Origin of the sequence: Rhodococcus sp. MEB064 (assembly GCF_000834565.1) — a bacterium.
Taxonomy (GTDB): domain Bacteria; phylum Actinomycetota; class Actinomycetes; order Mycobacteriales; family Mycobacteriaceae; genus Rhodococcoides.
Genome location: NZ_JXQS01000024.1, coordinates 1 through 57,671, shown reverse-complemented (window position 1 = coordinate 57,671; position 57,671 = coordinate 1). Strand labels below are relative to the sequence as shown.

Below are 57,671 nucleotides of genomic sequence, written 5' to 3'. Positions count from 1 at the left end.
TCCACCGCTTCCTCGTGGGACGACGTGGCGTTGCCGACGTGGTCGACCAGCACCGTGTGGACGCCCGGCTCGACTCCCGTGAGGTTGCGCACCTGCACCGACTCGTGCGAACTCAGGCGGCCGTCGTAGGACAGGTCGGACACCACCGAGCACAACGCCGGGTGCAGACGCCGCGTCGTCGCGAGGAAGTAGCCCAGTTGCGCGGGCAAGGTGTCCGATCCGTCCGCGAGCCAGCCCAGTGCCGACGTGTCGACGGGTTCGGGATGGCTGCCCTGGCTGACCTGAGGTAGCTGCTGGGGGTCGCCCAGCAGCATCAGGTTTCGAGCCACCCTGGCCACGGCGACGGTGTTGGCCAACGAGAACTGTCCTGCTTCGTCGACCACCAGCAGATCGAGCTCCAGCTCCTGGAATTCGTTCCGATTGGTGAACGGCCACGCCGTTGCTCCGACCACGCATCCCCCCGTCCGGGAGGCCAGGTACTCCGAGTACGAGTCGATGCCTGTCCACTCGTGTGGCCTGTCCGACGACACCTTCTTGGCCACGCGGTCCGGGTCGAGACCGGCATAGATCACTCCGTCGAGCAGATTCTCGATCACCGAATGCGATTGGCCCACCACGCCGATTCGCCACCCGTGGTCGCGGGCGAGCGCAGCGACGACTCGAGAACCCGTGTACGTCTTGCCCGTTCCGGGCGGTCCCTGAACAGCGATGTACGAGTCGTTCAAGTCCAGCAGCGACGCCGTGATGGACGCGATGACGTCACCATCGGCCGCGACGCCCGTGAGGCCCGCCCCCGACCGCAATCGCGGCGGATCACGCCTGAGCAGGTCGATCACCGCCGATGCCGGAAGGGCGGGCAGACCGGCCGCCACCTCCGCCGCTGTCGCGGCGATGGCGGCGCTGAGACTCTTCGTGGAGATGAACGAGTCCGGCGTAGTGGCAACAGGTTCGGACAGATGGGGTTCCGCACCCTTGGACAGCGACTCCTCGAGTGTGACCAGTGAGCCGTCGTCGCTGACGTCGAGGACCGTGCCTTTCATCGTCCAGCGGTACTGGGGGTTCGCGCGCTTCTCGGGTGCGATCCATTCGGGTGCGGGCGGTGCGTAGAGCACCGTGACCTTCGATCCGACCCCGCGGCTACCGGGTCCGAACTCGCCGCGCAGCACCGTCGTACGCCGCGGCAACTTGCGGCCTGTCGACGCCCACTCCGACATGGACTCGACCCCCTCGACCATGAACACGTCCCGAGTGTCGGCCCACTCGTCCATCGGGGAGGACAGGCGATCGAAGTACGCCCACCAGAACGGCTTCGCTTCCCTGTCGTGGTAGCCCACAGCGGCAGCGAGCAGAGCTGCCGCCTGCTGATCGGTGGTCCGCGAACCGGGTTCGCCGGCGAACTCCCACAACGCATCTCGCGACGCATCGGCATCGTCGACAGGCGGATCGACCGGAGCTACCGGCCCGCGCAGTGCGACTCCGGCAGCCCGGGCGCGATCGACCATCCAGTCGCGCAGCTCCAGCGTCGACACGCAGTCGTACTCGTTGTAGTCGGCGATCTCCGACAACACCTGCGCAGCCTCCTCGACGTCGCCGCGGTCTCGAAGGTCGCACCAGCGCGCGTACTCGGTGATCGATGCGACCGCATCCGCCACATCCCCGCGGACCTCGGTCATGTACAACGGTTCCAACTTCTTGATGCTGTAACTCCGCGCGCCGATGCGCAGAGCTGATCGCATGACGGGATACAGGTCGACCAGGACCTGCTGCCGCAACAGGTGATCCACCTCGTTCTCGTACACGCCGTGCCGCGACGCCAACCGCAGCAGGGCCGACTTCTCGTACGCCGCATAGTGATACACGTGCATGTCGGGGTACTTCTCGCGCCGGGCCAGTACGTAGTCCACGAACTCGACGAACGCCGACTTCTCCTCCCGCCGATCGTGCGCCCAGAACGGCCGAAACGTGCCTGCGCCCTCCGACCGGCCTCCGCCCTCCACGACGCCGAAGAGGTACTCCAGTCCCCAGTCCGTCGCCCCGTGCTCGCTGTAGAGGGGATCACCCTCGAAGTCGAAGAAGATGTCGCCCGGATCCGGGGCCGGGAGTGCTCCGAGCGCGCTCGGGGTGTGGACGTCCACGACCGGTTCCCCGGTGCTCTCCTGCTCGACCTGCGCACGGGCCTGAGACCGCAGTCCGGTGAGGCTGCGCTCGGGCAGATCGGGAACCGAGCCCTCGGACGCGGCGAGATCGTCGATCGTGGTGATGCCCGCAGCGAGGAGAGCTGCTCGTTGCGACACCCTCATGCCCGCCACGAGCAGGAGGTCGCGCTGCGCCTCGACTTCGGGTGCGCAGTGCTCGCATCGGAAGCAGGCGCGAATGTCGAGGTCGGCCCACGACGCCGGCAGCAACTGCTCGTAGTGCGCTGTCAGCAGAGCCACCATCTCCCGCCGCGCCCGTCGATAGACGGGGAGCACGTCGGGGAGGTGGACGGTGCTGTGGGTGCCGTCGCCGAGCACGAGGTGTCCGGTGGGGGATACCGGAATACCCGCTGCCGTCAGCGCATCGGAATACGCGGCGATCTGCAGCACCGACGGGACCCGCTCGCTGCGGGAGAGTTTGGTGTCGTGCACCTCGTAGCTGTCCGTCACCGGGTCGAGCACGAGGAAGTCGCTGAATCCCAGGAACTGCCCGTCGAAGAACGTGCCCTGGTAGATCACCGGAACGCGCTCCGCCGCGGCGGCGATGGTGGCGGCCGCGGCTGTGGCCAGCTCGGACGGGATGCGCTTCTCCGGCTTCGGAATCATCGCGATGCCGTCCGGGTGCAGCCGCTTCAGGCGGAGCAGTTCGCGGGCCTCGTGATCGCTGCCCAGGCGCGCCAGCCGCGCGAACATGGCGTCGTCCACGCCCTCGACGTCGATGCGGCCGAGAGACGCGTCCAGGGTGCGGAGCAGCGCGTATTCACACTGCGATGCAAGTGCCAGATCGCCTGCGCTGTGGACGAGGGAGTCTCCGGTGACGAACATTCCGCCACCCTAGCCAGCTCGTCCGACAGGTCACCGGGTTCCGAGGGCCGGTGCGATGGTCGTTCCCCACGCCTCCTTCAGCTGGTCCTCGAACAGTGCCCAGCTATGCGATCCCTCGCCTCTCATCGAGATGGTCGCGGGTACACCGGCCCTGCGTACCGAGTCGGCGAAGATGCCGGTGCAGGTGTTCACCATGGCCTCCACCGCCGCTCCGCCGAACGGGGGAATGCTGCCCGTCGGGATCCGGTCGACGGGGCCGGGGAGGCCGCTCGCGGATCCTGCGTAGACAGCCGTTCCGCGGAGACGGTCGGCATTCAGGGAGGGATCGTGCTGGGCCCAGGCCGGCGATCCGGGAGGGCCCCACATGTTGAACGGATTGTTCAGGGCGCCTCCGATCATGATGGAGATCGCTGCCTGCGCCAGCGGGTTCGCCGAGGCGGGGCACCCGCTGATCGAGGCGGCGGCTCGGTAGAGGCCCGGTGCCTGGACGGCCAGGTCGAGCGCCGGCCCGCCGCTCATCGACACACCCGCCACCGCGTTACGACGGGTGCTGCCGAAGTGCTGATCCATCACGCCGGGCAGTTCCCGCGTCAGATAGGTCTGCCACTTGTTCGATCCGAGGATCGGATCGTCGGCGAGCCAGTCCGTGTAGAAACTCAGACGCCCACCGATGGGGAGCACGACGGTGACGTTCTTGTCGGCGAAGAATCCCGGGGCGCCGGAGTTGTTGATCCAGCCGACTCCGTCCTCGTTGCCCAGGGCGCCGTTGAGCAGATACAGCGTGGGGAGCGAACCGCCCCGCGCCGGTCGGAGGACATCGTTGGGGACGACACGGTTCATCGACGGCGACCAGACGTCGACGACGGAGTATGTCGGCGAGAGTTCACGAACTCCGACGACGTGCGGTCCTTCGGCGGCACCGGACGGCGGTGCCGACATCACGGCGGCGATCACAGCAAGCACGACGACGGAAACCAACTTCATGGTCCGATAATTACAGACCGAGACGGACCGCGGGGTTCGGTTCTGTGTCGATGCGATTGCTTTTCCATCACATCGGCCACAATGGCCCCATGCCGTTCTTCGAGGGATCCCGCGGACGCGTCCACTATCGACGGTGGCCGTCACCGGATTCGCGGGTAAGCCTCGTCTTCCTGCACGGCCGCGGACAGCACACGGGCCAGTACCACCGATTCGGCGCGGCGATGGCCGCCCGCGGAGTCGACACCTGGGCCCTCGATCACATCGGCCACGGTCTGTCCGAGGGTGAGGTCGCCGACGACCTGGCGTATCTCGATGCGCTCGCGGAGAACGCCCGCCACCTGGTCGACGTGGTGGCCGGCGGGAACGTCGCGGTCATGGGGCACTCGATGGGATCGGCCACTGCCGTGCGCATGCTCGGATCGGGGACGACCGCACTGTCCACGGTTCTCGTCGCCGTTCCGCCGCGCGCCGTCGGCCACGACGATCTCGTGAGAGCCTGCAACGCACCGACTCTGGCGCTGCACGGCATCGACGATCGCATGGTGCCCGTCGACGGAGTCCGCGACATCGCGCGTGGGGTGCCGAACCTGACGCTGCGCGAGTACGAGCATGCCGGGCATGACCTCCTGCACGAGAAGATCCACAAGGACGTGACCGACGCTGCCGCCGATCACGTCCTCGAGTACGCCTGACTCAGCTGACGATGATGGTGCGGGTGTGCCAGCCGGTCGACCCACCGGGGATCGGGGGAGTGCGCTCCTCGACCTGGGTGTTGCCGTCCTGATCCGTCGCGCGGACCTGGATGTTGTGGTTTCCCGCCGTGGCGTTCCAGTCCCAGTACCACTGGCGCCACGTGTCGATCGTGTACTGCTCGGCCAGGGTCGCCGGCTCCCAGGGGCCGTTGTCCACTCGGACCTCGACGCGGTCGATACCGCGGGTCTGGGCCCATGCGGTGCCTGCCACGCGGACCGCACCGGGAGCGACCGGGGCGAACGCCGCCGGCACATCGATGCGTGATGCCGTCTTGATCGGAGCCTTGTCGCCCCAACCACGGTCGGTCCAGTAGGCCTTGGCCGCGTCGAAACGCGTGAGTTCCCAGTCGACGACCCACTTGGTCGCGGACACGAAGCCGTAGAGGCCGGGAACCACCTGGCGGACCGGGTAGCCGTGCTCGACCGGAAGGGGTTCGCCGTTCATCGACACCGCGAGGATCGCGTCACGTCCGTCCATCAGCGCTTCGACGGGAGAGCCGATGGTCATGCCGTCGATACTGGTCGAGAGCAGCATGTCGGCGTCGGCCTGCACGCCCACCTCTTCGAGCAGATCCTTGATGGGGAAGCCGATCCAGGTGGCGTTTCCGGCCAGCGGGCCACCGACCTCGTTGGACACGCACGTCAGCGTGACGACGCGCTCGATCGGTGTGCGGGCCATCAGGTCGTCCCACGTCAGAGTCATCTCGCGGTCGACCTTGCCGTGGATCTTCAGCTGCCATTCCGACGTGGTCAGCTGCGGCACCTGGAGGGCGGTGTCGATGCGGTAGAAGGTGTTGTTGGGGGTGACGAAGGGGGTCGCGCCCTCGACGCCGATGTCGGTCCCCGCGGGGATGGCCTTCGCCGTCTCGCCGGCGGCCACACTCGGCAGGCGGAAATTCTTGATGTCGTCGGCGACTCCGGCGACGCGATCGCCCAGGTAGCGTCCGGCGACTCCGGCCGCGACGGCCACTGCGCCGGCTGCTCCGAGCAGGACGAGGAACTTGCGTCGGGGCATGAATCCGTCGACGGTGTCGGACGGAACCTCGAGAGCCCTGGTGAGGGCCTGCAGGACCGCGATGCCGACGACGACACCGACGACGGTGGGGATGACGTCGCTCAGGGTCGAGGTGGGTCGCTGCATGACGGCGTAGACGCCGATAGCGCCGAGGACCAGCAGGATCACCGAACCGATGGGCCGGGCGGGCCGTTCCAGGAGGCCTGCGATCGCGGCGATGATCGCGATGCCGATCGACATGCCGACGAACAGTGCTGCCTTGTCGTTGGTGCCGAACGTCTCGATCGCGAACTCGCGAGCGAACGCGGGAGTGCGGTCGACGGTGGTGGATCCGACCGCGAAGAACGGGGACGAGGCGGAGCTGAACAGCAGCGACAGGATCTCACCGACTCCGAGGACCATGCCGGCGGCAACGACGCCGCTGAGCATCCGCGCGAAGGGATGGACACGAGTGCGCGCGGTGTCGGGCTCGGTGAGTGTGGTGGTCATGACACTCATTCGTCACGACCCCGGCATCGGCTTGCTTTGGTACTGATCACCCACAACGAGCGACGCGCGCCGGTGAGGAGTTCTCACAGACGCGCGTCGGTCGGGGCTCGGAAGGTCAGCCGCCGTAGATGTCGGCGACCTCGGTGGCGTGCGATTCGAGGATCACGTTGCGCTTGAGCTTCATCGTGGGGGTGAGCTCACCCGACTCGATGGTGAAGTCGCCGGGCAGGATCGTGTACTTCTTGATCTGCTCGGCCTTGGAGACCTTCGAGTTCGCGGTCGCGACGGCCTTGTCGATCTCGGCGACCAGGTCGGCGTTGGTCGTCAGATCGCTCGGCGTGGTGCTCTTGTCCAGGTTGTGACGCTCGAGCCACCCGGGCAGAGCCTCGGGATCGAGTGTGATCAGCGCGCCGATGAACGGCTTGGCATCTCCGACGACGAGGCACTGGCTGACCAGCGGGTGCGATCGGATGGAGTCCTCGAGGCCGGCCGGTGCGACGTTCTTGCCGCCGGCGGTCACGATGATCTCCTTCTTGCGCCCGGTGATCGAGAGGAAGCCCTCCTCGTCGAGAGATCCCAGGTCGCCGGTGTGGAACCAGCCGTCCCGGATCGATTCCTCGGTGGCCTTGTCGTTGTGCCAGTAGCCGGAGAAGACGACCGGTCCCTTGACCAGGATCTCGCCGTCCTCGGCGATCTTGACGGCGTGACCGGCGAGCGGACGACCCACGGTGCCGATGCGCTGCTTGTCGGTGGTGTTGACGGTGACAGCTGCACTGGTCTCGGTCAGGCCGTACCCCTCACGCACCGGCACTCCGATGCCGCGGAAGAAGTGTCCGAGGCGAGCGCCGAGGGGGCCGCCGCCTGACAGTGCGCTGGTGCACCGTCCGCCGAGTGCAGCGCGCAGCTTGGAGTAGACCAGCTTGTCGAAGAGGGTGTGCTTGGCCTTGAGGACCAGCCCGGCACCGCCCTTGTCCTGGGCGATGCTCCACTCGATCGCGACGTCGGCGGCCTGATCGAAGATCTTGCCCTTGCCGCCGTCGTGCGCCTTCTGCTTCGCCGAGTTGTAGACCTTCTCGAACACGCGGGGCACGGAGAGGATGAAGTCCGGCTGAAATTCCGCGAACTGCTCGACCAACGTCGTGGTGTCGGACGTGTGCGCGACGGTCACCTTCGCCTCGAACGCACCGAACGACACGGCGCGGGCGAACACGTGCGCCATCGGAAGGAACAGCAGCGTGCGCTTGCCCTCGGTCATCTGGTCGTGCAGTGCCACCTGGGTGGCCGTGGTCTCGGCGAAGAAGTTGGAGTGCGTGAGCTGCACACCCTTCGGGCGTCCGGTGGTACCCGAGGTGTAGATGAGGGTCGCGGCGGACGACGCGGTCACCTGGTGGCGTCGGGCGTGCAGGTCCTCGTCGGAGACTGAGGAACCGCGCGTGGAGAGCTCGTCGATGGCGCCGCCGTCGAAGCTCAGCACCTCGCGCAGATCCGCCGCGCCGTCGGTGACGTCCTTCATGCGGGTGAGGTGCTCGGAGGTCTCGACGACGAAGAGCTTCGTCGCGGAGTCTTCGAGGATCCACTGCGCCTGGTCGGCTGCGGACGTCTCGTAGATGGACACGGTGCACCCACCGGCGGTCCAGATGGCGTAGTCGAGCACCACCCACTCGTAGCGGGTGCCGGCCATGATCGCGACGCGGTCACCGAACTCGACGCCGGAGGCGATGAGGCCCTTCGCGACGGCGGCGACTTCGTCGGCGAAGGTACGTGCCGTGACGTCCTTCCACGAGCCGCCCGCGCGCCGTTGGAACGGCACCCAGTCGGGGGTCTCGTCCGCGTATCGGAACACGGTGTCGGCCATCGAGACGTCGTCCGGAATCGTGTAGGACGCGGGAACGGAATATTCGCGCACAGTATCTGTACCTTCCAGTTGCAGCAGGTGTGGTGTGTATCTCATCACATGCATCGGTGCAACGGTGAACGAAGTACCGCATCCGGTTTGTCCGGTTCCTTCAGATGGCGGTCGGGTGGGCGTACCTCGACTAGACTCTGGTACACATGAGCACTTCCGAGTCGGAATCGGCCCCTACCGACACCACCACCTTCGCCGATCTGGGCATCGACGAACGTGTGTTGAAGGCCTTGTCGGACGTGGGGTACGAGACCCCGTCCCCCATCCAGGCTGCGACCATTCCGCCTCTGATGGCCGGAAACGACGTCGTGGGCCTCGCGCAGACGGGTACCGGCAAGACCGCCGCCTTCGCCGTGCCGATCCTCTCCCGCCTGGACGTGTCCAACCGCGTTCCGCAGGCGCTGGTGCTCGCGCCGACACGCGAGTTGGCCATACAGGTCGCCGAAGCGTTCGGTAAGTACGCGACCCACATCCCCGGTCTGCACATCCTGCCCATCTACGGCGGTCAGGCGTACGGCATCCAGTTGTCGGGCCTTCGCCGCGGCGCGCAGATCGTCGTCGGTACCCCCGGCCGAGTGATCGATCACCTCGAGAAGGGGACGCTGGACCTCTCCCACCTCGAGTACCTCGTCCTCGACGAGGCCGACGAGATGCTGAAGATGGGCTTCCAGGAAGACGTCGAGCGCATCCTCTCCGACACCCCGGAATACAAGCAGGTCGCGCTCTTCTCGGCCACGATGCCGTCGGCGATCCGCAAGATCTCGCAGCAGTACCTGCACGATCCGGTCGAGATCACCGTCAAGACCACGACATCGACGGCCCCGAACATCACGCAGCGCTACGTCCAGGTCGCGCACCAGCGCAAGCTCGACGCTCTGACGCGCATCTTCGAGGTCGAGGACTTCGAGGCGATGATCATCTTCGTCCGGACGAAGCAGGCCACCGAGGAGCTCGCCGAACGCCTGCGAGCACGGGGATACTCCGCCGCCGCGATCAACGGTGACATCGTCCAGGCTCAGCGTGAGCGCACCATCGGCCAGCTCAAGAACGGTCAGCTGGACGTGCTGGTGGCCACCGACGTCGCGGCGCGTGGACTCGACGTCGAGCGGATCTCGCACGTCGTCAACTACGACATCCCGCACGACACCGAGTCCTACGTCCACCGCATCGGTCGTACCGGTCGCGCGGGCCGCGCCGGCGAGGCACTGCTGTTCGTCGCCCCTCGGGAACGGCACCTGCTCAAGGCGATCGAGAAGGCCACGCGTCAGCCGATCACCGAGATGCAGCTTCCCAGCGTCGAGGACGTCAACGCGCAGCGTGTCTCGAAGTTCGCCGACTCCATCACCACGTCACTGTCGTCGACGTCGCTGGCGATGTTCCGTCGCCTCATCGAGGACTACGAGCGCGAGCACGACGTGCCGATGGCGGACATCGCCGCGGCGTTGGCGACGCAGTCGCGTGACGGTGACGCGTTCCTCATGTCGCCCGAGCCGCCGCCCGCTCCTCGAGAGAAGCGCGAACGACCGGAACGCAAGTTCGACGACCGTGACGCGCCCCCGTTGCGCAAGTCGCGCAAGGGAGATCAGGACCTCGCGGTCTACCGCATCAGCGTCGGCAAGCGGCACAAGGTGGCTCCCGGAGCCATCGTCGGTGCCATCGCCAACGAGGGCGGGTTGCGCCGCAGCGACTTCGGGCACATCAGCATCCGGCCGGACCACAGCTTGGTCGAGCTGCCTGCGGATCTTGCCGACGAGACCCTGGAAGCCCTGCGGCGCACCAGGATCAGCGGCGTGTTGATCCAGTTGCAGCGTGACGGCGGACCGCCTCGCGGCCAGCGCTGAGCTGACCGAGACCCCCGCGAGTACGGCCATGGTGTCGTTGCGCGGGGGTTTTTCGCGACACTACGGACGTACTCGCCCGGCCGTCAGCTCCGAACTGCCGACGGGTGTGCCTGCGTGTCGACGCCCGGAACCCCGCGGCCGCGGATCGACGCGCCCGCCGTCTCGGCGACGAAGAACAGTGCGATGAGGCCGACGACGCACGCGCCCATCATGTAGAACGCCGGCACGAGGTCGTTGCCCGTCCGCTCGACCAGCCATTCGTTGGCAGCCGGCGCGGTTCCGCCGAACAGTGACGTGGACACGTTGTAGGCGATGGCGAAGCCGGCGAAGCGCACGTGCGTCGGGAACATCGCGGGGAAGGTCGCCGAGATGGTCGACAGCTGCAGGACGTACAGCAGACCCAGCACCGTGAACGCGACGATCGCCCACCCGAAGTTGACGGTCATCAGCATGTACATCGGGATGGCGAAGATCAGCAGGCCGACCATCGAGATCAGCCACAGCGGCTTGCGCCCGATGCGGTCGGACAGTGCCCCGGCGAACGGGATGACGACCATCATCGCCAGCTGACCGATGACGACGAGGAACAGTGACGCGGTGCTGGACAGGCCGATTCGGCTCTCCAGGTAGGTCGGCATGTAGCTGAGCAGCGTGTAGTTCGTGACGTTGAGCGCGACGACCAGACCCATGAGGGTCAGGATCGGCTTCCAGTACGTGGCGATGAGGTCGCGGAACTGGGTCGACACCTTGTGTTCGACGGCGTCCTGATCCTCGAGCTCGCGGAACACCGGGGTGTCCTCGAGCTTGGACCGCAGGTAGAGACCGATCAGGGCGAGCGGTCCGGCGACGAAGAACGGCAGTCGCCACCCCCACGTGTCCATGAACGCGTCCGTCGACAACAGGTCGACCGCGAGCACCACCAAGGCGCCGAGCGAAAAGCCGCCGAGGGTGCCGAATTCGAGGAAGCTTCCGTAGAACCCGCGCTTGCGGTCGGGGGAGTACTCGGCCATGAATGTCGCCGCACCGCCGTACTCACCGCCGGTGGAGAAGCCCTGGATCATGCGCAGGATCACCAGGAGGATGGGCGCCCAGATGCCGATCGACGCATAGCTGGGGATCACGCCGATCAGGAACGTGGCCGTGCCCATGATGACGATGGTCAGAGCGAGGACGTGTTTGCGACCCAGCCGGTCTCCGAGAGGTCCCCACACGAGTCCGCCGATAGGGCGCACGAGGAACGAGACGGCGAAGATCCCGAGGGTCAGCAAGGTGGCCGACTCGAGGTCGTCCGGGAAGAAAGCGTTCGCGATGTACGTCGCCGTGTACGCGTAGACGCCGTAGTCGAACCACTCGGTCGCGTTGCCCATGGCGGAGGCGGCGATCGCTCGCTTCAACACTCCCGGAGGAGCATCCTTCGGGCGGTCTTGGGCACCTGTATCCGAAACGGTCATTCACCCAGACCTACCGAAGTCGGGCCCGAAGTCCCGCATCCTCAGGGGCGATCGGTCTCTTCGTTATCCCATCGTTATCGGCGAATCGGGCCCACAGGGCCTCGGCGAAGGCCCGTCGGAACGGCCCGACACCGCGGTTCTCCTGCGACAATGGTGTCGGTATCCCCGCGCTCGGTTAGGTTGAGCGAGGGGTCGGGAGGGTCGCGCAGCGCCGAGGAAGGACGAGTCGATGGTCTCGACGCCTGTCTCGCCGCCGTCCCGCGTCGCCGGACGCCTCGGATTCTCTCGGCGCAGACCGTCGCCGGGTACCTACCTTCTTCTCTCCCTCGCTGTCGCCACGGTCGTCCTCGCGGCCTACTTCGCGGTCCCCGGCGGTGCACGACACGGCGTCTTCGCCGTCGCCGCCGCCGGGTGCATGATCGCGGCGCTGGTCGGGCTCAAGCGCAACAGTCTCGCCGACACCTTTTCGTGGCGATGCGTCGTGGGCGCGTCGACAGCATTCCTCGTGGGACTGTCCCTGCGAGACGTGCGCGACGTCTTCCCGGAGTCGCTGCGGCTGGTGCCCGAGTTCCTCGTTCTGCTCGGGTACGCGCTCGTGGTCGTCGGGATCGTCGGGTGGTCGGGAAGTGGGCGTCTCGCCAAATCGCTACCCACGGTCGTCGACGCGTTCCTGGTGACGCTCGGTATGACGTTCGTGTCGTGGGTGCTGCTGATCGCGCCCGCTTTGTCGTCGACCGACGACGTGCCGTTCGTCGTCGTCAACGGGTTGTTCCCGGCGATCGACGCGGGCCTGTTCACGATGGCGTTCTTCCTGCTGCTGTCGAGGCGGCGTGTGAACGTCTCGTTGACGCTTCTGGTGGTCGGTCTGCTGGCCAGCCTCGTCGGGGACCTCGGTTACGCGATCGCCACGGCGCGCGGCGTGACCGCACCGATGGTGACCCTCGACGCGACCTATCTCCTGTCGTTCGTGTTCCTCGCCGCCGCGGCGCAACACCCGTCGATGGCCCGAGTCGGGCGGAGCGCCGGCGTGACGCCCGCCCTGACGCGACAACGAATGACCGTGGCGGTGGCACTGGTGGCCACTTGCTCGGCTCTGCCGCTGGTGGGTCCGAGTGCGGGAACCGCGGACATTCTCGTGCGGTCGGTGTTCCTCGCCGTGATGCTGGTCGGCTTGTTCATTCGCGGAGAGCGCGCACTGAGCCGCGCGCAGCACAGTGAGGACACGGCGCGACACGACGCCACCCACGACACCCTGACGGGTCTGCCGGACAGGTCGATGCTGGCCGGAATCCTCGACCGGACGCACGAGGTCCCCTACGCGCCGTGGCATCCGACGACGGTGTTGTTCCTCGACATCGACAACTTCAAGATGGTCAACGATTCCTACGGGCATCGCGCGGGAGACGAACTGATCGCCGCCGCTGCTCGGCGGATCCTGTCCGTCGTCGATGCCGCGGACTCCGTCGTCCGATATGCCGGAGACGAATTCGTCGTCGTGACGCAGTCCGACCGCCAGACATCCGAGCGCCTCGCGGCCCGGATGCTCGAGGCGTTCTCGCAACCGTTCGTGTTGAGCGTCGCGTCGCTCTACGTGAGCGTCAGCATCGGTCTCGCGACATCCGGCCGGGCCGCGAGCACCGGCCGGACTCAGCGGGAGGCGGCCGACGAGCTGATACGCGAGGCGGACACCGCCATGTACGACGCCAAGTCCCGCGGGCCGGGGTCGTACGCGTTCTTCGACGAGTCGCTCCGAACCGCCGCGACGAGGGCCGTCGAACTCGGCACGGCCCTGCGCGGGGCGATCGACCGCGGCGAGATGTCCGTGTACTACCAGCCCATCGTCTCGCTGCGCACGCACAACGTCTACGTCTACGAGGCCCTTCTGCGGTGGCGCAGGCAGGACGAGTGGGTGCGTCCCGACGAGTTCATTCCCATCGCCGAGGCGACGAACATGATCTCCGAGATCGGCACCTGGGTACTCGACACCGCTCTCGGCGACCTCGTACGGCTCCGGGCCGCAGGGACCCCGACCATGACGATGTCGGTCAACCTGTCCGTCCTGCAACTACGCGACGAGCGGCTTCCCGACATCGTCGCGGGTCTGCTGGCCGCGCACGGACTGCACGGCTCGGTTCTCGGCCTCGAAGTGACGGAGAGCGCGCTGATCGCCGATCCGGAGGTGGCGCATCGTGTGCTCGCGCGACTCGCCGAGCAGGAGATCGTCCTGATTCTCGACGACTTCGGAGTGGGGTACTCGTCCCTCGGTCGCTTGCGCGATCTCCCGATCTCGGTGCTGAAGATCGACAGGTCCTTCATCGGCCGCGTGACCGAGGACGAAGCCTCCGTGTCGATCGTCGCGGCGGTCGAGGCCATGGCGTCGGCCCTGTCCATGCGCACGGTCGCCGAGGGCATCGAGACGAGGGAGCAGGAGTTGATCGTCGCCGAACTCGGATGTACGTACGCGCAGGGATACCTGTTCGGCAGACCTGCCCCGGTGGAGACCTACCTGCCGGTCAGCGCCGGCGGCGACGTACCGGAATCGAGTTGATCGTCTCGACCGTCCAGTCGACGTCGCTACCGCTCCGCTGACCCACGAGCACGCTGATCCCTGCGTTCGCGATGCGCGGGGCCGGATGGCCGGTGACGGTATGGAGGATCGCTCGGATGATTCCGCCGTGCGCGACGGCGATGACCGACTCGCCCGAATGAGTGTCCACGATCCGGTCCAGCCCGCGTCGTCCGCGGACGGCGAGGTCGTGACTCGACTCGGCGCCCGGGTAGCGACCGTCCGGCCAGTACGCCCAGGCGTCGTATCCCGTCATTCCCTCGGCGCGGCCGAAGTGGCGTTCGGCCAGATCGTCGTGATCCGCCGATCGCGGAAGGCCGACGATGTCTCCGATGATGTCGGCGGTCTCGGCCGCGCGGGAGAGCGGAGAGCTCACCAACGTGTCCCATTCGTCGGCTGCGAGCACGGATCCGGCGTCCCGTGCCTGCTGTCGGCCGATGTCGTTGAGCGGGATGTCGGACGATCCCTGGAGACGCCCGTCGATGTTCCAGTCGGTCTCGCCGTGGCGCACGAGGGCCACTCGGACAGAGCTGTTCCGCGCGTCGGAGTCGGCGTGGTCCGTCATGGTCGGACATCAGAATATCGGTCGACGGCACCCCTGTCCGAGCCTGGTTACCGGGGAGTACGGTGCTAACAATCAGCGAATGACTTCGAAAGGTCACAGATGAACCTGGCACTCACCGATGAGGAAGCTGCGTTCCGCGACGAGATGCGGACTTTCTTCCGTACCGAGATCCCTGCCGATATCCGCGAGCGGAACGCGGCAGGCGAGGAACTCGAGCGCGAGGACATGATCACGACGCTGCAGATCCTGAACAAGCACGGCATGGCGAGCCCGCACTGGCCCGTCGAATGGGGTGGCAAGGACTGGACCCCGATGCAGCACCACATCTGGTTGGACGAGTTGCAGCTCGCCTCGGTGCCCGAGCCCCTGGCCTTCAACATCTCGATGGTCGGGCCCGTCATCGCGACCTTCGGTAGCGAGGAGCAGAAGCAGAAGTTCCTCCCGCCCACGCAGAACCTCGACATCTGGTGGTGCCAGGGCTTCTCCGAGCCCGAGGCGGGGTCGGACCTCGCGTCGCTCCGCACGGTCGCTCTTCGGGACGGCGATGAGTACGTCATCAACGGTCAGAAGACGTGGACCACGCTCGGCCAGCACGCCGACTGGATCTTCGTGCTCGCACGGACCAACCCGGATGCGCCGAAGAAGCAAGCCGGTATCTCGTTCATCCTGGTCGACATGAAGACCCCGGGCATCACGGTGCGCCCGATCAAGTTGATCGACGGCGGCCACGAGGTCAACGAGGTCTGGTTCGAGGACGTCCGCGTCCCCGTCGAGAACCTGGTCGGCGAGGAGAACGCCGGCTGGACCTACGCCAAGTTCCTGCTGAGCAACGAGCGCACCGGCATCACGCGCCTCGGGTTCACCAAGACCAAGCTCGCCCAGGCCAAGGCGCTCGCTGCCGAGACCAAGGTCGGCACCGGAACCCTGCTCGAGGACCCGGTCTTCGCCGCGCGGTTCGCCGAGCTGGAGAACCAGGTACTGGCGCTGGAGCTGACACAGCTCCGCATCGTGTCGAGCTACGTGTCCGGTAAGGAGAACCCGGCATCGTCCGTGCTGAAGCTGCGCGGCAGCGAGCTGCAGCAGCTGGCGACCGAAATCCTGACCGACGTGGCGGGACCTGATTCGCTGCCCTTCTCGGCCGGCACGGATTCGCCGACGCCGGTGTGGGCTCAGCGTGCCACCCCGACGTACCTGAACTTTCGGAAGACATCCATCTACGGCGGCTCGAACGAGGTGCAGCGCACCATCATCGCGTCCGGCATTCTCGGTCTTTAGGAGCGCACGACATGCAGTTCGAACTGGACGAAGAACAGAAGCTGCTGCGCGACACGGTGCGTGACGTGCTCGCTCGCAGTTACGACAACGAGAAGCGCAAGGCCGCGGTCGAGAGCGAGCGCGGATGGACCGAGTCGGTCTGGAAGCAGTTCGCCGAACTGGGACTGCTCGGCCTCAGTTTCGCCGAGGACGACGGCGGCATGGATGCCGGGCCGGTCGAGACCTTCGCAGTCATGACGGAGATCGGTCGCCGCCTCGCACCCGAGCCGCTGCTGGACTGCGTGCTCATCCCGGGCGGCCTCATCACCGAGGTCGGATCGACCGAGCAGCGTCAGCGCATCCTTCCGGGCGTCGCCGAGGGGCAGACCCTCCTCGCGTTCGCTCATTCCGAGCCGGGCACCCGCTGGCCGGCGGCCGAGGTATCGACGTCGGCCACCGAGGACGGTGGCTCGTGGGCATTGTCGGGTGTGAAAAACCCTGTGTTGCACGGTGACTGCGCCGATCACTTCGTGATCAGCGCAGCGCTGCCCGGTGGCGGTGTGGGCCTGTTCCTCGTCGCGGCCGATGCCGAGGGACTCACCCGCAAGAGCTACCGCACCCACGACGGACTGCGCGGCGCATCGCTCGAGCTGTCGGACGTCGCGGGCGAACCGCTCGGTGACGGCGGCGACGCCAGTGCCGCCATCGTGGCGTCCAACGTCCGTGCGCAGGCGGCTCTCGCTGCCGAGGCGCTCGGTGCGATGGAGGAGTCGCTGCGGCTCACCACCGACTACCTGAAGCAGCGCAAGCAGTTCGGCGTGCCGCTGGCCAAGTTCCAGGCACTGACGTTCCGCGCAGCGGACATGTACGTCCAGCTCGAGCTCGCTCGCAGCATGGCGCTGTACGCCACGATGTCGTTGGCCGACGGATCACCCGATCCGACGGTCGCGTCGCGTGCGAAGCTGCAGATCGGGCGTTCCGCCCGGCAGATCGGCCAGGAGTCGATCCAGCTGCACGGCGGTATCGGTGTGACCGACGAATACCCTGTCGGACACTACTTCTCGCGTCTCACGGCCATCGAGCACACGCTCGGTAGCGTCGACGATCACCTTCGCGTGATCACCGAGGCCCTGGCAGATCACGAGATGCTGGGCGTCTCCTAGCTTCATCCCGACGAAGGCCGGTGACCCGCGTGGTCACCGGCCTTCGTCGTGTCGGGATGTCGGAATCAGGACACGAGATTCTTCACATCGACTCCGTCGGCGATGCGTCGGATGTTCTCGAGAACGTCGCGAGACCGGCCGTCGAAGGTGCGACGGGTGATGCCCGACGAGTGCGGTGTCATGAGCACGTTGGGTAGTGCCCCGAACGGGTACGAGCTGGGGGCTCCCTGTCCGCCGACTCCGGGGTAGTCGTACCAGACGTCGATCGCGGCGGCACCCAGGTCGCCACACGAGAGTGCTTCGTACAGTGGACGTTCCTGCACCAGTGGCCCACGTCCGACGTTGATCAGAACACCCTGCGGCCCGAGTGCGCGCAGCTGCGCGGGACCGATCATGCCGCTGGTCGCAGTCGTCAGCGGAGCGGAGACGACCATGATGTCGGACTCGTCGGCCAGCCTGTCGAGCTCGTCGGTCGAGCCGGCCCAGTCCAGGCCATGGGCGACCGCGTCGACGGCACCGCGTCCTGTCACGGCAGCGCCGATGCATCCGAGGGTGCGCAGGAGCGACCACGACCGCTGACCGATGTGGCCGAATCCCACGAAGCCCACCCGCGCGCCGGCAGTGGCGTGGGGTTGGGGTAGCGCCTGGTCGTAGACGGAGGTTGCCCACACGCCCTGTCGCAGAGCGCGGTCCTGATCGAGGAACCCGCGTCGGAGCAGGATCGCTGCGGCGAGCACGTACTCGGCGATCGAGTCCTCGTGATGAAAGGTGTTGGCCACTACGGTCGTCGACGGAAGTGATGCGCGCGCCACGTTGTCGACGCCCGCGCCGACGACCTGGACGAGTCGCAGCCGGGTGCCGGCTCGCGCCATCGCGTCGGTGACCTTGCCGCCCACGTGGATGTCGGCATCGGCGAGGTCGGCGATCAGGGCGTCCTCGTCGAAGCGCTCGTGCCAGGACAGCTCGGTGCCGTCGGGCGCCCCGCTCTCCAGTGTCTGGCGGTAGGGAAGCAGGTTCCGATCGGCAACAACGACTTTCATGCGCGCTGCAGAGCCGGCCGCTTGCTGTCGAATGTCCAGTCCGGGATGAGGAACTGCATTCCCCTGGCGTCGTCGCGAGCGCCCAGCCCCTCGCGCTCGTACAGTTCGCGTGCTGCCTCGACGCGCTCCATGTCGAGTTCCACTCCGAGCCCCGGTGTTTCGGGAACGGTCAGGTAACCACCGTCGATGGTGAACGGATTCGTGGTGATCCGCTGTCCGTCCTGCCAGATCCAATGTGTGTCGATCGCCGTGATGTCACCCGGCGCAGCGGCGGCGACGTGGGTGAACATGGCGAGGGAGACGTCGAAGTGGTTGTTGGAGTGCGACCCCCACGTCAGACCCCAGGCATCGCACAGCTGCGCGACGCGGACCGATCCGTTCATCGTCCAGAAGTGCGGGTCCGCCAGCGGGATGTCGACGGCGCCCGACCGGATCGTGTGCCCCATCTCGCGCCAGTCGGTGGCGATCATGTTGGTGGCAGTCGGGAGGCCCGTGGCGCGCTTGAACTCCGCCATCACCTCACGGCCGGAGAAGCCGCCCTCGGGCCCGACGGGATCCTCCGCGTAGGCGAGGACGTCCCGCAGACCACGGCACGTCTCGATCGCGTCCTTCAGGAGCCATCCGCCGTTGGGGTCCAGGGTGATCCGCGCAGAGGGGAATCGTTCCGCGAGCGCACGGACCGCGTCCGCCTCCTGCGGTGCGGGGAGAACGCCGCCCTTGAGCTTGAAGTCCTGGAAGCCGTACTTCGCCTGTGCGGCTTCGGCCAACGCGACGACGGCATCGGGCGTCAGGGCTTCCTCGTGCCGGATGCGGGACCAGGTGTCGGCGGAACTGCTCTCATCCGACGGGGCACGATAGGCGAGGTCGGTCTTGGTGCGGTCGCCGATGAAGAAGAGGTAGCCCAGCGCCTGAACCTTGTTGCGCTGGCGGCCGTCGCCCAGCAGGGCAGCGACACTGACGCCGAGGTGTTGACCGAGAAGATCGAGCAGGGCGCTCTCCACCGCGGTCACGGCATGCACCGCGATCCGGAGATCGAAGGTCTGGGCACCGCGTCCGCCGGAGTCGCGGTCGGCGAACGCGTGCCTCATGGCGTTGAGAACCGCGTGGTAATTGCCCACCGATGCGTTCTCGACGAGGGAGCGAGCATCCTCGAGGCAACGCCGGATCGGTTCCCCGCCGGGTACCTCACCGACACCGGTGCGGCCGTCGGAGTCGGTGAGGACCACCAGGTTGCGCGTGAAGAACGGTGCATGCGCGCCACTGAGATTGAGCAGCATGCTGTCGTGGCCGGCGAGGGGAATCACCCGCATCTCGGTGACGACAGGCGTGGCGCTACGGGTACGAGGAGTTTCGGTGGCGGTGCTCACAGAAGAAGGTTAGGACCCGCGATCCATTCCCGTCCAAGACTATTTGTGGATGCAGCGATGCTCAGCGGGTATCGGTTCGGCGGCCTTTGACTAGTGTGCACACACTTGCCGTGAGGCGCACACCCTGTGCAGCCGGCCGTAGGGGGTGTGCGCTCGCGGATTGTGGTGCAGCCGCTGGGGTCGCGCGCTGCGCAGTCTGAGTGCACACACCTGCCGTGAAGCGCACACCCTGTGCAGCCGGCGGTAGCGGGTGTGCGCTCGCGAGGACTGTGGTGCAGCCGCTGGGTCGCGCGCTGCGCGGATGGAGCGCACACCCCTGCCGTGAAGCGCACACCCTGTGCAGCCGGCCGTAGGGGATGTGCGCTCACCACAGCAGGTGTGCGCTCGCAAAGGAGTGCTGCGTCGGAGGAGCGCGCTACCCGCCGTGAGGTGCACACCTCGTCCAGCCGGCCGCAGCGGTCTTCACTTGCAGATGGCGCTGCGCGGATGGAGCGCACACCCCCGCCATGAAGCGCACACCCTGTGCAGCCGGCCGTAGAGGGTGTGCGCTCACCACAGAGGGTGCACGCTCACCGCACAGGGCGCACTGTCACACCAGCGCATCGACCAGCAGAACCAGTGCTCCACCGGCCGAGACGACGATGGACACCAGCCGGAGCCGGCGCTTATCCAACACACGATTCACCCACCGCGACGCCACATAGCCCAGCGCCACGACGGGCAGCAGCAGAGCGCACGCGACGAAGGACCGCGCCGACAGGGACCCTGTGATGCCGAGCGCGGCCAGAGACATGATCGAGCCGACGAGGAAGAAGCCGCTCATGGTGCTGCGGAGTGTCGCTCCGGTGCTTCCACTCCAGATCAGCGCCATCGGCGGTCCACCGATGGATGTCGCGGTTCCGAGCAGTCCGGATGCCGCACCCGCCGTCATCAGCGAGCCGCGTCGGGGTGCCGGTGACCAGCCGATCGACGTGGCGACGACGCCGAACAGCACGACCGCGCCCAGCATGATCGACAGGCCACGATCGGGGAGGACGACCAGGAGCGCGGCGCCGGCGATCACGCCGGGAACTCGACCCACCAACGCCCAGCCGGCGCCGCGCACGTCCAGGCTGGTCCGCTCGCGCAGCACGACCAGCGCGGTCAGTGCCGTGGCCAGCAGGATGAGCGTGCCGGGCACCATCCGTGGGTCGATGATCGCGAGGATCGGCGCCGCGACCATTCCCATACCGAAACCGATGGACGATTGCAGGCAGGACGCGACGAACACGGCGAGCCCGACAATCGTCCATTCGATTCCGGTCATACGGGCAAGGCGTCCGATCTGGGGTGGTGGCATTCCGCGATGTGCAGGTTCCCGAGACGGCCGACCGTCGGGGGAATGCCCGTCGAGCAGACGTCCGTCGCGTGAGCGCAGCGCGTGCGGAAACGGCAGCCCGACGGCGGGTTCAGAGGCGACGGTACCTCGCCCTCCAAGAGGATGCGCGAACGCCGGGTCGAGGGATCCAGCGTCGGGGCTGCCGACATCAGTGCCTCGGTGTACGGGTGCGTGGGATGGTCGAAGACGTCGTCGGTCGGTCCGGTCTCGATGATGCGGCCGAGGTACATGACGGCGACTCGGTCGGCGACATGCCGCACCACCGACAGGTCGTGCGAGATGAAGACGTAGCTGATGCCCAGTTCCTTCTGCAGGTCGGACAGCAGGTTGAGTACCTGCGCCTGGACCGACAGGTCGAGGGCCGAGACGGGCTCGTCGCACACGACGACACTCGGGTCGAGTGCCAGGGCTCGGGCGATGCCGAGTCGCTGGCGCTGACCACCGGAGAACTCCTGCGGGAAGCGGTGCTCGTCGCTGGGACGAAGTCCGACCAGGTGCAGCAGTTCACGGACGCGGGCGGCGCGGTCGCGCTTGGTCTTGTACATCGTGCGGTGCGTATGCCAGGGCTCGGAGATGATCTCGGCGGCCGACATGCGGGAGTTCAGGGAGCCGTACGGGTCCTGGAACACCATCTGGATCCGCCGACGCCACGCCAGCAGCTCCTTGCCCTTGAGACTGAACGGGTCGACGCCGTCCCAGGACACGGTGCCCGTATCGGGGCGCTCGAGCATCATCAGCGTGCGCGCGAGAGTGGACTTGCCGCAGCCGGATTCACCGACCAGTCCCAGTGTTTCGCCTCGGCGCAGCGTCAGGTCGATGCCGTCGAGTGCGCGCAGCTTCTTGTGGCCTCCGCTGCCGGCCGCGACATCGAACGTCTTGGACACTCCACGGACCTCGAGCAACGGTGCGGCCTGCGTGGCCGCGGCCTCACTCTCCACTGTCGTCGTAACGGACACCGGACACCTCCTCGGGGAAATGGCATGCGGTCCACCGGACATCGCCGGCGGAGCGCAGTTCGGGACGCTCCGCGACACAGACGGCGCGAGCGATGGGGCAGCGGGCCTGGTAGACGCAGCCGCTAGGAATGGAGTGAAGGTCCGGCGGGGTGCCGCCGATGGACTTGAGGTGCTCGCCGCGCACGGTGGCGACGGGCACGGAGTCCAGCAGCCCCTTGGTGTAGGGATGCTTCGGATCGCCGAACACCTCGGCGACGGGTCCCGTTTCGACGACGGTTCCCGCGTACATCACGGCGACGTCGTCGGCTTCCTCCGCGACGAGGGCGAGATCGTGCGTGATGAGGATGACGGCCATGTCGTGCTCGGTGCGCAGGTCGCGCAGCAGGGACATGATCTGCGCCTGCACGGTGACGTCGAGGGCGGTGGTGGGCTCGTCGGCCAGAAGCACCGTCGGACCCAGGGCCACGGCCATGGCGATGAGCAGACGCTGCCGCATACCGCCGGAGAACTGGTGGGGGTAGGAGTCCGCGCGTGACTCGGGCTCGGGGATGCCCACGCGTTCCATCAACGAGATCGCTTCGACGCGAGCCGCTTTGGCGGACATACCGCGGTGGATGCGGAACGGTTCCGCCAACTGCGTGCCGACGGTGTAGACCGGGTTCAGCGCTGTCAGTGCGTCCTGGAAGACGATGGCGAGCTCGGTCGCGGCGATGCGGCGGCGGGTCTTGGAGCTGGCCGTGACCAGGTCGGTGTCGCCGAGCATCACGGTTCCGTCGACGACGTCGGCAATGGGTTCGAGCAGACCCACGAGGGCCTGGGCGGTCATCGACTTGCCGCAGCCGGACTCTCCCAGCAGTGCCAACGTGCGACCACGTTTCGCGCTGAAGGAGACTCCGTCGACCGCGCGGACGGTGCCGGACGGGGTGCGGATCTCGACGGTCAGGTTGTCGACGTCGAGCGCGGTGCGGGCGAGAGCGGGAGCACTCATCGGCGTGCCTTTCTCTTCGAACGCGGGAGGGTGAGGCGCCAGCGCTGCGCCGGGTCGGTGGCGATGCGTGCCCACGCGGCGAGCACGGTCGCGGACACCGTCGTGATGACGATGGCGAGGCCGGGGAAGAACGACAGCCACCAGGCGCTCTGCAGGTAGGTGCGGCCCTGCGAGACCATCAGGCCCCAGCTGATGTCGGGCGGCTGGATGCCGATGCCGAGGAAGCTCAGGGACGACTCGGCGAGCATCACGAAGCAGAAGTCGAGCGTGGCGACGGTGAGCAGCGTCGGCAACAGGATGGGTACGACGTGACGACGGATCACCGCGCCGCTGCCGGCGCCGAACGTGCGGGCCGCGTCGACGAAGACGCGCGAGCGCAGCTCGGCACTCTCGGCACGGGCGGTGCGCAGGTAGATCGGGATGCGGGTGATGGTCAGGATCAGCACGATGTTGGCGGCGCTGGGGGAGAAGACGTAGAGCACGACCACGGCCATGAGCAGGGACGGGAAGCTCATGATGACGTCGGCGACGCGCATCGCGGTGGTCTCTCGCCATCCGCGGTGGTAGCCGGCCCACATTCCGATGACGGAGCCGATGATGCCCGACAGGATCACGGCGGGTACGGCGACCGACAGGGTGGTGCGGCTCGCGAGGATCAACCGGGCGAGCATGCTGCGACCGAGGGGGTCGGTGCCCAGGATGTTCATGAAGCCGGTGCTCATCGAGAACGGTGCCAGGTTGGAGCGGTCGAGGTCCTGCCGGGTGGCGGCGTCGGAGACGACCATCGGGCCGAAGATCGCGGTGAGGAACACCAGGATCAGGATGCCGGCTGCGATGGTGGCGACGCGGTCACGCAGGAGCAGTTTCCACAGCGGCATCGTGGTGGTGCGCGACGGCGCCGCGGACTGTGGATCGGGGCCCGGGGGGAGCACCGGAGGAACCGGGATCCCCGAGCTGTCCTTGCTTGCTTCGAGTGTCATGACGGCCTCCTCAGACCTTTGCCTTGTCGCGAACTCGTGCGTCGAGGAGTGCGTAGCACGCGTCGATGACGATGTTCAGAACGAAGATGCTGATGGCCGTCAGCAGCACGGCCGCTTGGAGAACGGCGAAGTCCCGCTGCAGGATCGCGTCGATCATCAGCTTTCCGATGCCGGGCCAGCCGAAGATGGCCTCGACCACGACCGCGCCGTTGACCAGGCCGACGGTGAGGTCACCGGCAACCGTCAGGGCCGGAGCGGCAGCGTTACGCAGGGCGTGATGGGTGACGACGCGCAGGTCGCCGGCGCCCTTGCTCCGTGCCAGCCGGACGTACGGTGCGGACAGGGCGGACACCATGGCTCCGCGGACGACCTGGGTGAGCACGCCCAGCGGACGGATCAGCAGGGTCGCGATCGGCAGGATCCAGGCGGCGGCGCCGCCGGTTCCGGAGGTCGGCAGGACACCGAGCACGACGGCGAAGATCCAGACGCCGGTGATGGCGAACCAGAAGTCCGGGATGCTGGCCGCGGTCATCGACAGCAGACTCGAGAAGCGATCGGCGATCGAGTTGGGACGGTAAGCGGCCCAGCAGCCGATGACGATGGAACCGATCACGGCGAGCAGCATCGTCACGAACGCGAGCTGCAGCGTCGCGGGGAAGGCTCGCAGAGCCATCGTCGACGCGGCTTCACCGGTGCGCAGTGACTCGCCGAAATCGAGATGCAGGACGCCGCCGAAGTAGTCGGCCATCTGCGTCCACACGGACTGGTCGAAGCCGTTCTGCGCGGCGAAGGCCTCGCGTTGGGCGGGGGTGGCCGACTCCGGCAGGTAGAGACTGGTGGGGTCGCCGGTAAGTCGGGCCAGGAAGAAGACGCCGATCAGGACGACCAGCAGGGGTACGAGGCTGGTGTAGACGCGTCGTCGGAGGAAAGCGAACATGGCGGTCACACCCTTCCGGAGGTGGGCTGCTGGCGGGTGGGGCTAGTCGGTCGCATCGGAACTCCGAGTCATCTCGGCCAGTCGCATCTCGTCGACGGTGGCGGAATCGGGGGTGTAGTCGATGCGCGGGTCCTTGGCCAACACACCGTTCATGTGGGCGATGTACGCCATCTGCGTGATCTCCTCGGGTTCGCGTGCGAACAACCCGGCGAACGCATCCTGGCGCTGCTCATCCGTGAGTGCCTCGGCCTCGTCGATACCTTCGTCGAAACCGGTTGTGCCGTAGGAGCTCTGGAAGCCGTCACTCCTCATGTACTGGTCCATCGTGAACGCTGCGTCGCCTGCCTGGTTTCCGTGCTGGATCACCAGCAGGTACGGCCCCACGTTCGGGAACGGGCGTTCCTGGAACTCCGCGGTGGCCGCGGTGTCCTTCATCTCGATCTTCACGTTCAGGCCGATGCCGGCGAGTGCGTTCTGGATGACCTCGACGGTTTCGTTGATCTTGGGAAACTGCCCGGTGCGGCCGATGAGGCGGATCTCGGTGTCGACGGGAACACCGTCGGCGCGAGCCTCGTCGATCAGTGCCTTGCCCTTCTCCATGTCGTACGGCCACGGCGTCAACTCGTCGTTGTAGCCGACGACGCCGTCCGCGATCAATTGTGCTGCGGGGGAACCCATTCCGCGGAACAGCGCCTTGACGATGCCGGAGCGGTTGATGGCGTAGTTGATGCCTTCCCGCACACGCTGGTCGTCGAGCGGCGGCGTCGTGGCCTGCATGCGCAGTGCCGTCGTCTCGTTGTTCGGGAAGGCGGCACCGAGGTCGCCGGCCCCGTCCTCGGGGCCGAGGCCGGTGGCGATGTCGGCCTCGCCGTTGGTCACCATGGCTGCGCGCACGGAACCCTCGGTGCGCCACTGGTAGACCGCGCGGGTGAACTCGGGCTCCTCTCCCCAGTAGGAGTCGTTGCGCACCAGGGACAGTCGCTGCCCGTAGTCCCACGAATCGATGCGGTAGGGGCCGGTGCCGATGGGTTCACGGGTGCGCTCGGCGTCGCCGACCTCACTGGTCACCATCTCGATGAACGACAGGCGCAGCGGGAGGATGGGGTCCGGCGCCGGCGAGGCGACCGTCACGGTGGTCGGGTCGAGCGCCGTGACGGTCAGATCGTCGTCGCCGAAGACGTAGCCCTCGACGTTGCAGGCCAGGTCCGAGTTCACTGCTCGCTCGATGGACACCTTGGCGTCCTCGGAGTCGAAGGTGGATCCGTCGCTGAAGGTGACGTCGTCCCGCAGGCGGATGGTCCACTCCGTATCGGACGTCCGCTCCCAGGAGGTGGCCAGCTTCGGTTCGAGGTCACCCGATGTGGGGTCACGCTCGATCATGGGCTCGGTGATGTTGGAGCGGACGACCACACCGATGGCGGTGAGGGAGACGTCGCACGGCTCGAGTGTCGGGGGCTCCTGGGGCAGCACGATCCGGACGGTGTCCGGGCTTGCGGCATCGCCGCTGTCCGAGTTGGCGACTGTGCATCCGGTCAGGAATGCCGACGCAGCGAGCACCGACACCAGAGATGTGGCGCGGGTGGATCTCATGAATTCTCCAAGCTGAGTGGGGCTCTGCCTAGCGCGTGCTGTCGGGGCTGTCGACGCGCGCTGGGGCGTGGAGGCCGGAGGCCGGTCGAGAAAGACGTTGCGGGTTCGTTGCCGCCTGTGACGGTAGACACACGGTAGGAGGGTGGCCGGTGAGCGTCAACAGCGGATGACCCGCAAAATCGCAGTTGAGAGCGGATTTTCACGTCGTCACGGCCTTCCCGTGCGGTCCGGGTCACAGCGTCGAGGCTCTGACCTGCTGCATCACACGCGGCGATCATATCAATGCTGGATGAGTATTGATCCATGCTAATTGCGTGTTGGACCGGTATTCGTCGCCGGGCATACGATGACCCGGACGAAGGCCGTCACACCCGACGGTCGGCGCACTGGCGAAGGAGGCGGCATGACCGACGGTGGCTCACCGAGTTCGGCTGATGCGCAGCGTTATTCCGATGTTCTGCGGGTAGGCGGACTGAAGCCGTCTCTGATGGAGACGCTCAGCGCCGGCGGTGCGCTCGTTCTGCCGGACGACGGCCGCGACGCTTTCCTCGAGCAGCACGCCGACCGGGTCCGCGCCGTGGTCACCTCCGGCCGGGTCGGTGTCGACGCCGACCTGATGCGACTCCTGCCGGGTCTGCGAGCGATCGTGCATTTCGGTGTCGGATACGACGGCACCGACGCCGACGAGGCTCGTCGCCTCGGCATCGGTGTCAGCAACACACCCGACGTCCTGACCGACGCCGTAGCGGACACCGCGCTGGGGCTGCTCATCGACACGATGCGGGGGTTCTCCGCGGCCGACCGCTACGTGCGAGCCGGCGAGTGGACGACGAAGCCCATGCCCCCGCTCGCGCGACAGGTCAGCGGCTCGCGGGTCGGCATCCTCGGACTCGGGCGGATCGGCAGCGCCATCGCGCATCGCCTCGACGCGTTCGGATGCAGCATCGGGTACCACAATCGCAACGTGGTCGACGGCAGCCCGTACGACTACTACTCCTCACCCCGCGAACTTGCTGCGGCAGTGAACGTTCTGGTGGTCGCGGCCGCAGGAGGCCCGGACACCCAGCAGCTGGTGGACAAGGCGACCATCGACGCGCTCGGCGCCGACGGATTCCTCGTCAACGTCGCACGCGGCAGCGTCGTCGACGAGGACGCCCTCGTCGACGCCCTGCAGAGCGGACGTCTGGCCGGTGCCGGACTGGACGTGTTCGCCCACGAACCCGAGGTTCCCGAAGCGCTCCGACGCCTCGACAACGTCGTTCTGCTTCCGCACGTCGGAAGCGCGACCGTACAGACACGTGCGGCGATGGAAGCTTTGACCCTCGACAATCTTCACTCGTTCCTCGCCGACGGCACGCTCGTGACGCCGGTCTTCCAGCCCGGACAGAAGGAGACCTCATGAGCGTCGTCGTGGGATACGCGGACACCGTCGAGGACCGCAATGCGTTGCCGTTCGCGTTCCGCGAGGCCGTCATGCGCGGTACCGACGTGACCGTCGTGGTCGACGGCGACCGGTCGTCGGTGGACGAGCAGATCATGGCCGCCCGGACCGACTCGGGTGCCGACGGTATCGCGGTGCGCGTGGCCGACCTGGTTCCCGGCCGATCGCATGCCGACAACCTGGTCGACATGTCGTACGAGCCGGACGTCGAGATCCTGGTCATCGGAGTGCGACGCCGGTCGCCCGTCGGAAAGCTGTTGCTGGGCAGCCTGTCCCAGCGCGTTCTTCTCGACGCCCACTGCCCCGTCGTGGCGGTCAAGCCGCCCGTCGAGGTCGCCCGCTAGAGCTGCGTCACGGCGGCGACGTCGCCCAGCACCCGGTGCAGGGCGGGGTTCGTCGCGTCGTGACGCCATGCGGCATTGAGCCGTACGGGCTTCTCGGTGCTGGATCGGAGTTCGCGGAACACCACACCCTCGGTGTGCATCGTGCGTGCCGACGCCGGAACCAACGCGCACCCCAGCCCGGAACTCACCAGCATCAGCATGGTGTGCACCTGCGTCACGTACTGCACGTAGCGGGGAGACACGCCGGCGACGGTGAAGGTGCTGATGAGCAGCTCGTGGAAGTACCGGGCGTCGACGGGTGAATACATGATCACCGGCTGATCCTCGAAGTGGGTCACCGCGAGGCGTTCGACGTCGAGAAGTTCGTGACCCTCGGGGATCGCGGCCACGAGCGCTTCACGGTGGATGGGCCGCGTCGTGATCCCGGGCCGGGTCACCGTGGGACGGACCAACCCGAGGTCGAGCTCACCGCTGGCCAGTGCGTCGATCTGGATGGACGAGACCATCTCGCGCAGAACGAGTTCGACGTCGGGAAGGGTGTCGCGGACGTCGGCGAGGAGCCGTGGGAGAACGGCGTGGGCCGACGCCGCGGTGAATCCGATGACCACTGTTCCCAGGTCGCCTTCCGGGACGCGCTTGACGGTCAGCGCAGCGCTCTCCGCCAGCCGGACGATGCGGCGGGCGTCGGGAAGGAACGCGAGGCCGGCGGCGGTCAGTGTCACCGAGCGGGAAGTCCGGTCGATCAGTTGGACGCCGAGCTCGCTCTCGAGCTGTTGGATCTGTCGGCTCAGCGGCGGTTGCGTCATGTGGAGCCGCTCGGCGGCGCGGCCGAAGTGCAGCTCCTCCGCAACGGCGATGAAGCACGTCAGACGCGAGAGCGAGAACATCGGCTCAAGATAGCCGACCGTGTGAACGGCCGGTCACCATCGCGGCGAAGAGTTGACGAAGGCGGGTTCGAGACTCTGCCGGTAGCCGGTGTCGTCACGGTCCCTGATCCCGCAGTCGACGTACTGCTGGTGCAGCCTCGCCAGCGCGCCCTCGTCGAGTTCGACGCCCAACCCCGGTCCCGTGGGTACGGCGACGGCGCCGTTCTCGATGCGCAGAACGCCCGGGACCACGACGTCCTCGGTCTTCCACGGCCAGTGTGTGTCGCAGGCGTACGTGAGATTCGGCGTGGCGCCTGCGAGGTGCACCATCGCGGCGAGGGATATGCCCAGGTGCGAGTTGGAGTGCATCGACAGGCCGAGTCCGAACGTGTCGCAGATACCTGCCAGCAGACGCGACCGCTGGAGGCCGCCCCAGTAGTGGTGATCCGACAGGACGACGCCCACGGAGTCACGCCGAACCGACGGCTCGAGCTGATCGAAGGCGACGACACACATGTTGGTGGCCAACGGCATCGGGGCCTTTCGGGCGACCTCGGACATGCCGTCGAGGCCGGGAGTCGGATCTTCGAGGTACTGGACGACGCCGTTCAGAGCCGACGCGACCTCGAGGGAGGTGTCGACGGTCCACGCCGCATTGGGGTCGAGTCGCAGGGGGAGATCAGGGAAGGCCTCGCGTAGCGCGACCATCGCCGCGATCTCCTCCTCGGGTGGGAACACCCCACCCTTCAGCTTGATCGCACCGAAGCCGTACTGCTCGATCATCGTCCGGGCCTGGCGCACGATCCCGTCGGGATCGAGCGCAGCACCCCACCGGTCGTCCTCCGCGCCCGGATGCGCTGCCCACTTGTAGAACAGGTAGGCGCTGAACGGCACGGTGTCCCGTACCGATCCACCGAGAAGGTCCGATACCGGCCGACCGAGGATCTTGCCCTGGATGTCCAGGCAGGCGACCTCGAAGGGCGAGAAGACGCGATCGGTGGTGCTGGCGGTCGTGATCATTCCGGCAACGCCGTCACCGCCTGTTACCGACAGGCCGGCGAGGCAGTCGTCGATCACGGTGCGCAGGACGTTCAGCGCGAAGACGTCGACACCGCGCATCGCCTCTGCCGCCGCGTTCAGCCGCACGAGATGTGCGGTGTCCGCGTAGGTCTCACCGAGACCGACGATCCCGTCGTCGGTACGTACCTGCACGATCGCCCGGAGGGCGAACGGCTGATGGACACCGACGGTGTTGAGGAGCGGCGGGTCGGCGAACGCGACCGGTGTGACGGTGACAGAGGCGATGCGTCCGGTCACGAGTGCACGGCCTCCTTGGTGACCGAGTCCGCAGCGAGTGCGTCGGCGAGAACGGCGCGGCCCGCGGCGATGATCGCGGTGAGCGTCTCGACATCCGCCGGGGCGGCGTCGACGAGGGGAGCGCGAACAGGGCCGGCGGCAACACCTTCCAGCGTGACGCCCGCCTTGATCAGAGAGACGGCGTAGCCGGGGACCGAGTCGCGCAACCGCACCAGTGGGTGGAAGAAGTCGCGCAGCAGGGCGTCGGTCAGGTCGTCGTCGCCGTTCTCGAGCGAGGTGTAGAACGCCAGGGCGAGCTCGGGAGCGAAGGCGAACGTCGCCGACGAGTAGAGCGTGACGCCGATGGCGCGGTAGGCCTGCTGCGACACCTCCGCGGTGGGGAGGCCGTTGAAGAACTGGAATGCCTTGCCGGTGGGAGCGAGGGAATCCTGGACTGCGCGGACGATGCGTGACACACGATCGAGATCGCCTGTGCCGTCCTTGAATCCGACGACGGTGGGGAAGTGCGCGACCTCGACGGCGGATGCCTCGTCGTAGCGCGCGTTGCTGCGGTTGTAGACGATCACGGGCAGGTCGGTCTCGGACGCGACCTGGCGGGTGTACTCGACGAGGCCTGCCTGCGGCATCGTCACCAGGTACGGCGGCAGCAGCAGGAGACCGTCGGCGCCGTTGTCGCGAGCGGTCCGGGCGAAGATCTTCGCCTGGGCGACGGAACCGCCGGCGCCGGCGTAGACGGGAACCCGACCCGCCACGGTACGCACTGCGGTGGCGACGATCTCGCCGAACTCCACGGTCTCGAGTGCATGGAATTCGCCGGTGCCGCAGGCGATGAACACGCCGCCGGGGCCGGCATCGACACCCTTCGCGATATGTTCCGCGAGCAGCGCGTGATCCACCTCGCCGGAGTCGGTGAAGGGGGTGACGGGGAAGAAGAGGACGCCGTCGAGCATGAGATCTCCTGGTGTACGAGAAGTGGGGTGGGTGCGGGAAGGCCGGAGGCCGGTCGGTGTGGAGCGGGAAGGCCGGAGGCCGGCCGGGTGATGCGGGAAGTGAGGTACTGGGTGGTCAGTCGCGGGAGAGTTGGCCGTCGATGCGGCGCCAGATGCCGTCGGGGTTGCCGTCGGCGATGGCGCTGGGAAGCAGGGCGGTGGGAACGTCCTGGTAGGCGACGGGTCGGAGGAACCGCTCGATGGCGAGCGATCCGACGGACGTCGACCGTGAGTCCGACGTCGCCGGGTAGGGGCCGCCGTGGACCATGGCGTGACCCACCTCGACGCCCGTGGGCCATCCGTCGAAGAGGATGCGCCCGGCCTTGAGTTCCAGGACGTGGAGCAGGCGCCCGGCGTCGGCATGGTCTGCCGCGTCGGCATGGATGGTGGCGGTCAACTGGCCTTCGAGCGCGCGAGCCACCGCGGTGACCTGCTCGGCGGAGGCGCAGCGGACGACCAGGCCGGACGAGCCGAAGACCTCCGTCTGCAGCACGTCCTGGCCGAGGAAGGTCGTGGCGTCGGTGCTGAAGAGCGCTGCCCGTCCGGCGTTCGGCGCATCGGTCGCACGGCCGCGCGCGACCTCGCTGGCGGCGGAGCCGAGCGCTTCGACGCCCTTGCCGTAGCTGGCCGCGATGTTGGGGGTCAGCATGGTCGTCGGGGCGCTCTCGGCGACTGCGTCGGCGGCAGCTGCGACGAACGCGTCCAGGCCGGGGCCGTCCTGAGCGATGACGAGGCCCGGGTTCGTGCAGAACTGGCCGGATCCGAGCGTCAGCGAACCGACGAACGCACGGCCGAGGTCCGCTGCGCGCGTCTGGAGAGCGTGGGGAAACAGGAAGACGGGATTGATGGAGCTCATCTCGGCGTAGACCGGGATCGGTTCGGGTCGACCGGCAGCAGCGCGTACCAGTGCTGTTCCGCCCGAGCGTGATCCGGTGAATCCGACGGCCTTGATCCGGGGGTCGGTGACCATTGCGGTACCGATGGTGGGTCCGTCGCCGTAGACGAGGGAGAAGACGCCGGCGGGCATTCCGGTGGCGGCCGCCGCCTCGGTGATGGCGCGCCCCACGTACTCGGACGTGCCGGGGTGGGCGTCGTGTGCCTTGACGACGACGGGGCAGCCCGCGGCCAGAGCCGATGCGGTGTCACCGCCACCGACGGAAAACGCCAGCGGGAAGTTGCTGGCGCCGAACACGACGACGGGCCCGAGCGAGACCATGCGCTGGCGGATGTCGGCGCGAGGCAGGGGAGCGCGGTCCGGCACGGCGGGGTCGATCCGGGCGCCGTTCCAGCTGCCCTCGCGCAGCACCGAGGCGAAGAGGCGGAGTTGACCGCTGGTGCGCCCGACCTCGCCCGTGATGCGGCCGAGGGGGAGACCGGACTCGGCCACCGCTCGCTCGATCAACGTCTCGCCGAGTGCCTCGATGTTGTCGGCTATCGCGTCGAGGAACTGTGCGCGTGCCGCGGACGTCGTGGAGCGGTACTCGTCGAAGGCCTGATCCGCGGCGGCGCACGCTGCGTCGACGTCGGCCAGTGCGCCGTGCCGATACGCGGGCTCGAGGCTCGTGCCGGTGGAGGGATCGATGCCGTGAATCGTCTTGCCGGTGCCGGGGACGGTGGACCCGGCGATGATCAGTTCCCCGGTGAGGGGAGCGGTCGTCGTCACCGTTGCAGTCATCAGTGGATCAGCCCTTCTCGCTGTTGTGCGTGTGCGACTGACGTTAGGACCCTCAGTCATACAAGTCCAAGTCAAATTTGCACTACAGCGATTCAGTAACTGTATCGACCGGGGTGACGCCCCGGCTACCGCACAAACGTCAGCGTGAGGTCGCGGTGCGCCGCGCCCGCACGGCGATCGTGCGGACGAGAACCACGATCGCAGCCACCGCGGCCGTCCATCCGACCGTGGTGTTCAGGACTTCTCCGGACAGGCGTCCCTGCGCCGCCCAGCCGAGACCCCACGACAACGACAGAGCAGGCGCTATGCGGCCCGCGGACACCGTTGCGAGGAACAATCCGACGGCCGCCGCGACGACCAGCACGACGACCGCCCACGCGGTGGCAGCGGACTCGACTCCGATCGAGGCCAACCAGGCGCTGATGTTCGCCACTGTCGCGATGGACACCCAGCCCAGGTACAGGCCCATCGTGCCGTCGATGATCACCGTGTCGACCGCAGTCGTTCGAGGTGCCTCGATCAGTCGAGCGAAAACGAACGCGAGACTCGCGAGGAGTGCCACGATCACGACGACGCTCAGGAACACCTGCCCGAACTGCACGACGGTGATCCAGGCGGCATTGAGCAGCATCGTCACGGCGATGGGCACGCGGAGTGCTCGCTGCCGCTCCGACCGACGCTGGGCGGGCAGTGCCTGCCAGACGGCGTACGCGATCAGTCCGAGGTAGATGACCGACCAGATGGAGAACGCCGGTCCGGCGGGAGCGACGAGGGTTGCGGTGGCGCTGAGGGCACCGTCCGCCGCCTCCGCGATCGGTGTGCCGACGACAGCGCCGGAGCCGAGGAATCCACCGACCACCGCCACGATCGCGCTCAGTACGACGAGCCACACGGAGCTCGGCCGGGCCACGTCCGACGAGGGCGTCGCGGTAGTGATGTCAGGTGTCATGAGGGTCCTTGGCGAGGGGGTTCGACGGCGCAATCATGCCCGAAACCGGGAATCTCGAAACAAAACTGAAGTTTTCTGCGGGTCGAGTTTCGGCCGGGCAGACAGACAATGGTGCAGATCCCTGCACGGCAAGACCATTTCACCTGAGGAAAAGAATGGTCATTAATGGCTCGATAAGGGCAGGTGCGAGGCATGATTACCGTCTCGAACGATATCAAGTCGTCACTGGCAGCGCCGGTTTGACCAGCATCCCGACATCGTCGAGTTTCACCCCCATCCGCTTTGGCTCGTGTAACGAATGGGTAATCAAATCTAGAAGTAATGGTTTGTACCGCGCCGATGTCCGGCGTGGAGGACAACGACGGAAGTGAAACCCATGAACAAGACCACGAAGGGTGCCCTCGCTGCGGGTGCCGCCGGAATCCTCCTGCTCGGTGGCGCAGGCAGCTACGCGCTGTGGACCGATTCGGAGACCGTGCAGGGCGGCACCATCACCGCCGGCAACCTCGACATCTCCCCGGTGGCGGCCGGCGTGTGGACCGATGTGTCACCCGGTGGAATCAAGACCCCCGGCAACCTGAATATCGCGACGTTCCGCATGGTCCCCGGAGACGTTCTGCAGTACAAGGCGTCCTACAAGGTGCTGGCCGACGGCGAGAACCTGCGCGCGACGATCGCCGCCGATCCGCAGACCATCACACGGGGCGGCGAACTCACGCCGGCGAACACTCCTGTGTCGCTCGTGACCACCTACAACGGCGCTCCGCTCGCGAACAACCAGATCACCGAGGCGGACGACGGCCGTACGGTCGACGTCACGGTCACGGTCACCTTCGTGGAGACGACGCCGAATCAGGTAGGTACGGAAGATTCGGTCAATCTGACCAACTTTCGCATCAACCTGCAGCAGAACGCCCGCACTACAGCGTAATTGGCCGGTCTGCTTGATTCGTAACGACAACCAGTGAGGTGACTCGAAGTGCCGCGGAAGGTGTGGCTGGGGGTGGCGGTCGTCGGCGCCGCCACCCTCGTGTTCGGGTCCGTCCAGAGCACCGGTGCTCTCTGGCGTGACCAGGAGACGGTGGCGGGCGCGACGGTCACGGCCGGAACCATCTCGCTGTCGACCGGTTCCCCGGACGGAACGAACTACACGTTCGGCGCCTTGAAGAAGGATCCGGTTGCCCTGAACGAATTTGTGCAGGCACCACTGGTGATCACCAACACCGGGGACACTCCACTCCGGTTCCGACTCGCTTCTGCCGGCCCCGTCGTCTCGACGACGGGCGCCGGCGCCACCGTCTCGCTGTCGGGAGGCGTCATCACGGACGGTGTCTGCACGTCGACGACCGTCCTGGGATCAGCCTTCACGACCTTCTCGTCGTCCGCACCCTCCACTGTCGCGACGAGTCCTTGGCAGGCTCTTCCGAAAGGTGGAACGCAGACATGGTGCATACGAACGGTTCTGACGCAGGTCACGTCGACCAGCGCCGTCGCCTACACGCACCGCTTCTCGTTCGCCGTGGAGCAGACCCGATGACCGAGTCTTCCGATGCGACGCCTCGTCGCACCGGCCCGCTCTGGTGGATCGGGACGATCCTGTCCTGGGTTCTGCTGATCGGAGTCGTGGGGGTACTGCTCGCGGCGGTCGTGGTGCCCAAGGTCGCGGGCGCTCAGCCGTACACGATTCTCACGCAGTCCATGGAACCCACGTATCCGCCGGGAACCCTCGTCGTCATCCGCCCGTCCGAGCAACTGGGCGTCGGCACCGCGATCACGTACCAGATCGCGTCCGGTCAGCCCGATGTGGTCACGCACCGCATCATCTCGACAGGCCTGGACAAGGACGGTGCCCGGGTCTACACAACGCAGGGCGACAACAATCCGCAGCCCGACCCGAACCCGGTGCAGCCCGGACAGATCCGCGGCGAAGTCTGGTACGACATCCCGTACCTGGGCTACGTGAACAACTGGCTGACCGGTAGTACGCGCACCACGGTCGTCGGCGTCGGCGCGGCTCTGCTCGTCGCCTACGCCGCACTGCAATTCGTCTCGGCAGCGCGCGACCGTCGACGCTCCGGGCGACACGCATCATGATCGCCTTCCTCGACGGATCCGCAGGCGTCCGTGTGCGGGCGATCCTGGCGTCCGGTCTCGTGTTCGGTCTCGGCGCCGTAGGGACCCTCGCCGCCTGGTCGACGTCATCGACGACGACGTCCGGCCAGTTCCTCACCGGGTCGGTGGACATCACCGTCAACGGAACCGAGGGTGCCCCCACGCCTGCCACGATCACACTGCCCGCGGGAAACATCCTGCCCGGCAGGTCGACCGCGGCACTCGTGAACGTCCGGAACGCCGGCAACATCGCCTTCACCTACATCCCGACAGCGGTGACGTCGGCCGGCGGCCTCGGAACCAGCCTGACCACCGCGGTGAGAGCCGGCACGGGTGTCGCCGTCAGTTCTGTCGCGACCGGTCTCACGTGCACGGGCGGTACGACGCCCGTCCTGACCACGTCACGCCCGCTGGCTGTCGGCGCGACCGAGTCGCTGTGTGTGCAGTTCGATCTGTCGATCAACGCAGCCAACACCCTGCAGGGCGTCAACAACACCGTGACGTTCACCTTCGCTGCGACGGGGGTGGGAAGTGCCTGACCAGTCCGATACATCCGATCGGCGGCGCCGGGTCGCCGACCGCGCCCTCACCGCCGCCGCCGTGCTCGGCGCCCTCTGCATCGTGTTCGCGGTCTGCGCCTCCGTGTTCTCGTTGACACCCTTGGTGTTCCGATCGGGCTCGATGGAACCGTCGATTCCCACCGGATCGCTGGCGCTCGCGCGTGGGACGTCCGCGGTGGAGGTTCAGGTCGGAGACGTGGTCAGCGTGGTCCGCTCCGACGGGTCGCGCATCACTCACCGCGTGGACCGCGTCGACTTCGCCGAGGGGGAGACCGCCGTCCTGATCCTGAAGGGTGACGCCAACTCCACACCGGACGCCGATCCGTACATCCTGTCTTCCGCCGACCGGGTCGTCGCGCACGTCCCGTACGCGGGCTACGCAGCGTCCTGGTTGTCCACACCGTTCGCGTGGGTCGTCGGCGGTCTCGCCGCGGCGGCTCTGCTGTACGTCGTTGTACGGCCGACAAGTCTCCGCAGGGAATCGTCCGTCCCGCCCGGTCGTCATCGAGTGCATTCCGGGGTCGCGGCAGCCCTCGTGGCGGTGGTCGTGGTGCCCGGATTCGCGGCGACACAGGGAACCGAGGCGGCCCTGAACGACACTGCGCAAGCCCGGGCCGTCCCGACCGCGGCGACGATGGTCCGACCGGCGAGCTTCACCTGCACCGATTCTCTCCAAGGAAGCAACCGAGCAGCGCTGCTGTCCTGGCCGTCCGTTGATCCGCTCTACGGCTACCGGCTCGTGTTCCAGTCGGAGGCACTGCTCGGTCAGTCGCGCACCGTCAATCTGCCGGCCGGCACCCTGTCGAGTTACCCCCCGGCCGAGATCCTCTCCCTGCTCCAGAACTTCACCGTCTCGCTCTACTCGCGCGTCGGAGAGTTCGTGTCGACTCCCGCCCTGACGCGCCGTATTTCGGTCACCTCGCTGGGATCGAACGGGATCTCGACGTGCGTCACCCCGGGAACGGTCACACCGACGACGACGACGGCGCCGCTCGCGGCCGCCCGCGTCGCACCGACGACGACGGCAACGTCACCATCGACGACGGTTGCACCCGGCACCACGGCTCCGGCGCCCGCATCCACGACGACCGCGCCCCCGGTCACGTCGACGACCACCACGACCGTCGCCCCGGCTCCGACCACCACGCCTCCCGTGACCACGACGACGGCAGCACCGCCGCCTCCCCCGCCGACGAGCACCACCCCGCCGCCACCCCCGGCGAGCGCGTTCGTCGCGGACGGCGGCTCGGCGACCAGCGGCACGACGACGGCATCGGTGTCGGGAAGCACCCTGACGCTCAGCGGACCGGACGGCACGCCGTTCTACTCGCGCGCAGTGTCATCCAGTGCGCGGTACGGCACCGGCGTCGTCTTCTCGAACACCGGCGACCTCTACGTGCTGTCCGATGCGGGGGTATCGCGTATCGTCGTCGCGAACGGCGTCGCCACCGAGAGTGCGGTGTCGACCGCCGAACTCCCCTCGGACATCAGCGCACTCCTCTGACCCTCACCCCGCGAGTACGTCCGAAGTGTCGCGAAAGGGGGTTGCTTCGCGACACTTTCGACGTACTCGCGAGGGGTAAGGGAGCTCGAACTCGGGCACACTGGGGCCACCGACACGAAGGAGACAACCGGTGGACCACAGAGGCGTGCTGATCGACGCGTACGACCGCATCAAGGAAACGGTGCACCAGACTCTGGACGGGCTGGACCCCGCGGCGCTGACGTACCGGATCGACCCCGAGGCCAACACCGTCGCCTGGCTGGTCTGGCACCTCGCGCGCGTGCAGGACGACCACATCGCCGGCGTCGCGGACAGCGAGCAGGTCTACATCGCGCAGGGCTGGAACGACAGGTTCGGCCTCCCCTTCGACGACGACGCCATCGGATACGGGCAGTCGACGGAGGACGTGGGCAAGGTCGACGTCGACGCTGACCTCCTCGTCGGGTACGTCGACGCGGTCCACGCTCGCACCGTCGAGTACCTCGACACGCTCACAGCAGAGGACCTCGACCGTGTGATCGACGAGAACTGGGACCCACCCGTCACACTCGCCGTCCGACTGATCAGCGTCGTGTCCGACGACCTGCAGCACATCGGCCAGGCGGCGTACATCCGCGGAGTGTTCGAGCGTCGGTGATCGTTCTGTCGGACCGTCGTGGGACCGTGTCGACGGCACCCGACGAGAGGACCCCTCGATGACCATCACGACCTGGCCCGCACGGTGGCCGGCCTCCGCCAAGGATGTGGCCGACGGCATCACCCGGTTGTCGGCGGCGCTGCGCGACGAGGATGTCGACGCGAGGTCGGCCGCAGTCTCGGAGTTGGCCTCCCAGAAGGGCGTTCGGGTCGAGGACGTGTACGCCGCGATGCTCCGCCTGCTCCTCGAAGCGGCGCATCCGGACGGTCTGGACGGTGACGATGTGGGTGCGGTGGTACGCGACGCGGCATCGCGTGACCCGGATGTGTCCCCGTCTGACGTCGTGACCGTCGTTCTCGGAACGCTCGGTGTCCATCCCGAGCCGGAACGGCAGGCTTCGGACGACGACAGTCAGGATCCCGAGGATCACCGGGAGTCGCAGACCGTCATCGCGCGGTTGGCGTCGGCGTCCGCGATCCGGGCGTCGGCGGTGGTGACCGAGGCGTTGCTGTCACGAGTCGGTTCGCCCGTCGAGGCCGTCGTCACGATGGTGATCGACGACATCGCCGCTGCGGAGACGATCGAGTGGCCATGACGGGTCGGCAGCGTCACCAGCGGGTAGCTACGGCGCCGTCGGGGTAGATTCGATTTCCATGCGTGAAACGATGACATGGGACCTGTTCGGCACTGCCTCCCGCGAGTTGACGCGCACCGTCGTCGACAGCGGTTTCCGCCCCGACATCGTCATCGCGGTCGCACGCGGTGGGCTCATTCCGGCCGGTGCGCTCTCCTACGCCATGGGCGTCAAGGCTGCGGGAACTCTGAACGTCGAGTTCTACACGGAGGTGGAGGAGACGCTGCCGGACCCGGTGGTCCTGGCTCCTCTGCTCGACACGGACGCCATCGTCGGCAAGAAGCTTCTGGTCGTCGATGATGTGGCGGACTCGGGTCGGACGCTGTCGCTCGTCGTGGGACTGCTGAACGAGCATGCAGCAGAGGTGAAGTCGGCAGTCGTCTACACCAAGCCGCGCACCATCATCACGCCGGACTTCTCCTGGCGGGAAACCGATCTGTGGATCGAATTCCCGTGGTCCACCGAGCCGGTCATCGAACCGCGCTGACTCAGCGCACGGACACCTCGGTGCCGCGCAGCGCCGGCGCTCCGATCAGGGTCGTCCACCCCGGCACGTCCTCCGGCTCGACTCCACTGCCCTGCCCGTAGACGACGGCCAGGGTGTCGCGCTCGATGTCCGACCCTGCGTACGACGCGTCGGTCGGCACAGGGGAGAACTGCGCCGCTTCCGTGTAGGTGATCTCCGCCGGCCCGGGGTTCCGCGACGGAGGCTGGTACGAGCCGTCGTTGATGCCGCTGCCGGGATACTGAGGGAAGAATCGTCCCGGTGCGGTCACGTCCTGGTAGCACGCAGGCGGTCGATCGTCGAACAGTCGAGGCTCGTCCTGATTTGGCAGAAAGCGGCCGCGAGGATTGACGAAATTGACGGTCGCGCGAGCCCCCGGGTATTCCTCGTTCACTCCGAGAATGCGTTCCGCGTCGCCGATCAGGGCGGCGAACTTGGGCAGCGCGCATTGGATGGTGGGTGAGAACTCGGCCAGCAGTTCGAGTGTTCCGCGGGTGTCCCGCGAGAGCGACACGACGGACTCCGCATTAGCGGCGAGTAGGTCGGCAGTGCTCCCGGATGTCGAGACGGCGGAGGTGAGCAGCGTGTCGATCGCCGACTTCTTCTCCACCACGGTATTTCCCGTGACGCTCAGGTTGTCGAGAGCGTCGAGAAGGTCGGGTGCCGCGGTGGAGTACGTCTCGGTGAGGGTGGCGAAGTCCGCGAGATCGGCTTGCAGGGTCGGAAGTTCGTCTCCCAGAGCCGAGAAGATCCGGTCGAGTCTGTCGATGGTGCGTCCGAGCACTTCACCTCGCCCGTCGAGTGCCTGGGCCAGCGCACCGAGCGTCGACGCGAGCTTGTCCGGCGGCACGGCGTCGAGCAACGGCAGCAGGCTGTCGAGCAGCTGGCCGACCTCCACGGCATTCCCGCTGACGTCCTGTTGGATCGTGTCTCCCGCCGAAATGGGGTCCGACGTCGGCCCTTTCGGCGCTTGGAGAGCGACGTACCGTTCTCCGAACAGCGTTTTCGGGAGCAGTCGAGCCGTTACCGTCGACGGGATGGCGGAGGCCTGATCCGCATCGAGGGCGAGGTGGGAGACCACCCGCCCGTCCTGCGTGTCGGCCGACCGAACTTCACCGACGATGACGCCGCGGATCTTGACATCCGCGTTCGGCGGGAGTGCATTGCCGACGGTGTCGGTGACCAGGTCGACCATCACCACGGAACGGAACGCCTTGGAATAGATGAGAGTGCTCATGCCGACAAAGGCGACGACGGCGAGGAAGAAAAGGAGACCGGCCACTCGTCGCGCCATCATCGGCAAATGGTGATCCCCATCACGCCATTTGTCAATGGCCTATCGGTCATTGGTCATGAGCTAGGGCGTCGAGATGTCGATCAACACCTTTCCCGTCACCCCGGACTCCACGGCGGCGTGCGCGTCGGCAGTACGCGAGAGGGGAAAACGGAGCAGCGGTAGGCCGGCATCGTCGCCGACGGGCAGGGCGCCCGCAGCCACGGCAGCCGACACGTCTTCCTTCGCAGCCTCGAGTGCGTCGGTGCCGACGGTGTAGAGGAGAACGAACTGATAGCGGATATTGCCGACCATGCTGGGACGGATGTCGATGGACACGGAATCGCCACCGTTGTTGGCGTAGATCGCCACCGATGCGCGAGGCGCTGCTACTGCTGCGTCCAACTCGGCGTTCTGGGCCGGAGCAACCTCGACGAAGTGGTCGACTCCGTTCGGAGCGAGCTCGCGGATTCGTGCCACCGCGTCGTCGGACCGGTAGTTCACGATGTGGTGAGCACCCGCTGCCGAGGCGAGTTCGGCCTTCTCCGGTCCACTGACCGTCGTGATGACAGTCGCGCCCGCCCACGTCGCCAGCTGGATCGCGGCATGACCGACGGCTCCGGCGCCGCCGGCGACCAGAACCGTCTTCCCCGACAACGCGCCGGGATGCAGCCGCGACGGCCCGTCTTCCGCGACGGTGAGCGCGCGGTGGGCGGTGATCGCGGGAACTCCGAGGGACGCGCCCAGATCGAAGTCCGCGCCGTCGGGGAGGCGGACGACTCGGTCGGACGGCACCACCGTGAACTCCTGCGCCGTTCCCGTGGGGCGCTCGTGCTGGGCGAGCAACAGCCACACACGGTCGCCGATCCCGAGATTCTCCACCGCGGAACCCACCGCGTCGACGATGCCCGCACCGTCCTGGCCGGGCACGACCTCGTCGAACGCGGGCTTGTCACCCGGCTTCGCTCCCGTCCGCGACTTCCAGTCCGTCGGGTTGACGCCCGCCACGACGAGGCGGACTCGCACCTCCTGCTCAGCGGGTTCGGCGATGTCGCGATCGACCGCGGTGAGGACGGAGGGGCTGCCGGTTTCGGTGTACACGATTGCCTTCATGAACACCTCCAACGCGAGGTCCCCACCGTGGTGTTCCATCGACCGATGAACCTGTACGACCTGTTCACTTGACCGATCGCCCGCGATGGCATGAACTCAGCGGGTGGACGACACAGAACACCGCAGTACGTCATCATCTCCGCGTCTGAATCGACGTGGTTTCCTGCGCACCACGACCCTCGCCGCGGGCGTCGGAGCGGCCGCGTCGCTCACGACCAGGACGGCGTCGGCAAGCACGTCACCGGTCTTCCGCCACGGCGTCGCGTCGGGCGATCCCCTCGAGGACGCCGTTCTGCTGTGGACCCGTGTCACGCCGACGCCGGATGCCGTGCCGGGATCCGGCCGTGGTCCGGCCACGACGGTCACGTGGGAGCTCGCGCGCGATGCCGCGATCACCGACGTCGTCCGCTCCGGCTCCGTCACGACGTCCGCCGACAGCGACCACACCGTCAAGGTCGACGTCGGTGGACTGTCCCCGTCCACGACGTACTACTACCGCTTCTCCGCCGCGGGTGAGTCCTCGTCGGTCGCGACCACTCGGACGGCCCCGGCGGCCGACGCCGACGTGGCCAGGCTCAGGTTCGGTGTGGTGTCCTGCGCGAACTGGGAGTCGGGCTACTTCTCGGCGTACCGCCACCTGGCCGCTCGACCCGACCTCGACGCGATCATTCACCTCGGCGACTACATCTACGAGTACGAGACGGGCGGCTTCGAGGGGAAGAACGGAGTCGTCCGGGTCCACGATCCGGTGCACGAGATCGTCACCCTCGCCGACTACCGGATACGCCACGGCCAGTACAAGTCCGATCCCGATCTGCAGGCAGCGCATCGCGGGGTGCCGTGGATCTGCACCTGGGACGACCACGAGTCGGCCAACGACGCGTACGACACGGGCGCGGAGAATCATCAGCCCGCGACCGAGGGCGACTGGGCGACACGCAAGGCGAATTCTGTGCAGGCGTACTACGAGTGGATGCCGGTTCGCGCCGCGGGTACGGCGAACAATCGCCATCTCTACCGCCGACTGCGTTTCGGCACCTTGATGGAACTGTCGATGCTCGACCTGCGGACATACCGCTCGAAGCAGGTGCTCCCGTTCCAGGGCGAGCAGGTCGACTCACCCGACCGCACCATCACCGGCGCCGACCAGATGGCATGGCTGACCTCGGGTCTGACGTCGTCGCCGACCCGGTGGCGCATCGTCGGCAACCCGGTCATGATCACGCCGACGCTGATCCCGCCCCTCGAGCCGGAGGCGGCGCGCGGCGTCACCGAACTGCTCGGCCTCCCCGCCGCGGGTGTGTCCTACAACGCCGATCCCTGGGACGGCTACACCGCCGACCGTCGGCGACTCCTCGATGCCATCCGCACCGCGGGTGTCGACAACACGGTCTTCATCACCGGTGACATCCACTCCTCGTGGGCGTGCGACATCCCGGTCGACGCTGCCGCCTATCCCGCGGCGGGCACCGTCGCCACCGAACTCGTGGTCACCTCCGTCACCTCGGCCAACATCGACGACTTCCTGAAGGTGCCCGAACACACCGTCGGGCGCGTGGCGGAGGAAGCGTTCAAGGCGTTCAACCACCACGTGAAGTACGTGGACCTGGACACGCACGGGTTCGGCGTCTTCGAGGTGACGCCGGCCGGCGCCCAGATGGACCACTGGTACGTCGTCGCCAAGGAGGATCCTGCATCGGCGGCGTACTTCGGCGCGGGGTTCAGGGTGGCCAGCGGAACGCAGACCGTGGCTCCGGCACCGCCGTTGACCTGACGCGGGACGACGTAGACTGGACGATCGTGGCGACGCCCAAGATCGTGCTGTTCTACGTGTTCACCCCGTTGCCGGATCCCGACGCGATCCGGCTGTGGCAGCACTCCCTGGCGTCGGCGAACGGCCTGACCGGGCGCATCATCGTCGCTCCGCACGGCATCAACGTCACCGTCGGCGGGGACGTCCGCGCGGTGAAGAAGTACGTCCGCGGTACCAAGGAGTACGCGCCGTTCGCGGACGCGGACGTCAAGTGGTCGGACGGACGCGGCGACGACTTCCCGAAGTTGAGCGTGCGGGTGCGCCCCGAGATCGTGACGTTCGGAGCGCCCGACGAGATCGAGGTGACACCGGACGGTGTCGTCGGGGGAGGCACGCACCTCGCCCCCGAAGACGTGCACGCGTTGGTCGCCGAGCGCGGCGACGACGTCGTCTTCTTCGACGGCCGCAATGCCTTCGAGGCGGCAGTGGGACGGTTCGACGGCGCCGTCGTCCCCGACGTGGAGAACACGAGGGAGTTCGTCGCCCAACTGGACTCCGGAGTCTTCGATCACCTCAAGTCGAAGCCGGTGGTCACGTACTGCACCGGCGGCGTCCGGTGTGAAGTGCTGTCCTCGCTGATGCGGTCGCGGGGCTTCGACGAGGTCTACCAGCTGGACGGGGGCATCGTGCGCTACGGCGAGAAGTACGGAGACGACGGTCTGTGGTCGGGCTCGCTGTACGTCTTCGACCAGCGCCAGACCGTCGAGTTCTCCGATCACGCGGCTGTCATCGGAACCTGTTCGTGCTGCGGCACTCCCACGTCGCGATACGTCGATCTGGACGACGGCCACGGGCGGGGACTGGTGCTGATGTGTACCGGGTGCCACCCCGCATGACGGCTCTGCCGCTCCCGTTCCGCGACGGATTGGCTCCCCTGCGCATCAGGCTGCCGCACGGAGACCACCCCGACACGACGGTCGAGTACCTCGGGTCCGAATACCCGGACGACGCGTGGGCGTCCGCGATGACGCGCGGCGAGGTGGTCGACGAGCGTGGTCGGCCCTACACCTGTGACACCCGTTATCGCGCAGGCGCATTCGTGTACTTCTACCGAGTCCCCGCCGCGGAGGTTCCCGTCCCGTTCGAACTCGACGTGCTCTACGAGGACGACGCGATCGTCGTCGTCGACAAGCCGCACTTCCTCGCCACGATCCCTCGAGGCCGACACGTCACCGAAACCGCCACGGTGCGGTTGCGCCGACGATACGACGATCCGGAGATCACGCCGGCGCACCGCCTCGATCGCGCCACCGCAGGAGTGCTGTTGTTCACCAGAGCTTCCCGGTATCGACGCGCGTACCAGGATCTGTTCTCGACCGGCTCCCTGACCAAGGAGTACGAGGCCGTCGCGGGGTACGACGCCACTCTCGACTTCCCGCGAACGGTCCGGAGCCGCATCGTCAAGGAGCACGGCGTCATGACGGCGCACGAGGAACCCGGGGAGGCCAACAGCGAGACTCGGGTGGAGATCATCGAGAGGGTGGGCGACGCGGCGCGCTACCGGCTCTTCCCACGCACGGGGAAGACCCACCAGTTGCGACTGCACCTCTCCTCGCTCGGCATCCCGATCCACGGCGACCCGTACTACCCGACGTTCACGTCCGTGGCGCCCGACGACTTCTCGACACCCCTGCAGTTGCTCGCACGCCGGTTGAGCTTCACCGATCCGCTCACCGGCAACCCCCGCACCTTCCGCTCACGGAGGAAACTTCGGCTCATCTGATTCCGGCCGGCCTCCCCGCTGCCTGACCCCGGCCGGCCTTCTGGCTACATGAGCCCGTTGGGGTCGTCCACCTCGACGTCGTGGCCGTCGCTGCGCAGCCGTTCGATCAGCTCACCGAGCAGCCGCACCGCAGCTCCGTTGACCGCTCGGGCGGGCTCGAGCTCGAAGCCGATGCGTGTCGGGTCGTCCGGGAGGTCGGCCAGGACGCGGCTCATGATGTTCTCCGCGCCGGCGAACCGGATGTCGCCCTGCAGCTCGTACACCGTGCGACCGTCCTCCTCACGGGCCCGGCGCACCGCGGAGTGACCGGACGGGGCGATGTCCATCATGTGCAGATCCATGTCCCGCGACAGTCGCTCGAACACCTCGACCCCGCGCACGCTGTTGCCACGGTCGTCGAGTCGTGGGGAGTGGACGGCGATCCCGAGCTGACCGGGCAGGACGCCGATGATCGCCCCTGACACACCGCTCTTCGCGGGAATGCCGACGTTCGCGATCCAGTCGCCCGTGCCGTCGTACATCCCGCACGTGGTCATGGTCGAGAGCACCTGTCGCACAACGGCGGACGTCGCCACCCGGTCGCCGCTCCCGGGATGGACACCGCCGTTCGCCATCGTCGCGGCGAGCATCGCGAGATCGGGTGTGGTGACGTCGATGCTGCACTGCCGGGCGTACCCGGTGACGACCTCGTGTGCATCGCACTCGAGGACCTTCACCGAGGCGAGCATGTGGGCTAGCGCCAGATTCCGGTCGCTCGACTCCATCTCGGCGTCGAACACGTCGTCGTCGATGGAGAGGTCGCGGCCGACGAACGCGGAGTGCAGCGCGAGGATCCGGTCGACGCGATGCTCGACCTCACGCCCCTCGACCAAGGAGTGTGCCGCGATGGCACCGGCATTGATGAGCGCGTTGCGTGGTCGGCCGGTGTCGCGTTCGAGCGAGATCTCGTTGAACGCGTCGCCCGACGGCTCGACGTCGATCTTGCGGTGCACGGCGTCGAGCCCACGGTCGGCCAGCGCGAGGGCGTAGGTGAGTGCCTTGGAAATGGATTGGATCGAGAAGGACGAGTCCACGTCGCCGGCGCAGTAGACCGTGCCCTCGACGGTGACGACGGCGACCGAGAACACGTCGGGGTCGGCCTTCGAGAGGATGCGGTTGCCCGTGAGGACCTCGCCGCCGTCCGAGTCCCGGCAGTCGCGCAGCACGGCCTCCAGGTAGTCGGTGATCGGTGACGTCACCGTGGCCGCCACTCGACGTGCGCGCGCCGGAGGATGTCGTCGGGCGTGACGTCGTGGAGTGCATCGAGGTAGGCCACGGCGAAACTGCCGGGCGCAGTGGCCGACTCGGCGGCGATGTCGGCAGCGACCGTGGCGTGGGTATGCGCCGCGACCGTGGCGAGGCCGTAGTCGTCCACGGCTGCGCAGTACGCGGCGACCAGTGCACCGAGCGAGCATCCGGTGCCGGTCACCTTCGTCATCAGCGCGCTGCCGCCCGTGATCGTCGCGACGCCGTCGGCAGTGATGACATGGTCGATCTCGCCCGACGCCGACACCGCGGTGGCATGGGACAGCAGCCTGCGTGCCGACTCCACGGCGTCCGCCGGATCGTCCGAGCTGTCGACTCCCCGGCCGCGGCTGTCACTGCCCTCGGCGGACAGACCGTCGAGCCCGATGATCTCCGAGGCGTTGCCGCGGACGGCCGCCGGTCGGTGCGTCAGCAGATCCCGAGCCAGCGCGCCGCGCCACGGCAACCCTCCGGCGGCGATGGGGTCGAGGACCCACGGAGTGCCGGCCGCGGATGCCGCCGACGCCGTGGCCAGATAGACCTCGCGGAGCTGAGGCTGCGGAGTTCCCAGGTTGATCAGGACTGCGTCGGCCACCCCGGCGAAGAGTGCGGCCTCGTCCTCGTTGTCCACCATGGCGGCGCTCGCGCCCGCCGCGAGAAGCACGTTGGCCGTGAAACCTGCTGTCACATAGTTGGTCACGGCATGCACGAGAGGTGCGCGATCGCGCATCGACGTGAGGGCATCGGCAACGAGACGGGCTGAATCGGTCATCGTCCGGGTATACCCGCCGAGTGCATCTCGTCACCGCAAGCGGTACCGGTAGCGCACTGTCCATGGTGTGTTGTAGCCTTATCCCAGCTGACAGGTCGTAGTTTTTGTGTGTTCGTGTTTCATGCACGCTCGCTGGGAACTTGTTGTTGCGAGCGTGCGCGTCGTCTGAGGAAACTCGGAATTCGTCACGTTCAGTGCCGGCCCGGGTTTCACACGGTGTGGAGCCCGACATGTCAGCTGTAAAAGGGAGCAAAATCATGACTCAGGGCACCGTCAAGTGGTTCAACGCTGAAAAGGGCTTCGGCTTCATCGCTCAGGAAGATGGACCCGACGTGTTCGTCCACTTCTCCGAGATCCAGGGCACCGGCTTCAAGAGCCTCGAAGAGAACCAGCGCGTCGAGTTCGAGGTGACCTCGGGCGCCAAGGGTCCTCAGGCGAGCGGCGTTCGCGCGATCTGATTTCGGAGTAACCCACCGAAACTTCAACTAGGGCCGGACACCGACAGGTGTCCGGCCCTAGTGCTGTGTCCACAGCCGTGCCGCGCGGGTTTTCGGGCAGACGCGCGGCGCTCGTTCGACGCTCGGGTTAATGTTCCTTCACAGCCACGAGCGAAACGGAGCACACCGGTGCCTAACACCTTCTCCCGAGCAACACTCTCCACCGTCGCAGTCACGAGCGCATTCACCCTGGTCACAGCCTGTGGGTCGGCGCCCGAAGACAACGCGGGCGGCGGCTCCGCATCGGGTGACTTCACCCCCTGCATGGTCTCCGACTCGGGCGGTTTCGACGACAAGTCGTTCAACCAGCTCAGCTACGAGGGACTGCAGACCGCGGCCGGCGACCTCGGCGTCGAGGCCAAGACGGTGCAGTCCAACTCACCGACCGACTACACGCCCAACCTGAACAACCTGGTGGACCAGGGATGTCAGCTGATCGTCACCGTCGGATTCGCGCTGGCCGATGCGACCAAGGCCGCGGCCGAGCAGAACACCGACATCGACTTCGCCATCGTCGACGACTCGTCGATCGAGCTCGACAACGTCAAGCCGCTCACCTACGACACCGCGCAGTCCGCGTTCCTGGCCGGCTATGCGTCCGCGAGCTTCAGCAAGACCGGCGTCGTCGGAACCTTCGGCGGATCGCAGTTCCCCACCGTCACCATCTTCATGGACGGCTTCGCGGACGGCGTGAAGTACTTCAACGAGCAGAAGAACAAGAACGTCCGCGTCATCGGCTGGGACGTCGACGCTCAGAACGGTTCCTTCACGGGCGGTTTCGAGGCCAACGAGGTTGCGAAGAACACCGCGCAGGGCCTCATCGACCAGAACGCGGACGTCGTCTTCCCCGTCGGTGGACCGATCTACCAGTCGGCCGCACAGGCCATCCGTGACGCCAACCGGCCCATCGCACTCGTCGGTGCCGACGCCGATGTCTACGTCTCCGACCCGTCCGTCTCCGATCTGGTACTGACCTCCGTCACCAAGGGACTGGCCACCAGTACCGAGGAAGCAGTCACGGCGGCTGCCGAGGGCAACTTCGACAACTCCCCGTACGTCGGGACGCTCGAGAACGAGGGAGTCGGTATCGCGCCGTTCCACGACTTCGAGTCGCAGGTCGACCCGGCACTGCAGGGCGAGCTCGACACCATCAAGGCAGGAATCGTCGACGGGTCCATCACGGTCACGTCGCCGTCCTCGCCCAGCTGAGATGACATCAGCGCTCGAACGAAAGCCGAAGCTGGAGCTTCGGGGGATCACGAAACGCTTCGGATCCCTCGTGGCGAACGACCGCATCGATCTCACCGTCGAGGCAGGAGAGATCCACTGCCTCCTCGGTGAGAACGGTGCCGGTAAATCGACGTTGATGAACGTCCTCAGCGGCCTCTACCGGGCCGAGGAGGGCGACATCCTCATCGACGGGGACACGCGAACGTTCGCCGGTCCCGGCGAGGCGATGAGCGCCGGCATCGGCATGGTGCACCAGCACTTCATGCTCATCCCTGTGTTCACCGTCGCGGAGAACATCATCCTGGGCAACGAGAAGACCACGTTCGGTGGTCGTCTCGACATCGGGGCAGCCCGCACGCTGGTGCGAGAGGTATCGGCGCGCTTCGGGTTCGACGTCGATCCCGACGCCGTCGTCGGCGACCTTCCGGTCGGCGTGCAGCAACGCGTGGAGATCATCAAGGCGCTCTCGCGCGACGCGGACATCCTGGTGTTCGACGAGCCCACCGCGGTGCTCACGCCGCAGGAGACCGACGAGTTGATGACGATCATGCGTCAACTCGCGGACTCGGGCACCGCCATCGTGTTCATCACGCACAAGCTGCGTGAAGTGCGCGTCGTCGCGGACCGCATCACGGTCGTGCGTCTGGGCAAGGTGGTCGGTCAGGCCGAGCCCACAGCGTCCGACGGGGAGCTCGCATCCTTGATGGTGGGACGTGACGTCCAGCTACGGGTGTCCAAAGAGCCTGCGCAGCTGGGTGATCCGGCTCTCGTCGTCACCGGCCTCACGGTGCCCGGTCCCGCCGGACCCGTCGTCGACGACGTGTCGTTCGAGGTTCGGGCAGGGGAGATCCTGGCGATCGCGGGCGTGCAGGGCAACGGACAGACCGAGCTCGCCGAGGCGCTCCTCGGTCTGCACCCGGCGATGACGGGATCGATCACCCTCGACGGTGCGTCGATCGTGGGGCGCGACGTCCGGGCAGTCCTCGACGCGGGCGTGGGTTTCGTGCCCGAGGACCGCACCGACGACGGGCTCGTCGCCGAGTTCAGCGTCGCCGAGAATCTGATGCTCGATCGCTCCCACGGTGCGCCGTTCTCCGCGCGCGGCAGCATCCTGCGGTCGTTCCTGCGCACGTTCGCGTCGGAGAAGGTGTCGGAGTTCGACATCCGCACCCCCGGCATCGACACTCCCGTCGGGCGGCTGTCCGGCGGAAACCAGCAGAAGGTGGTGCTGGCACGTGAGCTCGGCCGCGACCTCCGACTGCTCATCGCGTCGCAACCCACGCGCGGAATCGACGTGGGATCCATCGAATTCGTCCACAAGCGCATCGTCGCGACGCGTGATGCCGGCACGCCGGTCATCGTGATCTCGTCCGAACTGGACGAGGTCTCGGCCCTGGCCGACCGCATCGCGGTGATGTACCGAGGCGCCATCGTCGGCATCGTGCCGGGTGACGCATCGCGAGAAGAGTTGGGACTGCTCATGGCAGGCGGAAGAACCGAACGCGCCGAGGGCGCTACGTGAGCACGACGGAAGCAACCGCGCCGTCACAGTCGGAATCGGTACTCCGCAAGATCGCCAGTGGCAGTGTGCTGCTGTCGTTCCTGTCGGTACTCATGGCGTTCGTGGTCGGAGCGGTCCTCATCGCCGCCACCGACCCCGACGTGCGGGAGACAGCGGGGTACTTCTTCTCCCGCCCGACCGACATGCTGTCCGCGATCTGGGACTCGGTGTGGGGCGCCTACTCGTCGCTGTTCCAGGGCAGCGTCTACAACTTCCGACGCCCGCGCTTCGCCGACGGCATCCGTCCGCTGACCGAGACCTTGACGTTCGCGACCCCGCTGATCGCCGCAGGACTCGGCGTGGCGTTGGCCTTCCGCGTCGGCATGTTCAACATCGGCGGCCGCGGACAGATGCTGATCGCCGCGGCATGCGCCGGATACGTCGGGTTCACCTTTGACCTTCCGCCCTACGTGCACCTGATCGCCGCGGTCCTCGCGGGCGTTCTCGGCGGCGCCGTGTGGGGCGGTATCGCCGGTGTCCTGCGTGCGAGAACCGGTGCGCACGAGGTCATCGTCACGATCATGCTCAACTACGTCGCGTTCTACCTGATCTCGTATCTGCTGCGGACGCCCGGAGCGCTCCAGGCGCCGGGCTCGAACAACCCCAAGACCCCCGCGATGATGGACGACGCGACGCTGCCGTCGCTGTTCGGCTCGAAGTACTCGCTGCACTGGGGTTTCGTCGTCGTCATCGCAGTCACCGCCGCTGTCTGGTGGTTGCTCGAGCGGTCCAGCACAGGGTTCCGGTTCCGCGTCGTCGGTGAGAATGCGTCCGCTGCTCGTGTCGCCGGTATCAAGGTCGAGCGGGTCTACATCTACTCGATGGTGTTGTCCGGCGCTCTGGTCGGTCTCGCCGGAGTCACCCAGGTTCTCGGCACGGTCACGACCGGGTTCTCCGCGGACATCGACGCAGGCATCGGGTTCGACGCCATCACCGTGGCACTCCTCGGGCGTTCGCGCCCGTGGGGCGTGTTCGCGGCCGGCATCCTGTTCGGTGCGTTCAAGGCCGGTGGTTTCGCGATGCAGGCCGGCGAGGCGATCCCTGTCGACATCGTTCTGGTGGTGCAGTCCGTCATCGTGCTCTTCATCGCCGCGCCGCCGTTGGTGCGCGCGGTCTTCCGATTGCCCGAACCACGAGCGAAAGCGGTGAGCTGATGAGCTCCCTCGCCACCGCCCCTCCCGACGCCGGCGCTCGGTCGGGGTCGTCCTGGAAACTGCCCGTCGTGTTCGGCGTGGTCTCCGTGATAGCACTCCTCGCCTTCGGCGTCCGAGGTGACAGCGGAACCAGCACGTTCTCCCTCGCCAGCGACAGCGACTTCGTCAGGCTGCCCGACGTCGGTCTCCCCGCTCGAGCAACGTGCATCGTCCTGGTCGTGGTGTTGTTCGCGCTCACCGCCTTCAGCGCGGTCCGTACCCGCGCCGGTCGTCGTACCCCGATCGCTGTGACCGCCGTGTTCGCGGTGGCGTTCGTGCTCCTGTTCCTGACCTGGTCCGCCGTGGGGGAGACCATCCCCGTTCCGGGACTCCTGCTGGGCACGGTGGCGCTGAGCACGCCACTGATCTTCGGTGCCCTGGGCGGCGTCGTGTCCGAACGTGTCGGCGTCATCAACATCGCCATCGAAGGGCAGTTGCTGGGCGGAGCGTTCGTCAGTGCCGTCGTCGCCACGCTCACCGGGTCGCCGTATGCGGGCCTGGTGGCGGCGTTGGTGGCCGGAGCCCTCGTCGGCAGCGTCCTGGCGGTGTTCTCGATCCGCTACTTCGTCAACCAGGTCATCGTCGGTGTCGTGTTGAACGTGCTCGTCGTCGGCCTGACCAGCTTCCTGTACTCGAAGGTGCTGGTGCCGAGCGCCGCGACCCTGAACACGCCGCCGCGATTCACGCGCATCGAGATTCCGCTGCTGTCCCAGATTCCCATCGTGGGGCCGGTCCTGTTCCGTCAGACGGTGATCGAATACGTCATGTACATCGCGGTCGCCGCGGTGTTCGTCGGACTGTTCCGCACCCGATGGGGACTACGGCTGCGCGCGGTCGGCGAGCATCCGCGAGCGGCGGATTCCGTGGGCATCGACGTCGCTCGCACCCGCTTCTGGAACGTCTGCCTCGCGGGCGCCATCGCGGGAATGGGCGGTGCGTACTTCACCCTCGGATCCGTCGGTGCCTTCGGAAAGGAGATGACGGCAGGTGCCGGCTACATCGCCCTGGCCGCGGTCATCTTCGGCCGATGGGATCCCGTACGGGCGACCCTCGCGGCGCTGCTCTTCGGTTTCGCATCCAATCTGCAGAACGTGCTGGGCATCATCGGCTCACCGGTACCCAGCGAGTTCATGCTGATGCTCCCGTACGTCGTGACCATTCTCGCGGTCGCGGGCCTCGTCGGAAAGGTCCGTGGACCCGCCGCTGCCGGGCGTCCGTATCCCTGAGATGTTTGTGCGGGTCGTGACCCCGGGAACCCCCCGCGCGGAGCAGGTCGTCCGACCGTCCACGTTTCACGAGAGGACCAACCAGTCATGTCACGTATCGCCGTCGTCGGTGGCCACGGAAAGATCGCCCTGAAGCTCGCCAAGATCCTGACCGACAACGGGCACGAGGTCACCTCACTGATCCGCAACCCGGACCAGAGTGCCGACATCGAGAAGACGGGGGCTACCGCCGCCGTTGCCGACGTCGAGTCGCAGACGACGCCGGAGATCGCGGGAACCGTCACGGGCCACGACGCCGTGGTGTTCGCGGCGGGAGCGGGCGGTGGGGATACCGATCGCACCTATGCCGTCGACCGTGACGCTGCCATCCGCTGTGTCGACGCGGCCGTGTCCGCGGGGGTGCCGCGCTTCGTGCTGGTGTCGTACTTCGGAGCCGGACCGGATCACGGCGTCTCGCCGGACAACTCCTTCTACGCGTACGCCGAGGCGAAGGCCGAGGCCGATCAGCATCTGAAGAACAGCGACCTGGCATGGACCATCGTCGCGCCGTCGAGCCTGACCGACGACGCCGGCACCGGCTCCATCACCACCAAGGAGCAGGGTGCCACGGGCGATTCCGTCAGCCGCGACGACGTCGCCGCCGTGATCGCGGCCGTCCTCGACACACCGTCGACCGCCGGGCGGATGATCGAATTCGACAAGGGCGACACCCCGATTGCCGACGCCCTGACCTGATTTCACCCGATCGGGTGGGAAGCTGAGCGGGTGACCGTTCGACTCTTCGCCACCGATCTGGACGGGACGCTGCTGCGGTCTGACCGCACCATCTCGCCGCGTACTGCTCGCGCGATGGCCGATGCCGCGGCGGCGGGCATAGACGTGGTCTGGGCGACAGCGCGTGCCCGTCATTCGGTCCACGAGTTCGCGACGCAGAGCGGTTTCCGCGGAATTGCGTTGTGCGCCAACGGTGCTGTCGTGATCGACCTCGCCGACGGCACCCCCGTGGTCACGCGCACCGTCGGCATCGACATCGATACCGGCGGTGCCGCGATCGCGCGTCTCCGATCGTTGATTCCCGGAATCGTCTTCGCCGCGGTCGGACCGACGACATTCGCGGCGGAGGCGGGCTACGCAGCCCTGTCCGTGTTCTCCGACCACCATCGCGATCCCGACACCATGGATCTGGCGGGAGAATTCCCGTGGCTCGACGAGACGATGGTCAAGATCGTGGGTCGGCATCCGACGGTGCCCAGCGTGGAGCTCTACCGGACGGTGATCGCGGCGGGTCTCGACGGTGTCGAGGTGACGCATTCGGGCGCCCCGTACATCGAGATCGCGGCGCGCGGAGTCTCCAAGGCCACGGCCCTCGCGCAGCTGTGCGAGGAACGCGGTATCGCGCGACGGGACACCGCGGGGGCGGGGGATGCGCGCAACGATCTGGAGATGCTGGCCTGGGTCGGCACCCCGATCTGCCCGGCCAATGCGATTCCCGAAGTACGTGCGTTGGTGGGGCTGGTGGTGGACAGCAACGACGAGGACGGCGTGGCGTCGTTCCTCGAAGGAGTGACGCGGAGCCGCACCGAGCAGAGTTAGGCTACCCTCAGTCCATGACCGAGCAGACGAAGGGCTGGCAGGGCACCGTCCTGACGTTGATGGGCGGATCGAACGTCTTGCTGACGGTGACGGGGACGCACGACGTGACGCCGCACTACCGCCGCCTCACACTCGATGCAGGCGGACTGTTCACCCGTAAGTCCGTGCACCCGACGATGTGGCTTCGGCTGTGGTTCCCGACGGGCGAACCCGACGCGTCGCTGCATCACCGGGCGTACACGGTGGTGAACCCCGACCCTGCGAACGACACGTTCGACCTCGAGTTCGCACTGCACGAGGGCCCCGCTGCACGGTGGGCCAGGGACGCGGACATCGGCGACACGGTGGAGGCGACGTTCCAGGGGTCGAAGTTCTCGGTTCCCGATCCGTTGCCGGCCGGCTACCTGGTGGCCGGCGACAGCGCGTCACTGCCGGCGATCAATTCGCTGCTCAGCGCACTTCCTGATGACCTACCGGTCACCGTGTGGTTGGAGACCGTGCACGCCGACGACGATCGTCTCCCCATCGCCGCGACCCCCGCGACCACGGTGCATCGGGTACCGCGCAGTGGGCACGGAACATCGATGATCGACGCGGTGACCGCCGGCGTTCGTGACGCCTCCGATCACGCGGCGTGGGTCGCCTGCGACACGGTGACCACCCGCGCGATCGCGGCGGTCTTCAAGAATCGGTATCGGATCTCGCGTAAGTCGATCAAAGCCCAGGGCTACTGGATTCCCTGACTGCGGTCAGCGCCGCCCGTGATAGGTCTTGGCGGCTGTCGTGGACAGCAACGCGACGATGACGAACCCCATCAGACCGTTGACGATCGCCGAACCGAAGGCGGCCGTGATCGCTCCGGCAGCGAGGAACGGCAGCACGATGATCGCGACGACCACCAACCCCGCGATCCAGCTGAAGAACGTGCTGGGGGAGGGCACCGCCTGGAAAAGCAGCAGCATGAACGCGCCCGCCAGGACGGCGGCGAGTGCACCGTAGACCCCGGCGATCCAGGGATCGGTGAGGCCGTACATCCAGAACACGCTGGTGCCGGTCCGGTTGTAGACGGCCTGGACGATGGCGGTGGCCACCCACCCGGCGATGAACGTCGTGATCGCTGTCGCGACGACGCCACCGACGAACGGGCCGACGTCGAACTTCAGACCGGCCGACGACGGTCCCTGCTTCTGCGGTGCGTACGGTTGCCCGCCCGGAGCGCCGTACGCATCCTGCCGACCGTAGGCACGGGTGCGGTCGTCGTAGCCGCCGTTGGGGTCGTAACCGTAGTTCTCGGAGTCGCGCGGATAGCGATCGCTCATCTGACCGGTCCTCTCGATCGGCCGTACCCGTCGACGGGTACGGCGTCCAGTTGCCCAACCCTAGCTGCGGGGAGCGCCTCACCGTGCGGGTCCCCGTCGACCGCGCGCCGCACCGCATCGTCGAGGGCCGAGGTGATCGCGTGGAGGTCGGCGGGTCGAACGCTCACCTGGTCACCCGATATCAGGAGGTAGCGTCCGTCACCCGAGACGTCGATCCACCGGAACCCTCCGCGGGCGGCCAGGGGGCCGTCGACGGCCGAGGCGTAGCCGACGACGACTTCGCCGAGACCCGCTCGGGGCGCGTCCAGTACGGCCATCGCCCGTCGGATGTCGTCGTCACCGGCCGAGCCGTGCAGGTAGGAGGGCGGTGCACCGACGAGGTCGGCCCGCGCCGCGGTCGACGACGCGATCCTGCCGGCCGCCACACGAGGGAGCACCGACACGAGCGTGGGAACGAGAGCCGATCTCGAGACGGCGTGGACATGGACGTCGCCACCTCGGTCCGCGCTGGGGCCGGGATCCTGCGCCACCACCACGCCGAACTCTCCGGCGACGGCGGCCCGCAGTCTGACCGGCCGATCCGACTCACCCGTCCCACAGGCGGTGATCTGTGGTTCGTCGCTGGAGAGCAGGGACAGCGCTGACAGCAGCGCCGCGTCGTCCGCCTGGCGTCGCGCCTCCGATCGACGTGCGAGCAGCGTCTCCGCGGTGCGAGCATCGGTAGTCCACGTGAACGGGAACGGAACTCGATCACGTCCTACCCGTTCCATCGCGACGGCGAAGGCGAGCGAGGTGAGGTGCCAGGTGTGCGCGCCGGTCACCCGATCACCGGCGGCGCCACCAGCGGGAGTTCTCCCACCAGGTCGTCCCCGTTGTCGGCCGTGACCAGATAGCCCGCCGTGCGATGTTCCGAGTCCTGATCTCCGCCCGCTCGGGATCCCGGCATCATTCCTCCGGGTCCGTACCCGGCGGCGCGGCCGCCGCCGGTTCCGCCACCCGAGGCGCTCTGCAGGATGCGGGAGTCCGATCCTCTCCCACCGAACGCCGACGGACGTCCGGACGGCCGCGACAGCGGAGCCGCCGACGACCCGGAGCGTCCCCCGGTCTGCCCTCGACCGGCAGAGCCGACCGCCCTGCCCGCTCCGGCCGCGGACGTCGGGGCGGCGACGACACCGGAGCTCCCCGGTCCGGTACCGGGAGCGCCCGCACCGGGCGAGGACGACGGCCCCGGCGCGGGCGGCGTCGACTGCGCCGCGGTGGTCGGACCGTCGGTCGACGCCGCGGTGGTGTCGACCGACG

General features: G+C 67.3%; 51 protein-coding genes and 1 pseudogene (1 of these 52 running past the window's edge). 26 read left to right on the top strand and 26 right to left on the bottom strand.

Translation table 11 applies throughout. From position 1 onward, the window contains the following. Together RU01_RS12415 and RU01_RS12410 are read right to left on the bottom strand one after the other, a co-directional pair. A protein-coding gene (locus RU01_RS12415) for a TM0106 family RecB-like putative nuclease (protein WP_042574872.1) crosses the window boundary here: on the bottom strand, positions 1–3,020 show its 5' portion. 412 nt of this gene lie to the left of the window's left edge; 3,020 of the gene's 3,432 nt are visible here — the first part of the coding sequence; the start codon lies at positions 3,018–3,020; its stop codon lies beyond the left edge, outside the window. A 30-nt stretch (positions 3,021–3,050) separates the two neighbouring features. Next, complete coding sequence (locus RU01_RS12410; RefSeq protein ID WP_042574871.1) at positions 3,051–4,004, bottom strand: alpha/beta hydrolase; 954 nt, start codon at positions 4,002–4,004, stop codon at positions 3,051–3,053. Between the two features lie 89 nt (positions 4,005–4,093). On the opposite strand from RU01_RS12410, the gene RU01_RS12405 reads away from it, so the two are divergent. After that, complete coding sequence (locus RU01_RS12405; protein ID WP_042574870.1) at positions 4,094–4,696, top strand: alpha/beta hydrolase; 603 nt, start codon at positions 4,094–4,096, stop codon at positions 4,694–4,696. 1 nt (position 4,697) lies between these two features. Here RU01_RS12405 and RU01_RS12400 read toward each other — a convergent pair whose 3' ends face one another. Both RU01_RS12400 and RU01_RS12395 read right to left on the bottom strand, forming a co-directional pair. After that, on the bottom strand, positions 4,698–6,260 hold the full coding sequence (locus tag RU01_RS12400; protein ID WP_042574906.1) for a molybdopterin-dependent oxidoreductase: 1,563 nt from the start codon (positions 6,258–6,260) through the stop codon (positions 4,698–4,700). Between the two features lie 115 nt (positions 6,261–6,375). Next, a complete protein-coding gene (locus RU01_RS12395; protein ID WP_042574869.1) occupies positions 6,376–8,166 on the bottom strand; it encodes an AMP-dependent synthetase/ligase in 1,791 nt (596 codons plus the stop codon). A gap of 146 nt (positions 8,167–8,312) precedes the next feature. Between RU01_RS12395 and RU01_RS12390 the strand changes: the two genes are divergently transcribed. Continuing rightward, positions 8,313–10,007, top strand: a complete 1,695-nt coding sequence (locus RU01_RS12390) for a DEAD/DEAH box helicase (RefSeq protein WP_042574868.1) — start codon at positions 8,313–8,315, stop codon at positions 10,005–10,007. Positions 10,008–10,090: 83 nt separating this feature from the next. On the opposite strand, the gene RU01_RS12385 is transcribed toward RU01_RS12390, so the two are convergent. After that, a complete protein-coding gene (locus RU01_RS12385; protein ID WP_442970511.1) occupies positions 10,091–11,374 on the bottom strand; it encodes an MFS transporter in 1,284 nt (427 codons plus the stop codon). 313 nt (positions 11,375–11,687) lie between these two features. On the opposite strand from RU01_RS12385, the gene RU01_RS12380 reads away from it, so the two are divergent. Then, on the top strand, positions 11,688–14,006 hold the full coding sequence (locus RU01_RS12380) for a putative bifunctional diguanylate cyclase/phosphodiesterase (protein WP_052493259.1): 2,319 nt from the start codon (positions 11,688–11,690) through the stop codon (positions 14,004–14,006). Here the strand turns inward: RU01_RS12380 and RU01_RS12375 are convergent. Then, a complete protein-coding gene (locus tag RU01_RS12375) occupies positions 13,972–14,589 on the bottom strand; it encodes a histidine phosphatase family protein (protein ID WP_042574866.1) in 618 nt (205 codons plus the stop codon). The two genes, RU01_RS12380 and RU01_RS12375, sit on opposite strands and share 35 nt — an antisense overlap. Positions 14,590–14,688: 99 nt before the next feature. Here RU01_RS12375 and RU01_RS12370 point away from each other — a divergent pair, with 99 nt between their 5' ends. Further along, a complete protein-coding gene (locus RU01_RS12370) occupies positions 14,689–15,864 on the top strand; it encodes an acyl-CoA dehydrogenase family protein (RefSeq protein WP_042574865.1) in 1,176 nt (391 codons plus the stop codon). An 11-nt stretch (positions 15,865–15,875) separates the two neighbouring features. Next, on the top strand, positions 15,876–17,006 hold the full coding sequence (locus RU01_RS12365; protein ID WP_042574864.1) for an acyl-CoA dehydrogenase family protein: 1,131 nt from the start codon (positions 15,876–15,878) through the stop codon (positions 17,004–17,006). A 65-nt stretch (positions 17,007–17,071) separates the two neighbouring features. Here the strand turns inward: RU01_RS12365 and RU01_RS12360 are convergent, their stop codons facing one another. From RU01_RS12360 to RU01_RS12325, 8 genes are all read right to left on the bottom strand, one after another. Beyond that, positions 17,072–18,046: a 2-hydroxyacid dehydrogenase gene (locus RU01_RS12360; RefSeq protein WP_042574863.1), complete on the bottom strand. Its 975-nt coding sequence runs from the start codon at positions 18,044–18,046 to the stop codon at positions 17,072–17,074. After that, the gene (locus RU01_RS12355) at positions 18,043–19,356 is read right to left on the bottom strand and encodes an enolase C-terminal domain-like protein (RefSeq protein ID WP_042574862.1); all 1,314 of its coding nucleotides are present in this window, start codon (positions 19,354–19,356) and stop codon (positions 18,043–18,045) included. The genes RU01_RS12360 and RU01_RS12355 overlap by 4 nt, the downstream gene beginning before the upstream one ends. 646 nt (positions 19,357–20,002) lie before the next feature. After that, complete coding sequence (locus RU01_RS12350) at positions 20,003–20,719, bottom strand: sulfite exporter TauE/SafE family protein (protein ID WP_042574861.1); 717 nt, start codon at positions 20,717–20,719, stop codon at positions 20,003–20,005. Continuing rightward, a complete protein-coding gene (locus tag RU01_RS12345) occupies positions 20,716–21,747 on the bottom strand; it encodes an ABC transporter ATP-binding protein (RefSeq protein WP_042574860.1) in 1,032 nt (343 codons plus the stop codon). The genes RU01_RS12350 and RU01_RS12345 overlap by 4 nt, the downstream gene beginning before the upstream one ends. Continuing rightward, positions 21,719–22,735, bottom strand: coding sequence for an ABC transporter ATP-binding protein (locus RU01_RS12340; protein WP_042574859.1), 1,017 nt, complete (start codon positions 22,733–22,735; stop codon positions 21,719–21,721). Before RU01_RS12340 ends, RU01_RS12345 begins: the two co-directional genes overlap by 29 nt. Beyond that, positions 22,732–23,715: an ABC transporter permease gene (locus RU01_RS12335; RefSeq protein ID WP_082043077.1), complete on the bottom strand. Its 984-nt coding sequence runs from the start codon at positions 23,713–23,715 to the stop codon at positions 22,732–22,734. Before RU01_RS12335 ends, RU01_RS12340 begins: the two co-directional genes overlap by 4 nt. A gap of 10 nt (positions 23,716–23,725) precedes the next feature. Then, positions 23,726–24,652: an ABC transporter permease gene (locus RU01_RS12330; protein ID WP_042574903.1), complete on the bottom strand. Its 927-nt coding sequence runs from the start codon at positions 24,650–24,652 to the stop codon at positions 23,726–23,728. Between the two features lie 42 nt (positions 24,653–24,694). Further along, positions 24,695–26,242, bottom strand: a complete 1,548-nt coding sequence (locus RU01_RS12325) for an ABC transporter substrate-binding protein (protein ID WP_042574858.1) — start codon at positions 26,240–26,242, stop codon at positions 24,695–24,697. Positions 26,243–26,645: 403 nt separating this feature from the next. Between RU01_RS12325 and RU01_RS12320 the strand changes: the two genes are divergently transcribed. Both RU01_RS12320 and RU01_RS12315 read left to right on the top strand, forming a co-directional pair. Further along, positions 26,646–27,644, top strand: coding sequence for a 2-hydroxyacid dehydrogenase (locus tag RU01_RS12320; RefSeq protein ID WP_042574902.1), 999 nt, complete (start codon positions 26,646–26,648; stop codon positions 27,642–27,644). After that, positions 27,641–28,027 carry a universal stress protein gene (locus RU01_RS12315; RefSeq protein ID WP_042574857.1) on the top strand — a complete coding sequence of 129 codons (387 nt, stop codon included), beginning with the start codon at positions 27,641–27,643 and terminating at the stop codon, positions 28,025–28,027. Before RU01_RS12320 ends, RU01_RS12315 begins: the two co-directional genes overlap by 4 nt. Here RU01_RS12315 and RU01_RS12310 read toward each other — a convergent pair. From RU01_RS12310 to RU01_RS12290, 5 genes are all read right to left on the bottom strand, one after another. After that, positions 28,024–28,914 carry a LysR substrate-binding domain-containing protein gene (locus RU01_RS12310; RefSeq protein WP_042574856.1) on the bottom strand — a complete coding sequence of 297 codons (891 nt, stop codon included), beginning with the start codon at positions 28,912–28,914 and terminating at the stop codon, positions 28,024–28,026. The genes RU01_RS12315 and RU01_RS12310 overlap by 4 nt on opposite strands. Before the next feature lie 33 nt (positions 28,915–28,947). Next, on the bottom strand, positions 28,948–30,210 hold the full coding sequence (locus RU01_RS12305) for a glucarate dehydratase family protein (protein WP_042574855.1): 1,263 nt from the start codon (positions 30,208–30,210) through the stop codon (positions 28,948–28,950). Then, entirely contained in the window at positions 30,207–31,160 is a 954-nt protein-coding gene (locus tag RU01_RS12300) for a 5-dehydro-4-deoxyglucarate dehydratase (protein ID WP_042574854.1), read from the bottom strand. Before RU01_RS12300 ends, RU01_RS12305 begins: the two co-directional genes overlap by 4 nt. 115 nt (positions 31,161–31,275) lie before the next feature. After that, positions 31,276–32,874: an aldehyde dehydrogenase (NADP(+)) gene (locus tag RU01_RS12295; protein WP_042574853.1), complete on the bottom strand. Its 1,599-nt coding sequence runs from the start codon at positions 32,872–32,874 to the stop codon at positions 31,276–31,278. Positions 32,875–33,013: 139 nt separating this feature from the next. Next, positions 33,014–33,823, bottom strand: coding sequence for a TspO/MBR family protein (locus tag RU01_RS12290; RefSeq protein WP_042574852.1), 810 nt, complete (start codon positions 33,821–33,823; stop codon positions 33,014–33,016). Positions 33,824–34,199: 376 nt separating this feature from the next. On the opposite strand from RU01_RS12290, the gene RU01_RS12285 reads away from it, so the two are divergent. From RU01_RS12285 to RU01_RS12250, 8 genes are all read left to right on the top strand, one after another. Then, positions 34,200–34,754, top strand: coding sequence for an alternate-type signal peptide domain-containing protein (locus tag RU01_RS12285; RefSeq protein ID WP_042574851.1), 555 nt, complete (start codon positions 34,200–34,202; stop codon positions 34,752–34,754). 48 nt (positions 34,755–34,802) lie between these two features. Next, a complete protein-coding gene (locus RU01_RS12280; protein WP_042574850.1) occupies positions 34,803–35,360 on the top strand; it encodes a hypothetical protein in 558 nt (185 codons plus the stop codon). Further along, positions 35,357–35,917: a signal peptidase I gene (locus RU01_RS12275; protein ID WP_042574849.1), complete on the top strand. Its 561-nt coding sequence runs from the start codon at positions 35,357–35,359 to the stop codon at positions 35,915–35,917. Before RU01_RS12280 ends, RU01_RS12275 begins: the two co-directional genes overlap by 4 nt. Continuing rightward, complete coding sequence (locus tag RU01_RS12270) at positions 35,914–36,474, top strand: hypothetical protein (protein ID WP_042574848.1); 561 nt, start codon at positions 35,914–35,916, stop codon at positions 36,472–36,474. The genes RU01_RS12275 and RU01_RS12270 overlap by 4 nt, the downstream gene beginning before the upstream one ends. After that, positions 36,467–37,999, top strand: a complete 1,533-nt coding sequence (locus RU01_RS22145) for a signal peptidase I (RefSeq protein ID WP_052493258.1) — start codon at positions 36,467–36,469, stop codon at positions 37,997–37,999. Before RU01_RS12270 ends, RU01_RS22145 begins: the two co-directional genes overlap by 8 nt. A 130-nt stretch (positions 38,000–38,129) precedes the next feature. After that, positions 38,130–38,636, top strand: a complete 507-nt coding sequence (locus RU01_RS12260) for a mycothiol transferase (RefSeq protein WP_042574847.1) — start codon at positions 38,130–38,132, stop codon at positions 38,634–38,636. A gap of 58 nt (positions 38,637–38,694) precedes the next feature. Next, complete coding sequence (locus RU01_RS12255) at positions 38,695–39,231, top strand: hypothetical protein (RefSeq protein WP_042574846.1); 537 nt, start codon at positions 38,695–38,697, stop codon at positions 39,229–39,231. 58 nt (positions 39,232–39,289) lie between these two features. After that, positions 39,290–39,757, top strand: a complete 468-nt coding sequence (locus tag RU01_RS12250) for a phosphoribosyltransferase (RefSeq protein ID WP_042574845.1) — start codon at positions 39,290–39,292, stop codon at positions 39,755–39,757. Position 39,758: 1 nt separating this feature from the next. Here the strand turns inward: RU01_RS12250 and RU01_RS12245 are convergent, their stop codons facing one another. Then, positions 39,759–41,069 carry an MCE family protein gene (locus tag RU01_RS12245; RefSeq protein ID WP_042574844.1) on the bottom strand — a complete coding sequence of 437 codons (1,311 nt, stop codon included), beginning with the start codon at positions 41,067–41,069 and terminating at the stop codon, positions 39,759–39,761. 63 nt (positions 41,070–41,132) lie between these two features. Further along, positions 41,133–42,161 carry an NADPH:quinone reductase gene (locus tag RU01_RS12240; RefSeq protein WP_042574900.1) on the bottom strand — a complete coding sequence of 343 codons (1,029 nt, stop codon included), beginning with the start codon at positions 42,159–42,161 and terminating at the stop codon, positions 41,133–41,135. A 103-nt stretch (positions 42,162–42,264) separates the two neighbouring features. On the opposite strand from RU01_RS12240, the gene RU01_RS12235 reads away from it, so the two are divergent. Genes RU01_RS12235 through RU01_RS12225 form a run of 3 tightly spaced genes read left to right on the top strand, consistent with a single transcriptional unit; the run spans position 42,265 to position 45,697 of the window. Further along, positions 42,265–43,935: an alkaline phosphatase D family protein gene (locus tag RU01_RS12235; RefSeq protein ID WP_197074761.1), complete on the top strand. Its 1,671-nt coding sequence runs from the start codon at positions 42,265–42,267 to the stop codon at positions 43,933–43,935. A gap of 26 nt (positions 43,936–43,961) precedes the next feature. Then, entirely contained in the window at positions 43,962–44,810 is an 849-nt protein-coding gene (gene trhO, locus RU01_RS12230; RefSeq protein WP_042574843.1) for an oxygen-dependent tRNA uridine(34) hydroxylase TrhO, read from the top strand. Next, positions 44,807–45,697 carry a pseudouridine synthase gene (locus tag RU01_RS12225; protein WP_042574898.1) on the top strand — a complete coding sequence of 297 codons (891 nt, stop codon included), beginning with the start codon at positions 44,807–44,809 and terminating at the stop codon, positions 45,695–45,697. Before trhO ends, RU01_RS12225 begins: the two co-directional genes overlap by 4 nt. A gap of 44 nt (positions 45,698–45,741) precedes the next feature. Here the strand turns inward: RU01_RS12225 and glsA are convergent, their stop codons facing one another. Together glsA and thiM are read right to left on the bottom strand one after the other, a co-directional pair. Continuing rightward, complete coding sequence (gene glsA / locus RU01_RS12220) at positions 45,742–46,935, bottom strand: glutaminase A (protein ID WP_042574897.1); 1,194 nt, start codon at positions 46,933–46,935, stop codon at positions 45,742–45,744. Then, complete coding sequence (thiM, locus tag RU01_RS12215; RefSeq protein WP_042574842.1) at positions 46,932–47,753, bottom strand: hydroxyethylthiazole kinase; 822 nt, start codon at positions 47,751–47,753, stop codon at positions 46,932–46,934. Before thiM ends, glsA begins: the two co-directional genes overlap by 4 nt. A gap of 257 nt (positions 47,754–48,010) precedes the next feature. Here thiM and RU01_RS12210 point away from each other — a divergent pair, with 257 nt between their 5' ends. From RU01_RS12210 to RU01_RS12175, 8 genes are all read left to right on the top strand, one after another. Then, positions 48,011–48,211 carry a cold-shock protein gene (locus RU01_RS12210; RefSeq protein ID WP_027504730.1) on the top strand — a complete coding sequence of 67 codons (201 nt, stop codon included), beginning with the start codon at positions 48,011–48,013 and terminating at the stop codon, positions 48,209–48,211. Positions 48,212–48,379: 168 nt separating this feature from the next. Next, positions 48,380–49,459, top strand: coding sequence for a BMP family lipoprotein (locus RU01_RS12205; RefSeq protein WP_042574841.1), 1,080 nt, complete (start codon positions 48,380–48,382; stop codon positions 49,457–49,459). Positions 49,460–49,529: 70 nt separating this feature from the next. Continuing rightward, positions 49,530–51,002 (top strand): ABC transporter ATP-binding protein, encoded by a 1,473-nt coding sequence (locus tag RU01_RS12200; protein WP_269430126.1) that lies wholly within the window; start codon positions 49,530–49,532, stop codon positions 51,000–51,002. Continuing rightward, entirely contained in the window at positions 50,999–52,195 is a 1,197-nt protein-coding gene (locus tag RU01_RS12195) for an ABC transporter permease (protein WP_231568692.1), read from the top strand. Before RU01_RS12200 ends, RU01_RS12195 begins: the two co-directional genes overlap by 4 nt. Further along, positions 52,195–53,460: an ABC transporter permease gene (locus RU01_RS12190; RefSeq protein WP_042574839.1), complete on the top strand. Its 1,266-nt coding sequence runs from the start codon at positions 52,195–52,197 to the stop codon at positions 53,458–53,460. Before RU01_RS12195 ends, RU01_RS12190 begins: the two co-directional genes overlap by 1 nt. Before the next feature lie 87 nt (positions 53,461–53,547). Next, entirely contained in the window at positions 53,548–54,195 is a 648-nt protein-coding gene (locus tag RU01_RS12185; protein WP_042574838.1) for an SDR family oxidoreductase, read from the top strand. 30 nt (positions 54,196–54,225) lie between these two features. Further along, positions 54,226–55,053, top strand: coding sequence for an HAD family hydrolase (locus tag RU01_RS12180; protein ID WP_197074760.1), 828 nt, complete (start codon positions 54,226–54,228; stop codon positions 55,051–55,053). Positions 55,054–55,067: 14 nt separating this feature from the next. Continuing rightward, positions 55,068–55,796 carry a siderophore-interacting protein gene (locus RU01_RS12175; RefSeq protein WP_042574836.1) on the top strand — a complete coding sequence of 243 codons (729 nt, stop codon included), beginning with the start codon at positions 55,068–55,070 and terminating at the stop codon, positions 55,794–55,796. A gap of 6 nt (positions 55,797–55,802) precedes the next feature. Here RU01_RS12175 and RU01_RS12170 read toward each other — a convergent pair whose 3' ends face one another. The 3 genes and pseudogenes from RU01_RS12170 to RU01_RS23175 form a co-directional block, all read right to left on the bottom strand. Then, positions 55,803–56,372, bottom strand: coding sequence for a hypothetical protein (locus RU01_RS12170; RefSeq protein ID WP_052493257.1), 570 nt, complete (start codon positions 56,370–56,372; stop codon positions 55,803–55,805). Beyond that, complete coding sequence (locus RU01_RS12165) at positions 56,369–57,193, bottom strand: ESX secretion-associated protein EspG (RefSeq protein ID WP_042574835.1); 825 nt, start codon at positions 57,191–57,193, stop codon at positions 56,369–56,371. Before RU01_RS12165 ends, RU01_RS12170 begins: the two co-directional genes overlap by 4 nt. Next, a pseudogene (locus RU01_RS23175) lies at positions 57,190–57,671 on the bottom strand (hypothetical protein); the annotation flags it as partial. The gene RU01_RS12165 and the pseudogene RU01_RS23175, both read right to left, overlap by 4 nt.

Coding starts and splice junctions, on each gene's coding strand:
- RU01_RS12320 (WP_042574902.1), top strand. CDS start 26,646: ATGACCGACGGTGGCTCACCGAGTTCGGCTGATGCGCAGCGTTATTCC.
- RU01_RS12390 (WP_042574868.1), top strand. CDS start 8,313: ATGAGCACTTCCGAGTCGGAATCGGCCCCTACCGACACCACCACCTTC.
- RU01_RS12190 (WP_042574839.1), top strand. CDS start 52,195: ATGAGCTCCCTCGCCACCGCCCCTCCCGACGCCGGCGCTCGGTCGGGG.
- RU01_RS12225 (WP_042574898.1), top strand. CDS start 44,807: ATGACGGCTCTGCCGCTCCCGTTCCGCGACGGATTGGCTCCCCTGCGC.
- RU01_RS12245 (WP_042574844.1), bottom strand. CDS start 41,069: ATGGCGCGACGAGTGGCCGGTCTCCTTTTCTTCCTCGCCGTCGTCGCC.
- RU01_RS12380 (WP_052493259.1), top strand. CDS start 11,688: ATGGTCTCGACGCCTGTCTCGCCGCCGTCCCGCGTCGCCGGACGCCTC.
- RU01_RS12210 (WP_027504730.1), top strand. CDS start 48,011: ATGACTCAGGGCACCGTCAAGTGGTTCAACGCTGAAAAGGGCTTCGGC.
- RU01_RS12285 (WP_042574851.1), top strand. CDS start 34,200: ATGAACAAGACCACGAAGGGTGCCCTCGCTGCGGGTGCCGCCGGAATC.
- RU01_RS12325 (WP_042574858.1), bottom strand. CDS start 26,242: ATGAGATCCACCCGCGCCACATCTCTGGTGTCGGTGCTCGCTGCGTCG.
- RU01_RS12255 (WP_042574846.1), top strand. CDS start 38,695: ATGACCATCACGACCTGGCCCGCACGGTGGCCGGCCTCCGCCAAGGAT.
- RU01_RS12240 (WP_042574900.1), bottom strand. CDS start 42,161: ATGAAGGCAATCGTGTACACCGAAACCGGCAGCCCCTCCGTCCTCACC.
- RU01_RS12295 (WP_042574853.1), bottom strand. CDS start 32,874: ATGACTGCAACGGTGACGACGACCGCTCCCCTCACCGGGGAACTGATC.
- RU01_RS12405 (WP_042574870.1), top strand. CDS start 4,094: ATGCCGTTCTTCGAGGGATCCCGCGGACGCGTCCACTATCGACGGTGG.
- RU01_RS12400 (WP_042574906.1), bottom strand. CDS start 6,260: ATGACCACCACACTCACCGAGCCCGACACCGCGCGCACTCGTGTCCAT.
- RU01_RS12350 (WP_042574861.1), bottom strand. CDS start 20,719: ATGACCGGAATCGAATGGACGATTGTCGGGCTCGCCGTGTTCGTCGCG.
- RU01_RS12310 (WP_042574856.1), bottom strand. CDS start 28,914: ATGTTCTCGCTCTCGCGTCTGACGTGCTTCATCGCCGTTGCGGAGGAG.
- RU01_RS12360 (WP_042574863.1), bottom strand. CDS start 18,046: ATGAAAGTCGTTGTTGCCGATCGGAACCTGCTTCCCTACCGCCAGACA.
- RU01_RS12275 (WP_042574849.1), top strand. CDS start 35,357: ATGACCGAGTCTTCCGATGCGACGCCTCGTCGCACCGGCCCGCTCTGG.
- RU01_RS12365 (WP_042574864.1), top strand. CDS start 15,876: ATGCAGTTCGAACTGGACGAAGAACAGAAGCTGCTGCGCGACACGGTG.
- RU01_RS12270 (WP_042574848.1), top strand. CDS start 35,914: ATGATCGCCTTCCTCGACGGATCCGCAGGCGTCCGTGTGCGGGCGATC.
- RU01_RS12375 (WP_042574866.1), bottom strand. CDS start 14,589: ATGACGGACCACGCCGACTCCGACGCGCGGAACAGCTCTGTCCGAGTG.
- RU01_RS12315 (WP_042574857.1), top strand. CDS start 27,641: ATGAGCGTCGTCGTGGGATACGCGGACACCGTCGAGGACCGCAATGCG.
- RU01_RS12290 (WP_042574852.1), bottom strand. CDS start 33,823: ATGACACCTGACATCACTACCGCGACGCCCTCGTCGGACGTGGCCCGG.
- thiM (WP_042574842.1), bottom strand. CDS start 47,753: ATGACCGATTCAGCCCGTCTCGTTGCCGATGCCCTCACGTCGATGCGC.
- RU01_RS12335 (WP_082043077.1), bottom strand. CDS start 23,715: ATGACACTCGAAGCAAGCAAGGACAGCTCGGGGATCCCGGTTCCTCCG.
- RU01_RS12355 (WP_042574862.1), bottom strand. CDS start 19,356: ATGCGGGTGATTCCCCTCGCCGGCCACGACAGCATGCTGCTCAATCTC.
- RU01_RS12175 (WP_042574836.1), top strand. CDS start 55,068: ATGACCGAGCAGACGAAGGGCTGGCAGGGCACCGTCCTGACGTTGATG.
- RU01_RS12250 (WP_042574845.1), top strand. CDS start 39,290: ATGCGTGAAACGATGACATGGGACCTGTTCGGCACTGCCTCCCGCGAG.
- RU01_RS12300 (WP_042574854.1), bottom strand. CDS start 31,160: ATGCTCGACGGCGTCCTCTTCTTCCCCGTCACCCCCTTCACCGACTCC.
- RU01_RS12185 (WP_042574838.1), top strand. CDS start 53,548: ATGTCACGTATCGCCGTCGTCGGTGGCCACGGAAAGATCGCCCTGAAG.
- RU01_RS12385 (WP_442970511.1), bottom strand. CDS start 11,374: ATGGGCAACGCGACCGAGTGGTTCGACTACGGCGTCTACGCGTACACG.
- RU01_RS12370 (WP_042574865.1), top strand. CDS start 14,689: ATGAACCTGGCACTCACCGATGAGGAAGCTGCGTTCCGCGACGAGATG.
- RU01_RS12170 (WP_052493257.1), bottom strand. CDS start 56,372: ATGAGCGATCGCTATCCGCGCGACTCCGAGAACTACGGTTACGACCCC.
- RU01_RS12330 (WP_042574903.1), bottom strand. CDS start 24,652: ATGTTCGCTTTCCTCCGACGACGCGTCTACACCAGCCTCGTACCCCTG.
- RU01_RS12340 (WP_042574859.1), bottom strand. CDS start 22,735: ATGAGTGCTCCCGCTCTCGCCCGCACCGCGCTCGACGTCGACAACCTG.
- RU01_RS12410 (WP_042574871.1), bottom strand. CDS start 4,004: ATGAAGTTGGTTTCCGTCGTCGTGCTTGCTGTGATCGCCGCCGTGATG.